The 47590-nt window shown below is 64.9% G+C and carries 38 protein-coding genes (1 of these 38 only partly in view); 13 read left to right on the plus strand and 25 right to left on the minus strand.

Annotated features, from left to right (window positions below; translation table 11 throughout):
* Positions 1 to 464: the 5' end (the start) of an acyl-CoA dehydrogenase family protein gene (locus JQ621_RS19540; protein ID WP_212236288.1), read on the minus strand. 685 nt of this gene lie to the left of the window's left edge; 464 of the gene's 1149 nt are visible here — the first part of the coding sequence; the start codon lies at positions 462 to 464; the stop codon falls past the left edge of the window.
* 4 nt (positions 465 to 468) lie between these two features.
* Complete coding sequence (locus JQ621_RS19545) at positions 469 to 1320, minus strand: enoyl-CoA hydratase (RefSeq protein WP_212236289.1); 852 nt, start codon at positions 1318 to 1320, stop codon at positions 469 to 471.
* Between the two features lie 173 nt (positions 1321 to 1493).
* On the opposite strand from JQ621_RS19545, the gene JQ621_RS19550 reads away from it, so the two are divergent.
* The 6 genes from JQ621_RS19550 (at position 1494) to JQ621_RS19575 (ending at position 6871) form a co-directional block, all read left to right on the plus strand.
* Entirely contained in the window at positions 1494 to 2102 is a 609-nt protein-coding gene (locus tag JQ621_RS19550; RefSeq protein WP_212236290.1) for a LemA family protein, read from the plus strand.
* Between the two features lie 204 nt (positions 2103 to 2306).
* Positions 2307 to 3194: a TPM domain-containing protein gene (locus tag JQ621_RS19555; RefSeq protein ID WP_212236291.1), complete on the plus strand. Its 888-nt coding sequence runs from the start codon at positions 2307 to 2309 to the stop codon at positions 3192 to 3194.
* 2 nt (positions 3195 to 3196) lie between these two features.
* Positions 3197 to 3694 carry a TPM domain-containing protein gene (locus tag JQ621_RS19560; protein WP_212236292.1) on the plus strand — a complete coding sequence of 166 codons (498 nt, stop codon included), beginning with the start codon at positions 3197 to 3199 and terminating at the stop codon, positions 3692 to 3694.
* Between the two features lie 305 nt (positions 3695 to 3999).
* Positions 4000 to 5022 carry a hypothetical protein gene (locus JQ621_RS19565; protein ID WP_212236334.1) on the plus strand — a complete coding sequence of 341 codons (1023 nt, stop codon included), beginning with the start codon at positions 4000 to 4002 and terminating at the stop codon, positions 5020 to 5022.
* A 93-nt stretch (positions 5023 to 5115) separates the two neighbouring features.
* Positions 5116 to 6654, plus strand: coding sequence for a hypothetical protein (locus tag JQ621_RS19570; protein ID WP_212236293.1), 1539 nt, complete (start codon positions 5116 to 5118; stop codon positions 6652 to 6654).
* 52 nt (positions 6655 to 6706) lie between these two features.
* Entirely contained in the window at positions 6707 to 6871 is a 165-nt protein-coding gene (locus JQ621_RS19575; protein WP_212236294.1) for a hypothetical protein, read from the plus strand.
* A 125-nt stretch (positions 6872 to 6996) separates the two neighbouring features.
* On the opposite strand, the gene JQ621_RS19580 is transcribed toward JQ621_RS19575, so the two are convergent.
* The 3 genes from JQ621_RS19580 to putA all read right to left on the minus strand — a co-directional run bounded on the left by JQ621_RS19580 (position 6997) and on the right by putA (position 12356).
* The gene (locus JQ621_RS19580) at positions 6997 to 7644 is read right to left on the minus strand and encodes a glutathione S-transferase family protein (protein WP_212236295.1); all 648 of its coding nucleotides are present in this window, start codon (positions 7642 to 7644) and stop codon (positions 6997 to 6999) included.
* 201 nt (positions 7645 to 7845) lie between these two features.
* Positions 7846 to 9051, minus strand: a complete 1206-nt coding sequence (locus JQ621_RS19585; protein WP_212236296.1) for a CaiB/BaiF CoA transferase family protein — start codon at positions 9049 to 9051, stop codon at positions 7846 to 7848.
* A 293-nt stretch (positions 9052 to 9344) separates the two neighbouring features.
* Entirely contained in the window at positions 9345 to 12356 is a 3012-nt protein-coding gene (gene putA, locus JQ621_RS19590; RefSeq protein ID WP_212236297.1) for a bifunctional proline dehydrogenase/L-glutamate gamma-semialdehyde dehydrogenase PutA, read from the minus strand.
* A gap of 114 nt (positions 12357 to 12470) precedes the next feature.
* Between putA and JQ621_RS19595 the strand changes: the two genes are divergently transcribed.
* Positions 12471 to 12932, plus strand: coding sequence for an Lrp/AsnC ligand binding domain-containing protein (locus JQ621_RS19595; RefSeq protein WP_212236298.1), 462 nt, complete (start codon positions 12471 to 12473; stop codon positions 12930 to 12932).
* Between the two features lie 167 nt (positions 12933 to 13099).
* On the opposite strand, the gene JQ621_RS19600 is transcribed toward JQ621_RS19595, so the two are convergent.
* The 4 genes from JQ621_RS19600 to JQ621_RS19615 all read right to left on the minus strand — a co-directional run bounded on the left by JQ621_RS19600 (position 13100) and on the right by JQ621_RS19615 (position 17080).
* Positions 13100 to 13300: a cold-shock protein gene (locus JQ621_RS19600; protein WP_008134691.1), complete on the minus strand. Its 201-nt coding sequence runs from the start codon at positions 13298 to 13300 to the stop codon at positions 13100 to 13102.
* 196 nt (positions 13301 to 13496) lie between these two features.
* Positions 13497 to 13805: a SorB family sulfite dehydrogenase c-type cytochrome subunit gene (gene sorB / locus JQ621_RS19605; RefSeq protein ID WP_212236299.1), complete on the minus strand. Its 309-nt coding sequence runs from the start codon at positions 13803 to 13805 to the stop codon at positions 13497 to 13499.
* 11 nt (positions 13806 to 13816) lie between these two features.
* Positions 13817 to 15016, minus strand: coding sequence for a SorA family sulfite dehydrogenase catalytic subunit (sorA, locus tag JQ621_RS19610; protein WP_212236300.1), 1200 nt, complete (start codon positions 15014 to 15016; stop codon positions 13817 to 13819).
* Between the two features lie 327 nt (positions 15017 to 15343).
* Positions 15344 to 17080: an adenylate/guanylate cyclase domain-containing protein gene (locus JQ621_RS19615; RefSeq protein ID WP_212236301.1), complete on the minus strand. Its 1737-nt coding sequence runs from the start codon at positions 17078 to 17080 to the stop codon at positions 15344 to 15346.
* Between the two features lie 362 nt (positions 17081 to 17442).
* On the opposite strand from JQ621_RS19615, the gene JQ621_RS19620 reads away from it, so the two are divergent.
* On the plus strand, positions 17443 to 19008 hold the full coding sequence (locus JQ621_RS19620; RefSeq protein WP_212236335.1) for a glycosyltransferase family 39 protein: 1566 nt from the start codon (positions 17443 to 17445) through the stop codon (positions 19006 to 19008).
* 114 nt (positions 19009 to 19122) lie between these two features.
* On the opposite strand, the gene JQ621_RS19625 is transcribed toward JQ621_RS19620, so the two are convergent.
* Positions 19123 to 20151 (minus strand): YcjF family protein, encoded by a 1029-nt coding sequence (locus JQ621_RS19625; protein WP_212236302.1) that lies wholly within the window; start codon positions 20149 to 20151, stop codon positions 19123 to 19125.
* Positions 20148 to 21617 carry a YcjX family GTP-binding protein gene (locus JQ621_RS19630; RefSeq protein WP_212236303.1) on the minus strand — a complete coding sequence of 490 codons (1470 nt, stop codon included), beginning with the start codon at positions 21615 to 21617 and terminating at the stop codon, positions 20148 to 20150. The genes JQ621_RS19625 and JQ621_RS19630 overlap by 4 nt, the downstream gene beginning before the upstream one ends.
* Before the next feature lie 174 nt (positions 21618 to 21791).
* Here JQ621_RS19630 and trhA point away from each other — a divergent pair, with 174 nt between their 5' ends.
* Complete coding sequence (trhA, locus tag JQ621_RS19635; protein WP_212236304.1) at positions 21792 to 22487, plus strand: PAQR family membrane homeostasis protein TrhA; 696 nt, start codon at positions 21792 to 21794, stop codon at positions 22485 to 22487.
* A 73-nt stretch (positions 22488 to 22560) separates the two neighbouring features.
* A complete protein-coding gene (locus tag JQ621_RS19640) occupies positions 22561 to 23355 on the plus strand; it encodes an SDR family oxidoreductase (protein WP_212236305.1) in 795 nt (264 codons plus the stop codon).
* A gap of 160 nt (positions 23356 to 23515) precedes the next feature.
* Here the strand turns inward: JQ621_RS19640 and mdlC are convergent, their stop codons facing one another.
* From mdlC to JQ621_RS19670, 6 genes are all read right to left on the minus strand, one after another.
* Complete coding sequence (gene mdlC / locus JQ621_RS19645) at positions 23516 to 25138, minus strand: benzoylformate decarboxylase (RefSeq protein ID WP_212236306.1); 1623 nt, start codon at positions 25136 to 25138, stop codon at positions 23516 to 23518.
* 146 nt (positions 25139 to 25284) lie between these two features.
* Complete coding sequence (locus JQ621_RS19650; RefSeq protein WP_212236307.1) at positions 25285 to 26136, minus strand: HTD2 family dehydratase; 852 nt, start codon at positions 26134 to 26136, stop codon at positions 25285 to 25287.
* A gap of 15 nt (positions 26137 to 26151) precedes the next feature.
* Positions 26152 to 27249, minus strand: coding sequence for a CaiB/BaiF CoA transferase family protein (locus JQ621_RS19655; RefSeq protein WP_212236308.1), 1098 nt, complete (start codon positions 27247 to 27249; stop codon positions 26152 to 26154).
* 9 nt (positions 27250 to 27258) lie between these two features.
* Positions 27259 to 28428, minus strand: coding sequence for an acyl-CoA dehydrogenase family protein (locus tag JQ621_RS19660; RefSeq protein WP_212236309.1), 1170 nt, complete (start codon positions 28426 to 28428; stop codon positions 27259 to 27261).
* Between the two features lie 208 nt (positions 28429 to 28636).
* Entirely contained in the window at positions 28637 to 29911 is a 1275-nt protein-coding gene (locus tag JQ621_RS19665) for a cytochrome P450 (RefSeq protein WP_212236310.1), read from the minus strand.
* 181 nt (positions 29912 to 30092) lie between these two features.
* On the minus strand, positions 30093 to 31358 hold the full coding sequence (locus JQ621_RS19670) for a cytochrome P450 (protein WP_212236311.1): 1266 nt from the start codon (positions 31356 to 31358) through the stop codon (positions 30093 to 30095).
* Positions 31359 to 31660: 302 nt separating this feature from the next.
* Between JQ621_RS19670 and JQ621_RS19675 the strand changes: the two genes are divergently transcribed.
* On the plus strand, positions 31661 to 32818 hold the full coding sequence (locus JQ621_RS19675; protein WP_212236312.1) for a YjgN family protein: 1158 nt from the start codon (positions 31661 to 31663) through the stop codon (positions 32816 to 32818).
* A gap of 3 nt (positions 32819 to 32821) precedes the next feature.
* On the plus strand, positions 32822 to 33952 hold the full coding sequence (locus tag JQ621_RS19680) for a M48 family metallopeptidase (protein WP_409334235.1): 1131 nt from the start codon (positions 32822 to 32824) through the stop codon (positions 33950 to 33952).
* 18 nt (positions 33953 to 33970) lie between these two features.
* Here the strand turns inward: JQ621_RS19680 and JQ621_RS19685 are convergent, their stop codons facing one another.
* The 7 genes from JQ621_RS19685 to JQ621_RS19715 form a co-directional block, all read right to left on the minus strand.
* On the minus strand, positions 33971 to 35002 hold the full coding sequence (locus JQ621_RS19685; protein ID WP_212236313.1) for a G1 family glutamic endopeptidase: 1032 nt from the start codon (positions 35000 to 35002) through the stop codon (positions 33971 to 33973).
* Complete coding sequence (locus JQ621_RS19690; protein WP_212236314.1) at positions 34999 to 35913, minus strand: phosphatase PAP2 family protein; 915 nt, start codon at positions 35911 to 35913, stop codon at positions 34999 to 35001. The genes JQ621_RS19685 and JQ621_RS19690 overlap by 4 nt, the downstream gene beginning before the upstream one ends.
* Positions 35914 to 35955: 42 nt before the next feature.
* A complete protein-coding gene (locus JQ621_RS19695; protein ID WP_212236315.1) occupies positions 35956 to 37725 on the minus strand; it encodes an adenylate/guanylate cyclase domain-containing protein in 1770 nt (589 codons plus the stop codon).
* Positions 37726 to 37944: 219 nt separating this feature from the next.
* Positions 37945 to 38574, minus strand: a complete 630-nt coding sequence (gene upp, locus JQ621_RS19700; RefSeq protein WP_212236316.1) for a uracil phosphoribosyltransferase — start codon at positions 38572 to 38574, stop codon at positions 37945 to 37947.
* Between the two features lie 50 nt (positions 38575 to 38624).
* The gene (locus tag JQ621_RS19705) at positions 38625 to 39863 is read right to left on the minus strand and encodes a URC4/urg3 family protein (RefSeq protein WP_212236317.1); all 1239 of its coding nucleotides are present in this window, start codon (positions 39861 to 39863) and stop codon (positions 38625 to 38627) included.
* Positions 39864 to 39870: 7 nt separating this feature from the next.
* Positions 39871 to 41127 (minus strand): GTP cyclohydrolase II, encoded by a 1257-nt coding sequence (locus JQ621_RS19710; RefSeq protein ID WP_212236318.1) that lies wholly within the window; start codon positions 41125 to 41127, stop codon positions 39871 to 39873.
* A 494-nt stretch (positions 41128 to 41621) separates the two neighbouring features.
* Positions 41622 to 44933 (minus strand): NHL repeat-containing protein, encoded by a 3312-nt coding sequence (locus JQ621_RS19715; RefSeq protein ID WP_212236319.1) that lies wholly within the window; start codon positions 44931 to 44933, stop codon positions 41622 to 41624.
* A 295-nt stretch (positions 44934 to 45228) separates the two neighbouring features.
* Between JQ621_RS19715 and JQ621_RS19720 the strand changes: the two genes are divergently transcribed.
* Positions 45229 to 46356, plus strand: a complete 1128-nt coding sequence (locus JQ621_RS19720; protein ID WP_212236320.1) for a threonine synthase — start codon at positions 45229 to 45231, stop codon at positions 46354 to 46356.
* A 148-nt stretch (positions 46357 to 46504) separates the two neighbouring features.
* On the opposite strand, the gene JQ621_RS19725 is transcribed toward JQ621_RS19720, so the two are convergent.
* Positions 46505 to 47335 (minus strand): DUF2927 domain-containing protein, encoded by an 831-nt coding sequence (locus tag JQ621_RS19725; protein ID WP_212236321.1) that lies wholly within the window; start codon positions 47333 to 47335, stop codon positions 46505 to 46507.
* Between the last annotated feature and the right edge of the window lie 255 nt (positions 47336 to 47590).

Here is a 47590-nt window from a genome sequence, read left to right on the forward strand (position 1 = left end):
ATCTTGCTCCCGGAAAGACGCCAGCCCTGCGCCGTCTTGGTCGCCGATGTCGCAACCTCGGCCAGATCGAACCGCGCCGCGCGCTCGGAATGCGCGAAGGCGAGCTTCATCGAGCCGTCCGCGATCTTGGGCAAGCTTGCCTGCTTCTGTGCCGTGCTGCCACATCGCTCGATCAGCGCAGCGCCGAGCACGACGGTCGCGACATACGGCTCGGACACCATCCCTCGGCCAAACGCTTCCATCAGGATACCGATCTCGATCGAGCCGCCGCCGAGCCCGTCAAACTCTTCTGCGATCGGCAGCGCCAGCCAGCCGAGCTCGGCGAACTGCTTCCACACCGCGGGGCTGAAGCCGAGCGGATCGTTGGCCGTCTTGCGACGGTGGTCGGCATCGTAGCTTTCGGCCACGAAGCGCTCCGCGCTCTCGCGCAGCAGTCGTTGCTCGTCGCTGAGATTGAGGTCCATGTCCTTACTCCGCGGCCGCCGGCTTGCGCACGGAGGGATGCAGTCCGGATGGATCGACCACCATGCCGAACTCCTGAAGATTGTGGGCGTGACAGAGCTGGTGCAGGGCAAAGGCCTGGTCGATTGCGGCGGGCTGACCCATCACATCGACCGAGCGGTTCACCGCTTCCTTGGTCAGCTTCAGCGCGAAGGATGGCTTTGCTGCGATCCGGCGCGCCAGCTCAAGCACGCGCGCTGACAGCTCCGCGCGCGGCACCACCTGGTTCACCATGCCGAGCTGGTGTGCCTCCTGCGCGCTCCAGCTATCGGCCGTGAACAGGAATTCCTTGGCTTTGCGCGGGCCGAGCTCCCAGGGATGCACGAACCATTCGACGCCGCAGACGCCCATCGTCACGACGGGGTCACAAAACTGCGCATCGTCGCTGGCGACAATGAGGTCGCAGGCCCAGGCCAGCATCAAGCCGCCGGCGATGCACTTGCCGTGCACTTCGGCAATCATGGGTTTGGCGAGATTGCGCCAGCGCCGCGTGATCTGGAGATATATTTCCTGCTCCCGCGCGAAGCGGCCGTGAGCATTGGCTTCCGCAAAGCCGCCCCAGTTTCCGACGGGCGGAAAATCGACGCCGGCGGCATTCTTGGCCCCCGGACGAAGATCATGGCCGGAGGAGAAGTGCGGGCCATTGCCGGCAAGGATGATGACCTTGACCGCATCGTCCTGCACAGCCGCATCGAAAGCGGCGTTGAGATCGTAGGTCATTTGCAGGTTCTGCGCATTGCGCGCGTCGGGCCGGTTCATGACGACCCTGGCAATCGCCGGCTCCGGCCGCTCCACGAGGATGGTCTCGAACGAGGACATGGCGCGCTCCCGTGCTGCGTTTTTCGTCTTGTTTGCTTCGAGTTGACTATGTCATCAGGCGAGAGGCAAGGGGCTTGCGTCAGTCGGCTGCTGTTCCGCGCCTGTCCCAGGACATCTGGCGCCCTATGCGCTCAATCTGGTAGTTTGCGCGCGATTCCACCTGGAGAAATTTGATGCGCAAGATCCTGACCGTGCTGGCGGCGTTGGCCTCGCTCAGCCTCACCAATTGCGGCTACAACGCCATCCAGAGCCAGGACGAGCAGATCAAGGCAAACTGGTCCGAGGTGGTGAACCAGTATCAGCGCCGCGCCGATCTCGTGCCCAATCTGGTCAACTCGGTGAAGGGCTTTGCGCAGCAGGAAAAGGACGTGCTGCTCGGCGTCACCAATGCCCGCGCCAAGGTCGGCAGCATCCAGGCAACGCCTGAGGTGCTGAACGACCCGGCCGCCTTGCAGAAATTCCAGGCGGCGCAAGGCGAGCTCTCCAGCGCGCTGTCGCGGTTGCTCGTCGTGACCGAGAACTATCCGCAGCTCAAATCCGATGCCCTGTTCAAGGATTTGATGTCGCAGCTGGAAGGCACCGAGAACCGCATCACGGTTGCGCGCAACCGCTACATCAAGTCGGTGCAGGAGTATAACGTCACCATCCGCTCGTTCCCGAGCAACCTCACCGCGATGATGTTCGGCTACAAGGAGAAGGCGAACTTCACGGTGGAGAACGAGAAGGAAATCTCGACCGCGCCGAAGGTCGATTTCAACCCCGCGCCCGCGCCCTCGAAGTAGTTGCACACCGTTTTGCGAATGCGCTTCGCCCCATCCACCACTGTCATTCCCCGCGAAAGCGGGGAATCCAGTACGCCGCGGCGTCACGGCATATCGCTGGCGTCTCTGGAATACTGGATAGCCCGGTCCCGGCTACGCCAAGGGCTTCGCCGGGCACCCCGGTATTGGGCCGGCGAAGCGTCAGCGAAGACGGCGAGCCGGGCGATGACACCGAGTGTGTGGCGAACAATCGTTGTAATCGCACTGCTGCTTGGCTGGGCGTTTTCGGCCTCAGCCGACGTCGCCGTGCCGCAGCTCACCGGCCGCGTGGTCGACCGGACCGGGACGCTGTCGAGCAGCGACATCGCCGCGCTGTCGCAGAAGCTCAGTGATTTCGAGGCCAGGAAGGGCAGCCAGATCGCGGTGCTGATCGTGCCGACGACGGACCCGGAGACGATCGAGCAGTTCTCGATCCGTGTCGCCGAGGCCTGGAAGATCGGCCGCAAGAAAATCGACGACGGCGCGATCCTGGTCGTCGCCAAGAACGACCGGCATTTGCGCATCGAGGTCGGCTACGGCCTCGAAGGCGCACTGACCGACGTCACCTCGCGGCGGATCATCGATGAGGTCATCACGCCGAAGTTCCGGGAAGGCGACTTCGCTGGCGGCATTTCCGCCGGCGCCGAGCGGATGATGCGCGTTGTCGATGGCGAGCCGTTGCCGGCTCCCTCGCGCAGCGTGAATTTTGCCAATCTGGATGACATCGGGCCGCTCGCCCCGGTCGTCCTGTTCGCCTCCTTCGTGGTCGGCGGATTTTTGCGTGCGTTGTTGGGGCGGCTGCTGGGTTCGGTCGCGACCGGCAGTGTGATTGGCCTGCTGGCGTTGCTGGTCCTCGGATCCGGCGTGTTGGCCGTGCTCGCCGGGATTATCGGCTTCGTCCTGTCCTTCATCGCCGATCTGTTTCCGGCATCGACAGGGTCGTCCCGCGGAGGCTCCTGGTCGAGCGGCTCCTCGTCGGGCGGCTGGAGCAGCGGTTCGTCGTCCAGCGACAGCGGCAGCTTCAGCGGGGGCGGCGGCAGCTTTGGTGGCGGCGGCGCCTCGGGGAGCTGGTAGAAATGGGTATCGGGCGTATCACCAGGCATCTCGTCCAGCACCACTGGCGTGCGAGGCAAGTGTTTCCGCAAGCCGTGCTCGACCGCATCGAGCAGGCGATCAAGAGAAGCGAGACCACGCATTCCGGCCAGGTCCGCTTCGTCGTCGAAGGCGCGCTCGATGGCCGGCCGCTGTTCCGCAACCAGCACGCCCGCGAGCGCGCGCTCGACGTGTTCTCGCATCTGCGAATCTGGGACACCGCGCACAACAACGGCGTGCTGATCTACCTGCTGCTGGCGGATCGCGACGTCGAAATCATCGCCGACCGCGGCATTGATGCGAAGGTCGGCGCCGCCGGGTGGGAGACGATCTGCCGCGCGATGGAAGCCGAGTTTGCTTCCGGCCAATTCGAACGCGGCGTGATCGACGGCATCGCGGCCGTGTCGCGAGAGCTGGCAAAGTATTTCCCGCCGGGTGGGCCGCATCCGAACGAGCTGCCGGACGCGCCGGTGGTGATGTAAGCTCCGCTCTTTCCGCTGTCATTGCGAGCGCAGCGAAGCAATCCAGGGTCTTTCCGCGGAGGCAGTCTGGATTGCTTCACTGCGCTCGCAAATGACGATGTGGAAGCAGCAAGCCCTTGCCGCAGGGCAGCATGGGCTGACGATTTGTTGCACGCCGCCACGCCGGTTCCACTTTCCCGACCCAATTCGGCCTCGGACGAGTTCCTAAAATTTCGGTAAGCGGGTCCCGAGGTAAGGAATTCGCAAGCAATGAAAGTTACCAAAAGGTCAACCCAGACTGGAGAATTTGAGCCGTGAGCGAACCCATGCCCGAGCTGGCCGGCCAGGAGACCAACGAGCGGACTGCCGCCGACGCTGCCGCAAATACCGCGCCGCAGGCTGTCGAGGCTGCCGCCGGCATCGATGCCCCCTCGATCGCCCCGGACCATGAGGCTCCGCCCAAGGCGGACGCTCCCACGGTCGAGCCTATCAGGATTGAGGCTCCGAAGATTGAAGCCAACTCCGACGTCAAGTCAGAGGTTAAGGCCGAAACCAGGGCTGAGCCGAAACCCGGCAAGCTCATCGTCATGGCGCCCTCGCAGCGGTCCTGGGACCGCGAAGAGTTTGCCCCGCATGTGAAGGCCGACGAGGTGCGTGACACCGGCAGCAAGCGCCGCCTGTCGGCGATGGCCGCGGTTGTCGCAATCGCGGCTTGCGTTGGTGCCGTCAGCGGCGCGCTCGCAACCGCCGGCATGATGCACTTTTCCGGCCCGGCGCCGGCGCAGGTCGCCGACACCAGCGCACTGGATGCCTCCGTCTCCCGGATCGATGCCGACATCGTCGCCCTCAAGGCCAATGTCGAGCACACCACCAAGAATGGCCTCAGCCAGATCAACCGGACCAACGACCGCCTCGACAAGCTCGAGAAGGCGCAGGCCGAGCCGATGGCCAAGCTCGCAAAGCTCTCCGAGGCCGTCGACAAGCTGCGCGCCACGCCGCCTGCTCCCGCCCCCGCGCAGGCCGCAGCCGTTGCGCCCGCGAAGGAAACCACCGGCACGATCGCAGCACCGGTCCCGACCCAGGTCGCGACGGCCGCCGCTGGGCCGGCTCCCGTGCCCGCCGCGCCCAAGTCTGCTGAGGTCAAGACCGAGGTGGGCCGCTTGCCGACGGTCGAAGGCTGGCGGCTCCGCGACGTCGCCAATGGCGGCGCGCTGATCGAAGGCCGGGGCGGCCTGTACGAGGTCTATGCCGGCGATCCCATCCCCGGCCTCGGCCGCGTCGATGCGATCCGTCGCCAGGATGGCCGCTGGGTGGTCGTTACCGCCAAGGGCCTGATCGTCGCGCGCTAGGCTTCCAATTCATGACGTCCGAAGAGGCGCTTCACCACCGCGTGAAGCGCCTTTTTGCTTGAATAGAACAAGGCGTGCGGTGTTAGTGGAGGCATGAGCCGCGCGCTGCGAATTTTCCTGGCTGCCACCATAATGTTCGGCAGCGTCATGTCGCTCTCGGCGGCAGAGACTACGCCGCTCGTACGCGGCACCGCGATCACCGACCCCGATCTCCTGCGCAAGCTTGACCAGAGCGATGCGCTGTCGATTCCGCGCTTGTTGCAGCCGGAGCGGAACGCGACTGTTCCGCTGACGAGCGATCAGCTGTTCGCATCGCTGCCGCAGCTCAAGGACATTCCGCCGGCGATCGATGCGGAGTTCGATCGCTACATCGCGCGGCACCAGCAGACTTCACCGAGCGAGACCATCGGCGTTGGCGAAGGGTTCGATGTCGAGCTGTTCGATCGGGCCAGCCTGAAGTCCGCCAACACGCGTTTCGTGCTGGCCGGCATCGTCAACCGCATGGACCGTGCCTATGTGTCCGAGGAATCCTGCGGCGAGGTCAGGCTGATCTATCGCCTGGCGCGGTTCGAGCAAAAACAGGATGGCGGCAGCACCGCGACGCGCCTGCCGATGACCTTCAACCTCGTGATGAAAGCGCGCGATGCACGCCAGATCGATGCGAGCGGCAAGCCCATCACCTGCGCCGAGGTGGCACGTCGCTGGCTTGGCAATGGCGACTGGCAGGGACTGATCGGCAGCCGCACTGCGCCTTACGATGCGATGATCGACCGTATCGAGACCAACATCCAGATCTCGATTTCACCCAAGTCGGCGCTGCACGATTTCCGCTCCGACTATCTTCTCAAGGTGTTCAAATACGACGCGGCCGACAAGGTTTTCGTGGAATCGACGCTGGAGAACCAGATCGACCGCGACCGTATCCTGGCCGATGACGCGCTCCGGCGCGACTTCAAGGCCTGGCTGCTTGCGCCTGCAAATTTGCGAAAGTTCGATCGCGGCACTGTGCTGATCCCCGAGCAATATCTCGCCAAGGCCGCCGTGGCACCGACCCCTGCGGGTCTCGATGCTTCGACGATGCAGCCGGAATTCGGAATGATGCAGGGTGAAGGCAAGGGCGCCCCCGTCTTCACCGATGACGATGTCGTCGGGGCGCTCAAACAGGCGGCCGCGCGCGGCATCACCATGGAGAACATCCGATCGGCCGCGGGCTTCCAGCGCCGCCTCAATGACGTCACCTGCTCGGGGTGTCACCAGACCCGCGGCATCGGTGGTTTTCATTTTCCGGGCGTGGACTGGCTGACGGACAAGGCGTCGAACTCCAATATCGTTCCGGCCTCGCCGCATTTCTTTGGTGACCAGCTCCGCCGCCGCGACATCCTGACCACGTTTGCTGCCGGCAAAAACCCTGATTTTTCACGCGGATTTGCCAGCCGACCGCAGACCCGCGGGGCCCGAGAGCTCGCCGGCACCGAATATCAGGACGGCTGGGGCGCGCATTGTTCTCTGCAAGCTGAGGGATCGGGAACGGCCGACAAGAGTTTTACGTCATGGACCTGTGCTAAAGGTCTCACCTGTCAGGCTGCGGCCGCTTCAAACCGCATTGGCATGTGCTTCATCAAGACGCGCTAGCGCATGATCCCCTGGAGATCATGCGTCAGCCAACAAGCGATTTGGATGACCCATGACGGATACCAGCGACGCCAACAAGGAGCGCAATCGCCAGATCGCGCAGAACGAAGAAGCCAAGCAGGCTGCCGGCAGCCTCCGCGTCAGCGCCTCCGCGATCGCGGCCGTCGTCATCATCGGCGGCATCCTGTTCACGCTCGGCTGGCTGGCGCTGAGGTAGCTGGGCTTTCCTTCGTCATGCCCGGGCTTGTCCCGGGCATCCACGTTCTCATATCCGCGCTCAAGGTCGTGGATGGCCGGGACAAGTCCGGCCATGACGGCACTGTGGGTTAAGTGTCCGCGCCCTCACTTCGCGTAAATCGTCATCCGCTGTCCCGGAAGCAGTTCATACGCCGGCTTCCAGCCCGGCAGCGCGGCCATGCGGCCGAGCCAGGCGTGGATGGCGGGATGGCTCGCCGCGAAATCAAAGCCGTGCTCGTCGCTCGGATAGTGCAGGTAAGCCATCATCGAGATGTCGGCGACGGTCGGCCTGGCGCCGATCGCAAACGTATTGTGCTGGAGGTGGCCGTCGAGAATGCCGAGGAAGTCCTCGAGCCGACGGCGGAAATGTTTCAGCACCTGCGGATCGTTCCTTTCGGTGAAGGCGCGCATGAAGCGATAGGTCGCCATGTAGCCGGTGAGCTTGTGGTTGTCCCAGAACAGCCAGCGCAGCAGCTCGAATTTTTCCGCTTCCGTCTCGGCGCCGAAGCGGCCGTATTGTTCTGCGAGCCTGAGCAGCAGCGGCGCGGTCTGCGTCATCTTAACGCCATCGATCTCGAGCACCGGAATTTCGCCCATCTCGTTGACGGCTTTGCGCCACTCCGCCGTGCGCGTGACGCCGCCGCCAAAGTCGGTCCAGACGGGCTCGAACGTCTCGCCGCAAAGCGTCAGCATCAGCGCCAGCTTGTAGCTGTTGCCGGATTCAGGGAAGTAGTGCAGGCGATAGAGGGGCATGGGACCTCATGCGGCAGCTAGTTGTGGAGACAAGTTATCACCTCAGCGTCGTCCCGGCGGAGGCCGGGATCCATAACCACCGAACGTGGTTTGGCGAAGACTCGGAGTGACCAGTTTCGTGCGACGACTCGCACTCTGGAATATGGGTCCCGGCCTTCGCCGGGACGACGGCGGAGTATGTGGCGGGCGCCGCAGCGTCCCTTACCCCACCGCCCCATTCGCGCGCAGCTGCTTGATCGCGGCTTCGTCGTATCCCGCGCCGCGCAAAACCTCGTCACTGTGCTCGCCGACGCCGGGCGGCTTGCGCGGCTGCACCTTCTTGGTGCCGTCGATCCAGATCGGAGAGTTGATGGTGAGCATGGTGTCGTTCTCGAACGGCACCAGCACCTCGTTGTCGAGCATCTGCTTGTCGTTCGGGATGTCGTCCAGAATGCCGACGATGCCGAACACCAGCCCGTTGCCGTCGAGGATCTTGCGCCATTCGGCGAGATCCCTGGTGGCGAAGGTCTCGTCGAAGATCTTGATCAGCTCGATCGAGCGGGCGTGGCGGTCGGGCTTGGTGGCGAAGCGCGGATCGTTGATCAGGTCCTCGCGGCCCAGGCACTTGGCGAGCGTCGGCCACTGCTTCTCCTCGCTCAGCAGCGACAGGATCAGCCAGCGGCCGTCCTTGCACTGGTAGTGGTTGGCGACCGCATTGAGCGCGCGCTCGCGCGGCCGCCGTTCGCCGAACTTGGCGCCGCAGAGCTTGGCCTGCGCCAGCACGCTCGCCGCCCAGACGCCGTTGGCCATCAAATTGGAGGCGACATGCGAGCCTTTTCCGGTCTTCTCGCGCTGGTAGAGCGCGGTGACGATCGCGCCGTACAGCGCCATGGCGCAGGGATGGTCGCCCATGCCGGCGACCGAGCGGGCGGGCGTTGTGTCGGTATCGGCGCGGACGAGATCCATCAGGCCGGAGCGCGCCCAATAGGCGTTGCTGTCGAAGCCGGGCTTGTTGGCTTCCTCGCCCTTCTCGCCATAGCCGGTGAACGAGGCGTAGATCAGCCGGTCGTTGAGATGGGCGAGGTGGTCATAGGTGATGCCAAGCTTGGTGCGCACGGGCGGCGGCATGTTGGTGATGAAGACGTCGGCTTCCTCCACCAGCCTGTAGAGCACGGCCTGCGCCTCGGGCTTGGAGAGGTCGAGCGCCAGGCTCTTCTTGTTGCGGGCCTCGAGCAGCCAGGCGAAATTGTGCTCGCCGGTGGGATAGCCGGGCAGGTTGGGCAGATTGCGGTAGGGATCGCCGGCGCCGGGCGGCTCGATCTTGATGACGTCGGCGCCGAAATCGGACAGCACGGTCGCAGCCGCGGGCGCCGCGATGAAGCTCGCGCAATCGAGAACCTTGAGCCCTGCAAAAATGCCCTTTTCCATCGCGGCGTTGCTCCCTCGCTCTTGTTGTTTCCCGCGCGCTGGAATTGGCGCGGGCCAGGTCATGGCAGCATTAGACCGATGTTTCACCTGGATGCAACGGCGCCAGGCGCAGGGCTCTAATCCGTCACCCTGAGGTGCTCGCCTCTTCGGCGAGCCTCGAAGGGCGACGGCCCGGCTGCATCGGGGCCGTTCATCCTTCGAGGCTCCCGGCGCGATGCTCCGCATCGCACCGCTCGCACCTCAGGATGACGGAAGTGCTGTCGCGATGCTGTGAGATTCAAATCCAGACAGCCTTATTCCTCTCCCGCCAGCAACGCGGCGTTGCCGCCGGCCGCGGCCGTGTTGATCGTCACGGTCTGCTCGGTGGCGAAGCGCGCGAGATAATGCGGGCCGCCGGCCTTGGGGCCGGTTCCGGACAGGCCGTTGCCGCCGAACGGCTGCACGCCGACGACCGCGCCGATCATGTTGCGGTTGACGTAGATGTTGCCGACCTGGACGCGGTCGATGATGGCCTCCACCGTATCGTCGATGCGGGAATGGATTCCGAGCGTCAGGCCATAGCCCGTGCGCTCGATGGATTGCAGCACGCGCTCGAGCGTTTCGGCCCGGTAGCGCACCACATGCAGGATCGGGCCGAACACCTCCTCGGTGAGCTGGCCGGCATCCCTCAGCTCGAAAATGTGCGGCGCGACAAAGCAGCCCTCCGGCGCGATGCCTGCGAAGTGCAACCGTGCCTCGCTCTTCATTCGCGCAACATGCGTGTCGAGGCGCTGCTTGGCCTCGGCGTCGATGACGGGCCCGACATGGGTCGCAACATCGCTGGGATCGCCGATCTTCAATTCGCGCGCCGCGCCAGCGATCATCTCGATCATGCGGTCGGCGACATCCTCCTGCACGAACAGCAGCCGCAGCGCCGAGCAGCGCTGGCCTGCGGAGCGGAACGCCGAGGTGACGACGTCGTCGGCGACCTGTTCGGGCAGCGCGGTCGCATCGGCGATCATGGCATTGATGCCGCCGGTCTCCGCGATCAGCGGCACGATCGGCCCATCCTTGGCGGCGAGCGTCCGGTTGATGTGACGCGCGACCTCGGTTGAACCGGTGAAGACGATTCCGGCGATATCGGCGTGTGCGGTCAGCGCGGCACCGATGCGGCCGTCGCCGGTGACGAGATGCAGCGCGCTCGTGGGGATGCCGGCCTCGTACAGCAGCGCGACAGCCTCGCGCGCGATGCGCGGCGTCTGCTCGGCGGGCTTTGCAACGACGCTGTTGCCGGCCATCAGCGCCGCGGTGACCTGGCCGAGGAAAATCGCCAGCGGAAAATTCCACGGCGAGATCGCGACGAACACGCCGCGGCCGCGCATGGCGAGCGCGTTGCTCTCGCCGGTCGGGCCCGGCATCGCGGCCGCATGGCCGAACAGTTTTCGTCCCTGGGCCGCGTAGTAGCGGCAGAAATCGGCGGCTTCGCGCAGCTCGGAGAGCGCGTCGTCCAGCGTCTTGCCGCCCTCGGTCTGCAGCAGCGCAAGGAAATGCGCGCCCCGGCTTTCCAAGAGATGCGCGGCCTGCTCCAGCGCCGCGGCGCGTGTCGCGGCCTGCGTCCGGCTCCATCCGGCAAAGCCCGCGCGCGCCGCGGCGATCGCTGCGCCCGCCTGCTCCGGCGTTGCGTCAGGGACCGGCTTGAGGTCGGGCGCCGCCGCCTTGACGTCGGCGAGCAACCGCTCGAGCGCCGCGCGCTCGCCAAACTCGATGCCGCGTGAATTGTGCCGCTCCGGCGCAAAGAGGTCACCCGGCAGCGGGATCCTGGCGTGATGCGCATGATCGGGACGAACGATGAGATCGACCGGACGCTTCAGCAGTGCCGGCACCGGCACACGATAGTCGGCCGCCTGCGCCACGAACGACGAATTGGCGCCGTTCTCCAGCAGGCGCCGAACGAGATAGGCGAGCAGATCGCGGTGGCTGCCGACCGGCGCGTAGGTGCGGTAGGCGATGTCAGGATGATCCTTGGCGAGCTGCTCGTAGAGCGCTTCGCCCATGCCATGCAGCCGCTGGAATTCGAAGCCGGAGCTGTCGCCGGCGAGCTCCAGCACGCTCGCGACGGTGAGCGCGTTGTGGGTCGCGAATTGCGGGAAGATGCGGGGCCGCAACGCAAGCAGCGTCGAGGCGCAGGCGACGTAGTTCAGATCGGTCATCGCCTTGCGCGTGAACACCGGGTAGCCGTCGAGCCCGCGCTCCTGCGCGCGCTTGATCTCGGTGTCCCAGTAAGCGCCCTTGACCAGCCGCACCATCAGCTTGCGGTCGTGCGCACGCGCCAGTTCGTGGATGTAATCGATCACCGCGCCGGCGCGCTTCTGATAGGCCTGGATCGCAAGCCCGAAGCCGTCCCAGCCGGCGAGCGAGGGATCGGCGAGTGTCGCCGCGATCACGTCGAGCGACAGCTCCAGCCGGTCGGCTTCCTCGGCATCGACGGTGAAATTGAGGTCATAGGCCCTGGCGCGCCGGGCGAGGTCCAGCAATTGCGGCACGAGCTCTGCCATCACGCGATCGCGGCTGATCGCCTCGAAGCGCGGATGCAGCGCCGAGAGCTTGACGGAGATGCCGGGCCGGTCGGGCAGGGGGTGGTTGCCGGCGGCCCTGCCGATCGTTTCGATCGCGCTCGCATAGGCGTCGAAGTATCGCTTGGCGTCGGCCGCGGTGCGCGCGCCTTCGCCGAGCATGTCGAAGGAGTAGCGCAGCTTCTGACCGGAGCGCGGCTTGCCGCGGTCCAGCGCCTGCTCGATGGTCTCGCCCAGCACGAAATGATTGCCCATCAGCCGCATCGCCTGGCGCGTGGCGGTGCGCACGGCCGGGGCACCCAAACGCTTTACCAGCCGGCCGATGGTGCCGTCGGGGGTCTCGCCAGGCTGGATCACCCGCGCGGACAGGCCGAGCGCCCAGGCCGAGGCGTTGACCAGGAACGCCGTGGATTTGGTCTCGTGATGGATGAAGTCGCCCTCGCCGAGCTTGTCCTCGATGAACTGGTCGGCTGTGCGTGCATCGGGCACCCGCAGCAGCGCCTCTGCCAGTACCATCAGCGCGAGGCCCTCCTTGGTCGAGAGCGCGAACTCGCGCAGCATGTCCTCGACCCCGCCAAGATTTCCTGCAAGCCGGTCGTCCCGCTTGCGGATCGCCTCGATCAGCCGCGTCGCAGTACGGTCGATCCGCGCCTCCTGCGGCGGGGCGAGGTGTGACGATGGGAAGAGCCGCGCAGCGGTGTCGGCATCGTCAGGCGCGTAGGGCGCGGAGAACGGCGGTGGGATGTTCGGCATGGCGTGTCCTGTTGCTGAAGTCCAGGATAAAACCCGCAAGACCGTAGTTCGATAGACAAGTTAGCCATTTTGCCTTAGAAAATGAAGTTCAGTCGCTGATTGGCCAAATAAAATATGGAACTTGATCGAATTGACCGGAGAATCCTCTCGATTTTGCAGGACGATGGGCGAATCGCGAATGTCGAGCTCGCCGAGCGCATCGGCCTCTCCCCGACCTCGATCGGCGAGCGGCTGAAGCGCCTGCAGCGCGAGGGCTTTGTCGAAGGCTATGGCGCGCGGCTCAATCCGCACCGGCTTGGGCTGGGTCTTCTGGTGTTCGTCGAGGTTCTGCTCGACAAGACCACGCCTGACATTTTCGAGCGCTTTGCGCGCGCGGTCAAACTCGCGCCCGAAGTGCTGGAGTGTCACATGGTTGCAGGCGGCTTCGACTATCTGGTGAAGGCGCGGCTTGCCGACATGTCCGCATATCGGCGTTTCCTCGGCGAGACTTTGCTGTCGATGCCGGGGGTGCGCGAGACGCGCACCTATGCGGTGATGGAGGAGATCAAGCGCGACGCACCGTTGCCGGTGGGCTGACCACATGCGGTCGCGATTGTCATTGCTGCGGCGTCGATTGGCGATCTTTCCAGGCAAATAGCCTTCCGTGTGCAGTCGAAACGCCTGTCGTCGAATGCACGGATCGTCTTCTGAAATTTTCTTGGCCTCACTCCCGGACAATCCGGGAGGCAGCGAAAGCTGGCGGCTTATACTTTGAGGTTCTCTGCGGAGGTCTTGCCCCGGTTTGCGATCTCTTCGTATTCAACCGTCTGCCCCTCGTTGAGCGAGGACAGGCCGGCTTTCTGCACTGCCGAGATATGCACGAACACATCCTTGCCGCCCGACGCAGGCTGGATAAATCCATAACCCTTGGTCGGGTTGAACCACTTGACCGTACCTTTAGCCATCACGACTTCTCCGCGGGTCTTCCTCCGAGATCGCGAACCGCCAGTCCCCGCCAACCGGCCGGTTCGGTCCTATAGGATACGCGGATTGTGGCGGGCTTGGTAGATCAAACCACATCCGCATTTCGCAGAAATTCGCTCAACTTCGCGGCGTTTTCGCCTGATTTGCCCGTTTCGCGGTCAATTGAGCTTGAGGCCGTCAGTAGGTCGCGGCCAGGTAATCCACGATCTTGCCGACGTCGGCATCGTCGATCGGCGCGCCATAGACCTTGATCATCTTGGTCACTTCGGCCTGCCAGAACGATTTCTTGTCCTTCATCGGCGGCTGCGTAGCGATGTAATCGGACGAGTGGCAGGCGGCGCAATTGCCTTGCACCACCTCGAGATTAGGCCCGGGTTTGAAGGCTGCGACCTCATCCGGCGTCTTGTAATCGACCGGCGCGGCAAGGGCCGAACCCACGATTGTGACAACGGCAAGCGTCGTGGCGAGAAGAACGGTGCGCTGCATGATCATGCTCCTCAGGCCACGCTGACGCGGACGGTTTCGACGACGTTGCGCAAATAACCCGCCGGGTTCCAGCGTGGCGTCTCCGGCTGCGTCTCGCCGGAATTGCTGGTGGCGCGCACCCTGAGCTCGACCTCGCCCGCGGCAAGCTTCACCGGCAGCTTCCATTCGCGGAATGAGTAGTTGCCGAGATCCTTGCCGAGCTTGGCTGAGGCCCAGGTCTTGCCGCCGTCGGTGGAGACCGACACGTCCTTGATGCCCCTGCCGCTGTCGAAGGCGATGCCGCGCAGCGTCGCACGCCCCGCCTTCAGCTTGGCGCCATCGGCCACGCTGGTGATGAAGGAGCGGATGGTGAAGCGGTTGATCGGGATCGTCGCCTTTGGCGTGGTGCCGGGCTCGACCGAGTTATCAGGCGTATCGGGAATCCGGTAGGCGCCCTTCATCCAGAAGCCGTCATAGACGCTGTCGATGACGGTGATCTCGTTGAGGTGCTTGACCCAGTAGGTGCCGTAATAGCCGGGCACGACCAGGCGCAGCGGGAAGCCGTTGAGGAACGGCAGGTCCTCGCCATTCATGCCATAGGCCAGCATCACCTCGCCGTCGGTGGCGTGAGCGAGGTCGAGCGCCTTGGCGAAGTCGGGCGTCTTGTCGATCACCGGGCCATCCATGCCGGCGAACACCACTTGCCTGGCGCCGGCCTGCACGCCGGCCATCTCGAGCACGGTCTTCAGCGGCACGCCGCGCCAGCGGGCATTGCCCATCGCGCCATTGGCGAGTTGGCCGCCGGCGACGCGCGGCTCGGAGAAGCCGCGGCTGTTGCCGGAGCATTGGTTGACGGCGACGATCTCGGTCGCCTTCATCTTGCGGATGTCCTTCAGCGACAGCTTCAGCGGCTTGTCGACCTTGCCCTTGATTTCGAGCGTGAACTTGTCAGGGTCGAGATCATAGGGCAGGCCGGCGAGGTGATAGCGCACGAAGAACGCGTTGTTCGGCGTGATCGGGCCGTCGTTGAACACCGCAAATGGCGTCTCGAGCTGCGGCGGCCGGCTGGTCAAGCCAATCATCGGCCGCTTCTGCGGATATTTCACCAGCGGCCGCTCGCCATTGGCGAACGGAAGCGTGACGGTGTCGAGAGCCAGTGCCTTGGTGGAATTCAGTGTAGCCGCAAGTGCGGCAAGGCCCGCTCCTTTGAGCAGGTCGCGTCGGTCGAACATCTCGTCTCCTCCCGGAGCTTTCCGTTGGCTCGCGCTCATCACCGCGATCCTGCGCCCATCTGTCGCAACGACTCATATGAAGTCAATTCGTGCTTTCGCAGCAAGCCCATGCCGCTGCGCTGCAGCAGGGGGTGTCACGCGAGATGAGAGTCGAGTGGTTGTCGCAGCGCCAGTCTGCTCCCTCGCCCCGCTTGCGGGGCGGGGTCGGGGTGAGGGGGAGTCTCCGCGGGGGAGGTGAGATTTAGATTCGTGGAGAGTCCCCCTCACCCGGAATCCGCGCTGCGCGCGCATTCCGACCTCTCCCCGCAAGCGGGGAGAGGTGAAGAATCAAGCCGCGACGCGCTCGCCGCTGGCGAGGAGGGCGGACAACTGCCTCGTGTCCGCAACCACGCGCACGACCATCGGCTCGTCGCGGCCGCGGATCGCGACCTCCTGCTTCGGCAGCGCGTCCTCGTGAAGCCCGGCGGTGCGCCGGACTTCCTCGGAGACGATCGCCTCGCAGGCAAGCGTCTTGGTCATGTCCTGGAGCCGGGCGGCGACGTTCACGGCGTCGCCGAGCGCGGTGAAGACGATATGGTCGCGATAGCCGATGTCGCCGATGATGACCTCGCCGCCATGGACGCCGATGCCGAAGCGGATCGGCTGGTGCAGATCGTGGCTCAGGAGCTCGTTGAGCTCGTCCACATGGGTCGCGATGCCAGCGACGGCCTGGAGCGCCTGCCGGCAGGCGGTGTGCGGATCGCTGCTGAGGCCGAACAAGGCCAGCATGCCGTCACCGACGAACTGGTTCGGCTGGCCGCCGTTCTCGATCACGGCCTGTGACACCGCACCCAGGAAGCGATTGACGATGAAGACGGTGTCGAAAGGCAGGCGTTTCTCGGCGAGCTGGGTCGAGCCGCGCATGTCGACGAACAGGCTGACGAGATAGCGCTCCTGGCCGATCCGCGCCGGCGACGACGCCTGCGCGTTGGCTGACAGCATCTGCGGCATGAACAGCTGGAAGAAGGAGAGGTCCGAGGTCGGCCGCAGCTGGCAGGCGAGGCGGATCGACGGATCGGCGCTGCCGACGCGGGCCAGCACGAAGGCCTCGCGTTGCGTCGGTTCGGGCAAGGCGCCATGATCGCCGATGATGCGGATTCGGCAGGTCGAGCAGCGGGCGCGGCCGCCGCAGACGCTGGCATGCGGCACGTTGTGGCGCAGGCTGGCTTCCAGCACCGAGAGACCCTTGGGTACGCGCACCGTCTTGCCGTTGCCGTAGGACAGCACGATCATGCCACCGCGCCGCTCGCGCCAACCGCGCACGCCGCGCGCAAGCAGCGTCAGTCCCAGCAAGCCGAAATAACCGATCGTCAGTCCGCCGGCGATGCGGTCGAGCGTGTCGGCCTGTTTGAACGTGCCGACCTCGCGCTGCGTGTAGTTTTGCTTGCGCCAATCTCCGTCCTCACTGTCGGCGGCGACACTGCGGCCACCCTGGTAGATGCCGAGCAGCGCCAGCGTCGGGATCAGCACGGCGGCCGCCAGCAGATACGGCGCCGCGCGGACGAAGAACGGTTTGAGCCTGAGCCAGAAATAGAGGCCGATGCAACCGTGCACCCAGGCGACGATCAGCAGGATCGTCATCGTCCAGAGCCGGCCGGGCGCGGCGACGAAAAACAGATAGAGCTCCTGCGGGTACAGCTTCTCATGCCCGTACAGCGTCTGGCCGAGCCGCACGCCGATCACATGCGCCATCACCAGCGCAGGGATGCTCAGGCCCAGCACCAGCTGCAGCGGCTCGATCGTCCGCCAGCGGAACTGGCGGCGCTGGTACAGCGCATAGACGCCGAGCCCCATGTGGGTCAGCGCGGCGGTGTAGAACACGATGGCGACGGGCAGGAACTGCCAGAACGCCATGTGGTAGGTGACCCCGACCTGCATGGCATCGACCGAGATGTTGCCGAGCGCATGGTTGAGGAAATGGCTGACCACGTAAGAGAACAGGATGACGCCGCAGGCCAGCCGCACCTGCCGCGCGCTGGTCGAGCGGACGAGTTCGGGCAATCGTGAAAGCGCGGTCGCGGCCATGATTCGGGTTGTACCAGTTCACTGAGGAGAACAGCCAGTAGAGAGTTAAATTCCGCGCGTGAACGGCCTCTCCGATCACATGCGCGGCAAGGTTATGTAACGGTAGGCATTCGCAGCATCGTAGGGTGGGCAAAGGCGCTCTTGCGCCGTGCCCACGCACCCCTAGGTGGTGGGCACGCTTCGCTTTGCCCACCCTACGAGTCCGTCCGGAACGGCAGACGTCGACCGCGCCAGCCCCCACATTGACTCCCCATCCCAAGTCAGGGAAAAGCTCGGCCGTGACGATCGCTCCCGACATCGCCGTGAAGCCCGATGGCACCTCGCGCCGGCCGCTCGTCGTGGCCGCGCTGGTGATCGCCGCGATGACGGTGCTGCGCACCGTCTACGCCTCCGCGATCGAGCTGCGGACCGACGAGGCCTATTACTGGACCTGGTCGAAGGAGGCGGCGCTGAGCTTCCTCGATCATCCGCCCGGCATTGCCTGGCTGATCCGCTTCGGCACCGCGATCTTCGGCGACACCGTGCTTGGCGTCCGCTTCGGTGGCATTGTCGCGATGCTGGTGACGCAGCTGTTGCTCGCCGACATCGTCCGCCGCCTCACCCATGATGTGCGCGCGATCGTGGTTGCGGTGCTGATGCCGGAGGCCGCGCTCTACTACGGCCTGTTGATGGCCAAGGTCGCGCCCGACGTCGCCATGATTCCGTTCGCGGTGGCGATGATGTGGGCCCTGGTGCGGCTGACGCAAAGCGGGGACGGCCGCTGGTGGCTCGCGGCCGGCATGTTCGCCGGCCTGTCGCTGCTCTCGAAATTCACAGCGATCATGTTCGCGCCGGCGGTCGCTGCGTTCCTGCTGATGCCGGATTGGCGCTGGCGCTGGTTGCGCAGCCCCTATCCTTATCTGGCGGTACTGATTGCGATCGCCGTGTTCTCGCCGGTGCTGATCTGGAATGCGCAGCACGATTGGGCCTCGTTCCGTTTCCAGGGCGTGCGCGCCACCGCCAATTACGGCATCTCGCTGCGGACCATCGGCGACTATCTCGGCCTGCAATTCGGCCTGGTCGGGTTCGTCATGCTGCCGGTGGTGCTCTCGGGGCTGGTGATGACGGCGTGGCGCGGCTATCGCAAGCGCGAGCCGGTTGCGATCCTGCTGTCGACGGCGGTGCTGGTGCCGTTCGCTTATTTCTTCATCAAGTCGCTGACGCTCAGGGTCGGCGACACCTGGCCGATGTTCATGTGGCCGGTGGGCTTTGCTGCCGCCGCGGTGAATCTGGCGATGCTGCCGAAAGAAGGCTGGTCGGCGCGCACGATCCGCTCGATCATCTTCTGGGTGAATACGGCACTGGTGTCGGGCATCGCCTTCGTCGTGATCGTGTTCCTCTATTACGTGGCCGCGCCCTGGAATTTCCTCGGTAAAATGGATCCGATCGGCGCCGAGGCCGGCTTTGAGCAGGTTGCCGCGCGCGCACAGGCCGCGCTCGATGAGACCGGTGCGACCTGGATCGCGACCACGGACTACCGCACCTACGCCATGATGCGCTGGATGTTCCGCGGCCGCGTGCCAGTGGTCGAAATCAGCGAGCGCGGCCGCTTCCAGGATTTCCGCGACCCCGGCATCGACCGGATCAAGGGGCAGGCGGGAATCTATATCGGTCGCCAGCCCGATGATCGCTCGCCTCTATGGAATTCGATCCCCGCGACCCGCCTGCCATTGGCTCAGGTTGAACGTCGCTGGCGCGGTGTCCTGATCGATATCTATACGATCGACAAACTCACCGGATGGACCCCGGAGCTCTCGCCGTCAAAGGACTCGCCGCTGTTCCAGTGGCGGGTGCTGGCGGGAGAGTTCAGCATGAGAGCGGCAGACTTCTTCTTACCCTCCCCTGGAGGGGGAGGGTCGATCGCGCGCAGCGTGAGCGGGGTGGGGTGATCTCTCCACGCGCGCAGTGTTGGACGCGGAGGGGCCGTCACCCCACCCCGTCTCACATTTCGCTGCGCTCAATGTGAGCCGACCCTCCCCCTCCAGGGGAGGGTAAGAAGAGCGCTACTCCTCGTCCTCTTTCCTTCGCAGCAGATCCGTCGCGAGGTCCGACAGCTTTGGCGGCGGCAGGGCTGCGAACGGCAGCGGCCTTGTGACGTCGATCGCGGCCAATCCCAGCCGCGCCGTCAGCAGTCCGTTGAGCATGCCTTCACCCAGCCGCTGCGACAGCTTTGCCGCAATTCCGTGCCCCAGCATCTGCTGCACCAGGCTGTCGCTCGCCGCGAGGCCGCCGGTGATGGCGAGGTGGGCGATGACGTGGCGGAGCAGGCGGATCATGCCGAGCGCGCCGGGCCGGCCGCCATACAGCCGGGCCAGCTGGCGGATCAGGCGCAGCGAGACCACGAACACGAACAGCACGTCGAACAGCGCGCGCGGCGACACCGCGGTGACGATCGACACCCGCTGGGCCGCTGACGACACCAGCCGCCGCGCCTCCGCATCCAGCGGCGACATCAACTCGCGCTCGGCGAGCCGGATCATGTCGGCGCCGTCGATGATCTCGCCGGTGTGGCTCTCGAGCGCGGCACGGGCGCGCGCGAGCTGCGGGTTCTGGTGCGCGATCGCGATCAGGTCCAGCACGACGGCGCGGCTCTCCTTGCGATCGTCGCTGGCGAGCACGTCGGCGGCGCGCCGATGCAGCTTCTCGATGGTCGCAAGCCGTGCGAGGCCAACCGCCTCGCGTCCGGTCATCACCGCGAGCGCCAGCGCGGTGACGAAGGCGAGCGCGAGCCCGACGAAGCCGAGGCTCTCGCTGCGTGCGAACAGATCCTCGATCAATTGGGTCACGCCAAGTCCCATGCCGAGCAGCGTCAGTCCGGCGAGGCCGGACCAGAACAGCGCGCCCCAGGGAAAGCCGCGCCGCGCGGGGAGCGCGGTCGCGACGGGCACGGGCAGCGCCTGAGGATCGTGCTCCGGCGTGATTTGGATGGTCGCGCGGCCAAGCCGGCTCGCTTCGTCGGCCTCGGTGACGACGACATCGGGATCATCCAGCCGGAAGGTCGCCGGCCGCCGTGGCTTCGATCGGTCGTTCATGCGAGCTTGTCTCCGATCAGGAACTGCAAGGCACGGTCAAGTCGGATGTGCGGCAGCGCGGGCTCTTCCGTGCCTTCGCGCTCCAGCCTGGGCGGTCGGAAGCGCAGGAAACGGAAATCGCTCTTCTCCGCGGCTTGCGTCGACAATCCGCGGAACGCGTCGCTGCCGTTGAACAGCGGCTCGGGATCGATGGGCAGATCGCCTGGAAAGGTCGCGACCTCGGTGTTGCCGTCGAAGAACTCGCCGTTGGCGCTTTCGCCCGCGGCCGGGGTGCCAAGGATCGATGGCAATTTGTCGCGGCCATGCGCAACCTGCGCCTCGCGCGTGGCGCGCACGGCTGCGAGCGCGACGACGTCGATCTGCGCGCCTGTATCTTCCGCGCGCGCCACGGCGCGGGTCACCGCGCGGCGCAGCACGGCCTCCAGCCGGTCATGGCTGGAATGATGCAGATGATCCGCCTTGGTTGCCGCGAACAGGATGCGGTCGATGCGTGGCCTGAACATGCTGGAGAGGAAGGTGCTGCGGCCGATGTTGAAGCAATCGAGAATGCCTGACAGCGCGGCCTCGAGATCGTGCAGCGCCTCGGGGCCCGAATTGAACGCGGCGAGCGCATCGGCCAGCACGATCTGGCGATCGAGCCGGGCAAAATGATCCCGGAAGAACGGCCTCACCACGACGTCCTTGTAGGCTTCGAACCGGCGCGCCATCATCGCCCACAGCGATCCTTCCGGGGCCTGTCTGCCGACGGGCACGTCGAGCGGGGCGAAGGTCAGCGCCGGCGTGTCGGCGAGGCTGCCCGGCATCAGGAAGCGGCCGGGCGGCAACAGGCTCATCGCAAACCGCTCGTCGCGGCAGGCGCGCAAGTAACTCGTGAAGAGTTTTGCGGCCGCGAGCGTTGCCTGCTCGTCCTCGCGCGCTTCGGGTTTCAGCGTCGCAAGATGCGCGTGCCACTCGGCGGCAAGATGCGCGCGCGGCGTCTCGCGCGACAGCGCCAGGCTTTCGGCGGACCATTGCGCGTAGCTTTTCTGAAGCAGCGGCAGATCGAGCAGCCACTCTCCGGGATAGTCGACGATGTCGAGCGTCAGGGTGCGGTCGGCGCCGTTCTGGCGCTGATAGTCGATGACGAGGCGCAGTTCGCTGATGTCGACGGTCGAACTCGGCCAGCGCCGCTCCTCGATCAGCGCGCGCAGATGGCTTTCATAGGAAAAGCGCGGCACGGCATCGTCCGGCTGCGGCGCCAGAGAGGCCCGCGCGATCCGTCCCGATGAATAAGCCTCGAACACCGGAAACCGGCCGCCGCGCGTCAATCCGTGGATCAGCGCGGTGATGAATACGGTCTTGCCGGCCCGCGACAGGCCGGTGACGCCAAGCCGCACCGTCGGGTTGAAGAAGTGCCCGCCATAGTCGATCAGCGCCCGGGCCGACAGGCGCGCCTCTTCGACCATGTCCTGGAAACTGAATGCCATATGAACGCTAGGGGATCTCGGGCGGGCTGAACGGGCGACTGTTCACAAAAGTGGCAACTGCATGAAGAAAATCAAGCTTCATACTTCCACCGCCTTCTTGGGCGAACCAGCCCTTGAACGTCGCGTTAACTGCGAAAGACCAATATTGGACCTCATCGTCGCTTTCGGACCGCCATGCCTGTCTTCACGTTGAAACAGCTCGCCTCCCATTCGGTCCACGCCGCGGCCGATGCGATCGGCTGGAACTACGACCGCGCCGAGCTGATCGCCGACGGCATCGTCCATGCGATCGGCGTGCTCGCCGGTATCATCGCCGCGACCGTGCTGGTGGTGCTGGCGGCCGTCTATGCCGATGCGACCGACATTTTCGGCGTATCGATCTATGTCGCCGGGTTGCTGTCGATGCTGGTGCTGTCCGCGACCTATAATCTCTGGCCGGTGTCGCCGGTGAAGTGGCTGCTGCGGCGGTTTGACCATTCGGCGATCTACCTGTTGATCGCCGCGACCTACACGCCGTTCATCCTGGAGGTAAAGGACAGCGTGTTTGCGCTGACGCTGCTGGTTTGCGTCTGGTGCGTCGCGATCGTCGGCATCGTGCTGAAGCTCGGCTATCCCGGCCGGTTCGATCGCGTTGCCGTCGGCATCTATCTTGCGATGGGCTGGAGCGGCGTGATGCTCTACGGACCCGTCGTCAGGGCGCTACCCTCGCTGGCACTGGGCTTCATCCTGGCGGGCGGTCTGCTCTACAGCTTTGGCGTGATCTTCCACGCCTGGCGGCGGTTGCGTTTCCAGAACGCGATCTGGCACGGTTTTGTCTTGGCCGGCGCGGCATGCCATTATACGGCGGTGCTCGACCTCGTGTTGAGCTAGCTAAGTTCCGCGAAGCGGCATAGGCGGCGCGGCATCAAGACAAGAGCGGCATCAAGACAAGAGGAGACGTCGCATGCAGGTGACCGGCAAGGTCGTGGTCGTCACGGGCGGCGCCAACGGCATCGGCAAGGCGCTGTGCGAGGCCTTTCACAAGGCGGGTGCTGCCAAGGTCGTGGTTGCGGACATGGACGCCGCGAACGCGCGGGCCGTCGCTGCGACGGTCGATGGCGCGGCGTTCAAATGCGACGTCGCGCAGGAAAAGGACATCAGCCACGTCATCGAGGAGACCGAGCGGCAGTTCGGCCCGATCGAGCTGTTCTGCTCCAACGCCGGCATCGGCGGCGGCTTCGATCCGATGTCGGTCAATGCCGGCGGCGCCTCCGACGAGCCCTGGCAGCGCAGCTGGGCCATTCACGTCATGGCGCATGTCTATGCGGCGCGGCATCTCGTGCCCCGCATGAAAGCGCGCGGCGGCGGCTATTTCCTCAACACCATCTCGGCCGCGGGCTTGCTGTCGCAGGTTGGCAGTCCCGCTTACTCGACGACGAAGCACGCCGCGGTGGGCTTTGCCGAAAACCTCGCGATCTCGCACAAGGCGCACAATATCAAGGTCTCGATCCTCTGCCCGCAGGGCGTCGACACCAACATGCTGCGCTCGATCCCGAAGGGCCCGCAATCCGGCGATGGCGATCTGACACCGGAGCAGGTGGCGAAGGATGTGCTTGTCGGTCTCGAGCAGGAAAGCTTCCTGATCCTGCCGCACCCCCAGGTGCTCGGCTACATGCGCAAGAAGACCGAGAACTACGACCGCTGGATCGGCGGCATGGCGAAGATCCAGGCCAGGATGCGGGAGGAGTTCGGGAAGTAGGCGGAAGCACAATCTCGATGTCGTCCTGGCGAAAGCCAGGACCCATTACCCCAAGGAGCAGTCGTGGTGCGAGATCGTCATTACCAACCTTCGCCAAATTGGCTGCCGTGGCAATGGGTCCTGGCTTTCGCCAGGACGACGATGTGGCTAGGCGCGTTCCCTAATGCTTCTGCCCGTAGAGCACCGGCACCGCGGAATCCACGACGACCTCGACGAGACTCGTGCCTTCATGCGCCATCCCGCGCTTCAGCGCCTCGCCGAGCTCCGCGGCCCTGCTCACTCGCACCGCGTGGCAGCCCATGCCTTCGGCGAGCCGGACGAAATCGATCCCCGGCAATTCCAGTCCCGGAACGTTGCGCACCTGCATTACCTGGCTGAACGAGCGCATCGCGCCGTAGCCGGAATTGTTGACGACGACGATGGTCAGCGGCAGCTTGCGTTGGGCTGCCGTCCACAGCGCCTGGATCGAATACATCGCCGAGCCGTCGCCGATCAGGCACACCGTGCGGCTGTTCGGCTTACCAAGGGCCATGCCGACCGCAGCGGGCAGCGCGTAGCCGAGGCCGCCGCTCGCCATGGTGTAGAAACTGTCCTGCCCGCGCATCGGCAGGAATTTCTGCATGGCCGGCCGGTGCGAAGGCACTTCCTCGACCAGTGACGCGCCATCGGGCATCGCCTTCGACAGCGAATGCAGCAGGAAGTCGACCGGCAGCGGATCGGCCGCCTGCGGCGCCGGCGGCAGCGTGCGGCCTTTTGGCGGCGCGCGCTTGCTCTCGGGGAGCATGTCGAGCAACGCGCTGAGCGCCGGCTTCATCGTCGCGATGATGCTGGTGCCGACGGGCGTGACCGCCGCTGCATCGGGATCGTCCGTGATCTGGAAGATCGTCGCGCCGCCGTCAAAGATCGCGGCATGGCCCTCGACATGGAACGTGAACACCGGCGCGCCGATGACGACGACGAGGTCGTGCTCGCGCAGTGCGTCAGAGAGTTGCGCCGGCGAGGCGTGCAGGAAGCCCGCGAATTGCGGATGACGTTCGGGGAACGAGCAGCGCGCCGAGAACGGGCTGACCCAGACGCTTGCCTTGGCCTTCTCGGCAACGCGCACCATCAACTCCACGGCACCCGCGCGATCGACTCCGGGGCCGACGACGAGGGCCGGATGTTTTGACGCGCCCAGCGCGGCCACCAGCGCCTTGATTGCCTCGGGTTCAGGCCCGATCTCGCGGCTGACCTTGCGCGCTTCGACCGGTGCGGTCGCATGCGCCCAGTCGTCGATCGGGATCGACACGAAGGTCGGCCCGCAGGGCGGCTGCATCGCGGTGTAATAGGCGCGCGCGATCGCGGCCGGCACGTCCTCGGCCCGCGCCGGCTCGACGCTGTATTTCACATAGGGCCGCGGAAACTCGGAGGCGCGCTCGGCATACAAAAACGCTTGAAGCGGCAGGATCGAGCGTGCCTGCTGGCCTGCGGTGATCACCAGCGGGGTCTGGTTGCGATGCGCGGTGTAGATATTGCCGAGCGCATTGCCCACCCCGGCCGCCGAATGCAGATTGACGAAGCCGGCGTTGCGCGTCGCCTGCGCATAGCCGTCGGCCATGCCGACGGCTGAGGCTTCCTGCAACGCCAGCACATAATCGATGTCGTCGGGCCAGTCGCTCAGGAACGGCAGCTCGGTCGAGCCGGGATTGCCGAACACCTTGTTGATACCGAAGGCGCGCAGCAGGTCGAGTGTCGCCTGCTTGACGGTGATGGCCTTGCTCGTGGCTTTGCCATTCTTCGACATGGTTTCCATCCCGTGTTGTTTATTGATGCTAGCAGCCTCACCCCGTCATTGCGAGGAGCCCTTGCGACGAAGCAATCCAGGCTGTCACCGCGGAAAGATTCTGGATTGCTTCGCTGCGCTCGCAATGACGAGGAGGCAGCAATGCATCACCACACTGCCGTCCCCTTCATCGTCGGCTGCCCTTCTGCGTTCGCGGTCCACAGCTCCATGCTCTCGCCGCCGTCATTGGCGTTGATGGAAAACTCGCTGCCCTCGAACAGCGGCTGCACACCGCGATAGGTGAACGTCTTCGGCGGCTTGCCGCTGCGCAAGCGTGCCGCCATCTCGATGATCAGTGCGGCCTGCAGCGGGCCGTGGAAGATCAGTCCGGGATAGCCCTCGACCTTGGTGACGTAGTCGCGATCGTAATGGATGCGGTGGCCGTTGAAGGTCAGCGCCGAATAGCGAAACAGCAGCACGGGATCGGAGACATGCGTCTCGCGGTGTTGCGCCATGGGCGGCGGAGGCGGGACTTTTGCGGGCGTCGGCGCGTTGCTCGTCATCTCGCGATAGACGATATCCTGCCGCTCGCGGATGGCAACGCCGCGCGGTGAGGAGATGCTGTGCTCGACCGAGACGAAGCACAGCGTGCCGGTCGAGCCCGATTTCATCTGCACGTCGGCGATGCGCGAGGTCCGGGTCGATTCATCGCCGACGCGCAGGGGCTGCAGAAATTCGATCTCGCCGCCGGCCCACATCCGGCGCGGCAGCGGCACCGGCGGCAGGAAGCCGCCGCGGGTGGGGTGGCCGTCGGGCCCGAGCATCGACATCGGGAACACCGGCTGCGCCAGGCACCAATGCACCGTGAAGGGTGCGGCGTCGCCCGCCTTGGGCTCGCCGACGTCCTGGAACAGCGTCGCGCGCAGGCCCTTGACGAGCTGCGCAGTGACGATGTCGGTCGCCGCCGTGCTGCGGCCGATCCATTGCCGCAAATGATCGATGTCGAGCTTCTCGGTCATGACGCCTCGCTCTTCTTACTTCTTGGGACTTTCGCCGATCGCCGGCACGGCGCCGTAGCTGCGGGTCTCGCCGACGATGATCGGCGCCGGCGCGGGATAGCTGACGCGGCCGTTCGGCGTGTCGACCTCGATGCGGCGCAGATGCGGATGGTTGCTGAGGTCGGCCATGGTGTTGACCTCGGCGAACGCGATGTCGGCATCCGACAACCGCTTCAGCAGCTCGTCGCGCGTCATCCTGCCGAAGATATCCGCCACCGTCTCGTCGGTGAAATCGCGGTTGCGCACGCGCTCGACCATGTTGGCGACGCGAGGGTCTTTGGGCAGGTCGGGCTTGTCAAGCACCTCGGCGCAGAGCGTTTTCCATTCGCGCTCGCTCTGGATCGAGATCAGGATGTCCTTGCCGTCCTTCGAGGTGAACACGCCGTAGGGCGCGATCGAGGGATGGCGCAGGCCCATGCGCTTCGGCGGATTGCCGGCCTCCGCATTGAGCAGCGGCACGGTGCACCAGTCCGCCATCACGTCGAACATGGAGATGCGGATGTCTGCGCCCTTGCCGGTGCGGCCGCGCGCGATCAGCGCCTCCAGGATCGCCGCATGCGCGGTGGCGCCGGTCGCGACGTCGACGATCGACATGCCGACGCGCGAGGCGCCATCGGGATTGCCGGTGATGGAAGCAAGCCCGCTCTCGGCCTGGATCAGGAGATCATAGGCCTTGCGGTGCGCGTAGGGGCCGTCGTCGCCATAGCCGGTGATGGTGCACGAGATCAGCTTCGGATAGTCCTTGAGCAGGCGCTCGCGGGAGAAGCCGAGCTTGTCCATCGAGCCCGGCTTGAGATTCTGCACCAGCACGTCCGCGCTCGCGATCAGCCTCTCCAGCTCGGCGCGGCCCTCCTTGGTGGCGAGATCGACCACCGCCGATCGCTTGCCGCGGTTGAGCCAGACAAAGTAGCTGCTCTGGCCCTTGGCCGCCGCATCATAGCCGCGGGCGAAATCGCCCTCGGGCCGTTCGATCTTGATCACCTCCGCGCCGGCATCCGCCAGCCGCGACGAGCAGAACGGCGCCGCGACGGCCTGCTCGACCGCAATCACCCTGATTCCGTCAAGTGCTCCCATGGCCCGGCCTCAGTACGAACGGGGCATGCCGAGCACGTGCTCGGCGACAAAGGACAGCACGAGATTGGTTGAGATCGGCGCCACCTGATAGAGCCGCGTCTCGCGGAATTTGCGCTCGACGTCGTATTCCTCCGCGAAGCCAAAGCCGCCATGGGTCTGGATGCAGGCATTCGCCGCCTCCCACGAGGCGTCCGCCGCCAGCATCTTGGCCATGTTGGCCTCCGCGCCGCAGTCGAGCCCGGCCTCGTATTTGCGCGTGGCTTCCTTCACCATCAGTTCGGCGGCGCGCATCGAAGCGTAGGCCTTTGCGATCGGGAATTGAATGCCCTGGTTCTGGCCGATGGGGCGGCCGAACACGCTGCGCTCCTTGGCGTAGTTTGTCGCCTTGGCAATGAACCATTTGGCGTCGCCGACGCATTCGGCCGCGATCAAGATGCGTTCGGCATTCATGCCGGACAGGATGTAGCGGAAGCCCTTGCCTTCCTCGCCGATCAGGTTCTCCGCCGGCACCTTCATGTCGGTAAAGAACACTTCCGTCGTGGCGTGGTTCATCATGGTGCGGATCGGACGGATCTCGAGGCCATTGTTCCTGGCCTCGCGCATGTCGACGATGAACACGGAGAGGCCATCGGTGCGCTTCGTCACCTGCTCCTTCGGCGTGGTGCGCGCCAGCAGCACCATCAGGTCGGAATGCTCGGCGCGGCTGGTCCAGATCTTCTGGCCGTTGACGATATAGCTGTCGTTGCCGTCCTTGCGCGCGAAGGTCTTCAGCGACGATGTGTCGGTGCCGCTGGTCGGCTCGGTGACGCCGAAGGCCTGCAGGCGCAATTCGCCGCTCGCAATCTTCGGCAGGTACTTTGCCTTCTGCTCCGCATTGCCGTGCCGCAACACGGTGCCCATCGTGTACATCTGGGCGTGGCAGCCGCCGCCATTGCAGCCGGCGCGCTGGATCTCCTCGAGGATCGCGGCTGCCGCCGAAAGTTTCAGGCCCGCGCCGCCATATTCCTCGGGGATCAGCACCGAGAGATAGCCGGCCTCGGTCAGCGCGTCGACGAAGGTCTTGGGGTAAGCCATCTCGCGATCGAGCTTGCGCCAGTATTCGCCGGGAAACTGCGCGCAGAGCTTTGCGACGGCGTCGCGGATGTCGGCGTGGTCTTCGCTGTGGTGGTCTTCACTCATGGCGTTTTCCAATTGGTGCGGCGGCGAAGATAACGCCTGGCCGTCGCTGTGCGCCGTGAAAACGACGCCGGTCCCTATGCGCATTTGCCATAGCCTATGGAATAGCCGTCCCGGCTTGGCAAGCGTGGATTTCCGGCAGTGCAGCACGTCCCGTTGTGCGGCAAATCGGGCGGCCTGGCCTCGTGCTCGCAATGACGGAGGATAGAGTTTACCCCGGGATCCGCACCGGCAGCGTCTCATATCCCTTGATGAAGCTGGAATAGATCCGCTTGGGCTCGCCGACCACCTCGATCCGGTCGAACCGCTTCAGCATCTCCTCCCAGACGATCTTGAGCTGCAATTCGGCGAGCCGCATGCCGACGCAGCGGTGGATGCCGAAGCCGAAGGAGAGATGGGTGCGCGGACGGGCGCGGTCGATGATGAACTCCTCGGGACGCTCGATCATCTCCTCGTCGCGATTGCCCGAGACATACCACATCACGACGCGATCGCCCTTCTTGATGTGCTTGCCGTTGATCTCGGTATCCTGGAGCGCGGTGCGGCGCATATGCGCCAGCGGCGTCTGCCAGCGGATCACCTCCGGCACCATGGTGTCGATCAAACCGGGATTGGCGCGCAGCTTGTCGTACTGCTCGGGGTTCTCGTTCAGCGCCAGCACCGAGCCGGTCATGGTGTTGCGCGTGGTGTCGTTGCCGCCGACGATGAGCAGGATGATGTTGCCCATCAGATTGTCGGGATCCATGTAGCGCGTCGCCGGATTGTGCGCCATCAGCGACAGCAGATCGTTGCGCGGTGCGGAGTTGACGCGCTCGTTCCACAGCTTCGACATGTAGGCGTAGCACTCGTCCATCTCGCGGCGGCGCTCTTCCGCCGAGGACACGATGCCGCTCTTGGGCAGCGCGGTCGAGACGTCCGACCAGCGCGTCAGCTTGCGCCGCTCCTCCCAGGGGAAGTCGAACAGGGTCGCCAGCATCTGCGTCGTCAGCTCGATCGAGACGCGCTCGACGAAGTTGAAGGTTTCGTTGCGCGGCAGATTGTCCAGCACGGTCTGTGAGCGCTGGCGGATCAGCTTTGCCAGCTCGTCCAGATGCGTCGGCGTGAACATCGGCGACACGGTCTTGCGCTGCGCCGAGTGCTTGGGTTGGTCCATCGCAATGAAGCTCGGCCAGTCGTAGCCCTCCGGCACGTCGCGGATCGCAATGCCGCCGAGCGTCGAGTCCGACGAGAAGATGCCGTGGTTGGTGTCGACGTGCATGATGTCGTTGTATTTCACCACCGACCAGTACGGCTCGATCGGGGCGTTGGTGCAATAGTGCACCGGTTCTTCCTTGCGTAGCCGCTCGAACCACGGCCACAGCGTGTCGTCCTGGAACAGCCTCGGCGCGCCCGGATGAAAGTTCTTCAGCGGCGTCGCATAGGCTTCCTCGCGCGCGCGCCGCATGCGCTCGGCCTTGTCGGCCTTGACCGGGGTCTGAATGTTCATGGGCAGTCGCTCCAGTTGGTCCTTCTTCGCCTCTCCCCGCTTGCGGGGAGAGGCCGGAATTCGGGCGAAGCTCGAATTCCGGGTGAGGGGGACTCTCCGCGAGTCCAATTCTCTCCGTCCGCGGAGACTCCCCCTCACCCCAACCCGCTCCCCGCAAGCGGGGCGAGGGGGTTTTCTTGCGTCACGCGGCAATCTTGACCGGCAGTGTTTCCAAACCTTTCACGAAGCTGGAATACACCCGCTTCGGCTCGCCCACCACGTCGATACGGTCGAACCGCTTCAGGATCTCCTCCCAGATAATCTTGAGCTGGAGTTCGGCAAGCCGCAATCCGACGCAGCGATGGATGCCGAAGCCGAAGGACAGATGGGTGCGTGGCCGGGCGCGGTCGATGATGAAGTCGTAGGGCCTCTCGATCGCCTCTTCGTCGCGGTTGCCCGAGACGTACCACATCACGACCTTGTCACCTTTCTTGATCTGCTTGCCGCGGAACTCAAAATCGGCGAGCGCGGTGCGGCGCATATGCGCCAGCGGCGTCTGCCAGCGGATCACTTCGGGCACGAAGCTGTCGAGCAGGGCGGGGTTCTCGCGCAGCTTGCGATATTGCTCCGGATGCTGGCTCAGCGCGAGAAGCGAGCCCGACATGGTGTTGCGCGTGGTGTCGTTGCCACCGACGATCAAAAGGATGAGATTGCCGAGGAAGTTCCGGGCATCCATGTCGCGCGTCGCCGCGCCATGCGCCATCATCGATAGCAAATCGCTCTTCGGCGGCTGCTCGATGCGCTCCTTCCACAGCCGCGCGAAATACTGCGCGCATTCCGTCAGCTCGACCTGCCGTTCGTCCTCGGTCGCGACCAGTCCGTCGGGGCCCGGGATGGTGGTCGCGATGTCGGACCAGCGCGTCAGCTTGCGGCGGTCTTCCCAGGGAAAGTCGAACAGCACCGCGAGCATCTGCGTCGTCAGCTCGATCGAGACCTGGTCGACCCAGTCGAACACCTCGCCCACGGGCAGATTGTCCAGGCACTCGGCCGAGCGCTTGCGGATGTTGAGCGCGAGATTGTCCAGATGCGTCGGCGTGAACATCGGCGCCACGGTCTTGCGCTGCGCGGCATGCCGCGGCGGGTCCATCGAGATGAAGCTCTCGCGGCGCAGATCGGGATCGATGTCGCGGATGGTGATGCCGCCGAGCGCGGAGGCCGAGGAGAACACCGAATGATTGGTCTCGATCTCCATGATGTCGTTGTAGCGCGTCACCGACCAGTACGGCCCGAACATCGAGTCCTTGCAATAGTGCACGGGATCTTCGCGGCGCAGCCGGTCGAAATAGGGCCAGAACGTATCGGTCCTGAACAATTCGGGGTCGCCCGGATCGAACTGCTCCAGCGGCAATGACGATGCCCGTTCGCGCAATGCGTCGCTTTTTGCCGTGCTTTCGATGGTCCCGTGCATGACCGCTCTCCCTGACCTGGACCGCGCGATTTTTCTGAATTCTGCGCTGCGGTATTTGATGTGCAATTACAGCCCGTTGTCAGCGTCGGAGCAAGTGAGAGTTTTACCACATCCAACCTTTAAGCGTGGCTGTGCCACGAACCTCACAATGTGATCCCGCGCACGTCCATGCCTGCGAATTCGTGAGAGAAATCGCTCGAAACAGCGGCAAATCGAACCGGTCCATATTGGGGATCGACTAATCTCTGATCTATAGTTTGAGCAGACCAGATCCGCATCTCGAGGTTGTTGTCGTGAATGACATGCAATGGACCCCCCAGGGTCCCTCCGAACCGGTCCCGCCGCCGCTGCCGCCGCTGCCGCCGACGCGGGTCGATTTCACCGGCGATCGCACCGGGTTCCGCAAAATGGTCACCAAGGGGGCCATGCTCGAACTCGCTACCTTCGGCTTCTACCGGTTCTGGCTCGTCACCGACATCCGTCGGCATCTTTGGTCGAACACGTCGATCGACGGCGACGCTGCCGAATATACCGGGCGGGCCAAGGAGCTGCTGATCGGCTTCCTGGTCGCGCTCGCGATCCTGGTGCCGATCTATGTTGCCTACTTCCTTGTTGGCATCGAGTTCGAGCGCTGGAAGGGCTTTGCCTCGACGCCGCTCTTCATCGCCTTTTACGCCTTCGGCCAGTTCGCGATCTTTCGCGCGCGACGGTACCGGTTGACGCGGACGGTCTGGCGCGGCGTGCGCTTCTGGATGGACGGCTCCGGCTGGCTTTATTCGCTCCGCGCGATGCTGTGGGGCGCGCTGGTGTTTCTGACGTTCGGCCTGGCGCTGCCATGGCGCGAGGCAGCGCTGGAACGCTACAAGATGCGGCATACGCATTTCGGCGATCTGCGGGGCGACTTCGAAGGCAACGGCTGGGAGTTCTTCAAGCGCGGCTGGTGGCTGTGGCTGCTCAGCCCGATCGCCATCGTGATCTTTCCGCTTGCGCCGTTCTTCTATGCCGAGTTCAAGGCGCGCGAATGGCGCTGGTGGCTCAATGGCCTTCGCATCGGCGGCGTGAGACTGTCTTCGGAGCTGCCGCATGACGCATTCTATGGCCTTTACTGGAAGATGATCGGCTGGTGGGTGTTGCTCTCGACGCTGTTCGGCTTCTATGTCACCGGCGCAACGTTGCTGCTCGCCAAGCTGACCGGCGTGCCGGCCGAGCAAGCGTTTGGACCCGGCCACGCTGCCAAGAGCATTCCGATGCTGGTGGCGATGGTGATCGGCTATCTCGCGCTGGTCCTTGCCATGAACATCATCATGCGCGTCTATCTCCAGCGCGATCTCTGGGCCAGGGTGCTGGAAACCGTCAAGGTGCATGATATCGGGGCGGCGGCCGACGTCCGCGCCAGCGGCGAGCTTGCCAGCGCGCTCGGCGAAGGCTTTGCTGATGGTCTCGATGTCGCAGGATTCTAGATCGTGAGTGATGTGACCGCCGGGCCCGATGCCGAGACGAAGCCTGGACATCAGGCGATCTTCTTCGACGGCCTGTCGAGCCGCCGGCGCCAGGTCATGCTGACGCTCGCAGATGCGCTCGAGATCGCCGAACTCGGCGAGGTCGAGGCGCCCTCGACCGTCACACGCTGGACCTATGACGAAATCCGCCGTGCCGACAGTCCGGCAGGCATCTTGCGCCTGACCTCGACCTCCGCGCCGCCGCTGGCGCGGCTCGAGATTCGCGATTCCGCGCTCGCGGCCGATATCGCGGCACGCTGTCCCCGTCTGGACGAACACCAGACCACGGGCCGCGGGGTCGCAAAAATCGTCGGCTGGTCGGTCGCGGCCGCCGTCTCCATCGTTTGCGTCGTGCTGTTCGGCGTACCGCTTGCGGCGGACCGTCTGGCGCCGCTGGTGCCGAAACCGATCGAGCGGCGGATCGGCGATGCGTCCGAGGTGCAGATGCGGACCCTGTTCGGCGGCGAATCCTGCAGCGAGCCGGCAGGTCAGGCGGCCTTTTCCAAGCTGGTCAACCGCCTGCGCGACGCCGCCGGGCTTGACGACGATTCAATGACGGCTGGCGTGCTGCCGAGTTCGGTGCCGAACGCGTTCGCGCTGCCCGGCGGCAAGGTCTTCATGCTCAACGCGCTGCTCGAAAAGGCCGAAAGCCCCGACGAGGTCGCCGGCATCCTCGCCCACGAACTCGGCCACCTCAAGCATCACGACAACATGCGCGGCCTGATCTACAACGGCGGCACCTCGTTCCTGATCGGCTTGTTGTTCGGCGACGTCACCGGCTCCTCGGCCGTGATCTTCGCCTCGCGCAGCCTGGTCGAAGCGTCCTACTCGCGCGAGGCCGAGACCGACGCCGACACGTTCGCAATCGAGATCATGCACAAGCTCGGCCGCTCGCCGAAGCCCGCGGCCGAGTTGATGTTCCGCATCACCGGCAAGGAGGGCGGATCCGGCTTGACGATCCTGGCGAGCCATCCGCTGACAGAGGATCGCCTCGAGCGCATGACCAAGGAGGATCGCCCCGCCAGTGGCCCGCCACTGCTGACGGACAAGGAGTGGCAGGCGCTGAAAGGCATCTGCGGCAGCGGGAAGATCTAGGAATCCGGGATCTTCCGTCTATTGAAACTCGGTGAGGAATTCCCTCGTATCAAGCTGCTTCGGGATAGAGATCTTAACCGTTCGCTCCGGATTTTGCCTCACGATGTACATGTCGATGAGCTTGGCCCCGGAAAGCGATCGTTCCACGATCGCACCGGTCTGCATATTGATCGCCGTTGCGCCGCAGTCCCGGAAATCCACCGTGCCATAGTCGGGAAGCGGCATGGGCGTGGGATCGGGCGGGATCGCCGGCCTCTCCATGACCCATTCTGCGGTCGCCCCGGAAACCTTGAAGGGAAGTCCGCCATTGGGTGCGGGTGCGCTTTGAAAGAATTGCAAGCCGCGGCCAGTCGTAACATTCGTGATCACGAACGACACGCCAGCCCGATCAGCCGCGACCTGCATGTAGCACGTGATCAGATCGCCGGCATGAATGGTCGGAGCAGGGAGCTTGATGGGCGTTGCCTGGCTTCCGAGGCCCCTGACCCACCACTGCCACCATGCGTAGAATGATCTCGTTGGAATGCCCATCTTCGGCTCGATATTCTGTGCCGTGCCGAACTGCGGGAGGGTCGACATGTAGTACCGACGCTGCCCGTCAAAACCGATCCAAGTGGAGCTGAGATCCTTTTCACCGGGCTTCGCGCCCGGTGGCAGGTTTGGCGTCGGCACCTGAAACGCCGTCCAGATCGACGAAAACACGGTGCCATCTCTGGGCGTGATGTAGGCGCCGGACCAGTTGCGGCTGGTTTGTCGCCGCGGCGATTCCCAGAAAAGCCCGCGAATCTGGGTTGCGATGGGGGGAAGTATTTCGAGATCGAATTCCTCGAACACCAGCGGCTTGGCGAACATCTTCTCCCAGAATGCGTATTCGGCGGGCTGACGATCGCGATCCGGCCGCACTGGAAATCCGAACTTCTTCAGCTCTTCCTGTGACGCCGCCAACGGGTCGAAGCTCTCGGGAGGCCGGTCGCTGGTGATCGTCGCCCGAATGACCTTCTTGAGTTCGCCGAGGTCAACCCTGGGGGGCTCCCCTTTCTCGTGACTCATTGCCATTCCTCCGCGGCGAGCGTCACGGCGCGATCGAACATGGGTACGGCACCCGTTGTCAGGATCTCGGTATTCAGCAAATCGGCCAGCCTGGCGCCGCCCGCGGAGTCCCCTGGATAGTGCAGGCCGGCAATCTCGCGGTTTCGCGCGATCTCGTCCGCCAGGTCAGTTAGGTCGGCGCTCCATACGATCTGGTCAGCTGCGGGCATCGGATTCGGCATCGTTGCCGTTTCGGCAAATATTCTGAGCATGCAGTTCTTCATCAGATGCGCCTGGGTCGCATGCCCGCTCGGCCAGGATGAGTGGCCGGGAACGGGGATGGGAGGCAGCAATGCCGGGCAGATCTGCGATGGTCGCGGCAGGTCGTATTTACCCTTGAAATACAGAGCGGCAAATGACCCGATCAGGCTGGCGATGTTCAAGACGCGCCAGGTCTGCGGATGCGATCCGGGGCGGATCGTCAGCACGGCCAGGAAATCGCTGAAGAATTCGCCGTCTTGTGACAGAATGAGCCCCATGGCATCCGGCCGTTCGTCCCGCGCGGCAAGCACCAGATTGTCGATCTGGCTGTTGTAGTCGGCGACAAGCGCATTTCTGATATCCGTGAAAAGACCGTCTGCATCGCAGGTCGCCGCCCAGTCGGGGACATTGGCGATTAACTGGTGCAGGACGCGCCACGCATACCAGTTCGCCGACCACTGCCTGTCACCGAAGCTTGCCGGCGGAGTTCGCCTGAGGTCGCCAAGCTCGTTCATTCCTCCCGGGGCGAGCCGCGTGACGAACGGCAGGTCGACCCGATCGGCAATGAACCAGCCCACACCTCCGAGATTGCCGGTGTTCCCGGTATTCCCCGTGTTGCCTGTGTTTCCCGTATTTCCGGTATTCCCGGTATTGCCCGTGTTGCCTGTCACGACGTCTCTCCCTCTCCGAAAGTTGCCGTCAGCGATTTCACGTCAGTCGGGGAGCCCCGCCGATCGTAGGCGCCCGAGCCATGTTTCCAATGCGGCGCCGCGAAATGGGCAACGCTTCGCATAGGACGATACGCGGAAGTCCGGTTGGATTTGCTGGTACCGGCGTGCTGCCTGGGCAGCTTCTTCGCGGCGGCCGAGCGCAGCGAGCGTGGCGATGAGAAGCCGCTGGTTGAAACGAATGAGCTCATTGCGGTTCACTGCGCTGCTCACCCACTCCAGCGCTTGCTCATAGTCGCCGTTCACGTAATGAGCCTGACCGAGCAATCCCTCGTGCCAGAACGAGCGGGCATCGAGCGGTGAAAGTCTCACGCCCTGCTCGCCCTGGCGTACGGCCGTCGGGCCGTCACCCAGAAAGCCCGAAGTCGCGCTTGCCATGGTCCACGCCATGGCTGAACTCGGTCCCGCGGCAATGGCACGCTCCAGCGCGACTTTTGCCTTGTGAAAATCACCGAGCAAAAATGACTGGACGTGACCGTGCACCGCCAGGGCAAATGCGTCGTCGCCGCCGCGCGCGATGGCCTCCGCCGCATATTTGGCGCCCGCGATGGCGTCGCCATCCGGATCCGGTGATCCGATCTCTCCGATCCGGAACACGTACCAGAGAGCGACGTAGGAATAGGCGAGGGCGTAACTCGGATCGTGCGATATCGCCTGCTCGAGCAAGCCTCGCGCCTTCGAAAACGAATCGTAGTCCATTCTGTACAACAGGTCGAACGCCTGCAGCACGAGTTCGTAAGCGGTCAGGTTCTGCGGATGCTTGCGCATCGCTCGCATCAATTCTCGTTCGCGCACCTGTGGTGCGATCTGTTTTACGACACTGATGGCAATCTGATCCTGGAGCGTAAACAACTCGCGGAAGTCGCCTTCGTGCAAATCCGAGCGAATGACTTCTCCGGATTCGGTGTCGCTGAGCTCGGTTCTGATACGGATGGTTGTCGCCGTTCTCTGCACGCCTCCATAAAGGACGTAACGGACACCGAGTTGACGGCCGATTTCACGCACATCGATATTGCGGCCGCCAAAGCCAAGGCTAGCCCCCCTCGATACGACGAAGAGTTCCTTGAGTCCGGCAAGGCCGCGGATAATATCGTCGACAACACCGTCAGCGAAATAGGCCTCGTCGGGGTTGGAGAGATTCATTCTGAACGGGAGCACCGCAATCGAGGGGCGCGGCTCCTGGCCTGCGAGAGCTTCCCCGACGAGCTTCGCAGGCTGCGTGGGCGGGTGGAGCGCATACACGCGGACCGGTCGACCCATGTTGCGAAGATGAAGATCGCCGAGATCTATGACGTTGACGTCGAAATCCTGGCCGAGCTGCTCCGCGATCGCGCCAGAAACGACGATGCCGCCCGCCTGCGCATAGGTTTGAAGTCGCGCTGCGATGTTGACGCCCTCGCCATAGACATCATCCTTCTCCACGATGATGTCTGCAGCATTCAGTCCCATGCGAAAGCTGATGCGCTGGTCGGCGGGCATCGCCGCCGTATTCGCGGCCACCGATTCCTGCAGCGAAAGCGCACAGCGCGTTGCATCACGCGCGGTCTCGAACGTCGCCAGGAAACCATCGCCGGTATTCTTGACGATCTTCCCACGAAGCGCCGCGACACCGGGATCAAGGACCTCCGAACGCAGCTGCATGAGCCGAGTGTGCGTATCGACTTCATGGGCCTCCATCAAACGGGTATACCCGACCACATCGGCAGCGAGGACTGCCGCCAAGCGTCGGTTTAAGCCCGGCGTGGATGGGGTCATATGGCTGATACTTCTATGTAATTCTATAAATATGTCCGCAAGATCGACAGCAGGAATGACAAGCCTCGAAGGATACCTTCATCGAGGTCGCAAAGAAAGTGCATTACAATCCGGGCGCATTATGGCGATGAATCGTCGCTCGGGTTTATCAAGCCGTTCACACTTCCCGGTTGTTCGTCGACGGAGGCGGAGCCTCGGTGTGGCGGATTGCCGCGCTGGTCAGCGGGTCCCGTAAGCGCGGTCGCCGGCATCGCCCAGCCCCGGCAAGATGAAGCCGTTCTCGTCGAGACCCTCATCCACCGCGGCAGTCCAGATACGCACGTCCGGATGCAGGCCGCGCAGCCGCTCGAGTCCTTCCGGCGCGGCGATCAGACAGGCAAGGCGAATATCCTTCGCGCCGCGCTCCTTCAGCCGGTCGACTGCGGCCACGGCCGTGTTGGCGGTGGCGACGACAGGCGTGACCACGATCGCGAGGCGCTCGCTGAGATCGGACGGCGATTTGAAGAAATATTCGACCGCGGCGAAACTCTGGGGCTCGCGATAGAGGCCGATATGGGCGACGCGCGCGGTCGGCACCAGGTCCATCATGCCGTCGACGAAGGTCGTGCCGGCGCGCAGCATCGGCACGAACACCAGCTTCTTGCCGGCGATCTTGGCCGAATGCATCGTTGCCAGCGGCGTCTCGATCACGGTGTCGGCGAGCGGCAGATCGCGCGTCACCTCGTAGCAGAGCAGCATGCCGATCTCCTTGATCAGCTCGCGGAACGACTTGGTCGAGATCGATTTGTCCCGCACCAGGGTCAGCTTGTGCTGCACCAGCGGATGATCGACGATCGTGACGCCTTCCATGATCGGATGCTCCTGAAATTCATCAAGTCAGTACGGCGGGGCAATGGTGGCTAGAAAACGGTGCCGTCGCTGATCACCTTGAGCGGCGGGGAGCCGTCGGGACGGCGCTCAAACGCGATGGCCCGGCCGGCGGCCCAGGTGCCGCCCTCCAGAATGCTGGCGAGCGGCAGCGATTGCGGCGTGCGGCCGAGCTTGGCGCGCACGAGATCCGCAACACGGTCCAGCAGCGCGACGGTGAGTGCGCGCCACTCCACCACGAGCAGCGAATCGACCGCATGCGCACGGTCGGCATCCGCGGCATCGCGCAGCCGCAGCACCGCGTGATCGACGAACAGGCCGCCATTGCGGTATTCGGCAAGCCCCGTGAGACCGTCGATGTCGGTGACGTCGAAGCCTGCGCGCTGCAGCGGCTCGATCAGGGAGTAGCTCAGCCATTGCGACAGCTTGTGCAGCGGCACGAGACCGGCGGTCGCATCGTCGGCCTTGATCGCCGGATGACGCCAGCAATCGCCGAGCGGGACGCCGGCAAGTTCAAGCCGCGACGGCCAGATCGGTCCGAGCTGGTTCAGCACCGCGGACAGAATGGCAGGGGCGGGGATGGCACCGTCAGTTGCCTGCGCGGCAATGTGATCAAACAGGCCGCCCGGCCGTGGCGTGTCCTGCATGCCGAAGATGTCGGGGCGCGAGGCGACCTGCTTGCCCAGCCGATGCAGCAGATCGGTGCGTCCCTCGAGGCCGAGCAGTGGGTTTGCATCGCTGGCCTGGAAGGCCGACGCCAGTGCCGACAGCGGCAGCTTTGCCAGCACGTCCGCATCGACCCTGAACGGCGCGCGCGCATCGCCGGAAAAGAGCCCGCGCCCAAACATGTCGAGGCTTGCAAGCGCAAGCCCCTCGGACCGGCCGATGCCTTGTCCTGTCACGGCGTCGCGATAGCGCCATGTCGCACCGGCGCCGGCGTCGAGCAGCACGCTGACGATGGCAAGGTCGAACTCCGCGCGCGCCCGTGCCGCGCGATCGGGCCACGACGTTGCGTCGGCCAGTTGCGCCCAGCGGTCGACGCCGCCGAATACAAAGTGCCGCCACCGCGCGTGGAAGGGAATGTCGAGCGTCGGATACGCCTTGCGCGTCACCGCCAGCACCGCCTCGGCAACCCCATCCATGCGATCGAGATCGACGGTGAAATGCGTGAGCCCGCCCTTGAGGCCAATGTCGAGCATCTGTCCGGCGCGCGCGCGAACCGCCTTTGCGGTGAGCAGCGCGCGGGCCTCTTGTTCCAAAACGTCCGCCATCACCAGATCAGTATTTTTCCAGCGAACGTCCGACCACGCCGTTGACATCCTTCTCCGGCGCGATGTCGGTCGTGTAGTAGCCGGCGGCCTTCTTCGCGGCGATCTCGACATGGGCGTCGGCCGGAATCAGCTCCAGTGGGATCGGCACGCGCTCGACGATGTCGATGCCCTGCGAGGTCAGCGCATCATACTTCATGTCGCTCATCGACAGGAAACGATCGATGCGTTTCAGGCCGAGCCAGTGGATGGTGTCGGGCATCAATTGCTGGAAGCGCGCATCCTGGACGCCGGCGACGCATTCGGTACGCTCGAAATAGGCGGCGGCCGCATCGCCGTCCTCCTGGCGCTTGCGCGCGTTGTAGACCAGGAATTTGGTGACCTCGCCAAGCGCGCGGCCTTCCTTGCGGTTGTAGACGACGAGCCCGAGCCCGCCGTCCTGCGCGCCGCGTGCCGATTCCTCGATGCCGTGGATGAGATAGGGCCGGCAGGTGCAGATGTCGGAGCCGAACACGTCGGAGCCGTTGCACTCGTCATGCACGCGGCAGGTGATCCTGGTGCGATGGTCAGGCAGTTTCGTCACATCGCCGAACATGTAAACGGTCGTCCCGCCGATCGGCGGCAGGAACACCTTCATGTCAGGTCGGGTCACGAGCTCGGGGAACATGCCGGCGGTCTGCTCGAACAGCGTGCGGCGCAGTTCGGTCTCGTTGGTCTTGAAGCGCTCGGCAAGGCCGGGCAGGTACCAGACCGGATCGATCGCGATCTTCACCACCGAGACGCTGCCATTGGCGTGCACGACCTCGCCGTCGGCGCGCAGCCGCTTGGCGGCCAGCGCCTCGCGGATCTCGGGCAGGTCGAGCCGGGCCCGCGTCACCGCGATGCTCGGGCGGATATCGACGCCTTCGGCGATGTCCTTGCCGAAATTCTCGGCGACCAGATGGCCCCAGGGATCGAGCGCGACGATTTTTGCGGGATCGCGCCATTGCTCGAACGGTCCGATCGTCGCCGCCGGGAACGTGTTGGTGAGATCGGGCCTCCGAATCGGATCGAGCGCGCCGGCCGAGACCGCAAGCGCGCGGTACATCGCGTAGGAGCCGCCATGGCTGCCGATCACATTGCGGTCCCCGGCGCGCGAGACCGTGCCGATGATCGGTCCGCGGGCGCGCGCATCGGGGGCGCCCCAGTGAATCGGAAACGCGGCCTTGCGGCCCGGCTCGGGGTGCGAGGTGAGGCGGATATGGTCAGTCCGGTTCGCGCGGCTCATAGCCAAACTCCCAAAAAGCCAACGGCCCGCCGCTCGGACGGGCCTGGCTTATCAGCGTTGCCGGAGCAGAGCCCGGCGACGCAATCCATCATATTGTAGCGGCCAGCCACGACAGACAAGTTAATCGTGCGGACGCAAGGACAGGGTGGTTCATGTGCCACTGATATGGGCATTGAGAGGCCCGGCCGGAATGGCCGGGCGGCGCCGGTGGGTCGATCTGCCTGACATTTTCTCTATTTAAGATATTGACATAATTACGATTTTTTCCAGCAAGCGACCGAGGCCGCGAGCCTGCGCCTTGCGCATGCCAATCGCGACAGGACCTCGCCCGTCGGCAGCGACGTCACCTTTGAGATGCCTCGCGCGCGGTCCCGTGTTGACGTGCGCGGCTCTCCTGATCGAAGCAGCGGACGATCCGCGTATCGGTGATGAATCGAAAAGGGGGCCGATGGCCCCCTTTTTCCTGATTGTGTGTTTGCGTCGGTGATACGCCGTCAGCGGATGTTTTGCCCGCTCGGCCCCGTCGGCTTGCTCGGCTCCATCGGCTTGCGCGTTGGAAGCTGTGGCGGCACTACGATCCGCGGCGGCACCACGCCGATGTGCGGGGGCGGCACAACGATTCGCGGTGGCGTCACACCGATCCGCGGCGGCGGTGCCTGCGGTACGACGACGCCATGCGGCGGCGGTACCACGACCGGTGGCACCTTCACGCTCGGCGGCGTGATGTGGATCGGCTGCTCGACACCGACACAAGCGCGGCGGTTGGCGTCGGGATGTTGGCCCGGCGGGCAGCACACGCCGTCGAGCGTCGCTTGGCTCGCGAGACAGCAGCCGCCGCCTTGCAGGTGGACATAGCCGGGGAAGCAGCCCGATGCAGGCTCGCTTCCGGCGACACACTTCTGACCGTCGAAGCTTTGGCCGGTCGGGCAGAAGCACGCCGCCGCGGCCGGAGCACCACCAACGGCGCCTGGCGGCGGACAGCACTGTCCATTCGACTTCTGCAACGTGTTGGACGGACAGAGCTGCTGTTGCGTGCAGGCTCCGGTCAGCGGGCTGGTGACGGTGCCGGCGGGGCAGCCCTGGCAACTGCCGTCGGACTGCGGCTTGGTACCGACCGGACAGCAGATGCCTGTGACGCTGAGCTGCTGTTGCGCACAGGGTGTGTAGCCGTATTGGCCACAGGTCCCATCGGCTTGCGGCTTCTGGCCGGCCGGACAGCAGACGTCCTTGGACGTCAGCTGGCCGGGTGGACAGACATGCTGGAAGCCGCCGCAGCTGCCGTCAGGTTGTGGGAACTGGCCTTGCGGGCAGCACTGGCCGGTCGAGGTCAGTTGCTGCGGCGGGCATTGCTGCAACTTGCTCGGACCGCAGCTGCCGTCAGGCTGCGGCGTCTGGCCTTGCGGACAGCATTGGCCGGTCGAGGTGAGCTGCTGCGGCGGACAGGTCTGCTGCAGCTGGCCGCACTGGCCGTTGGGCAGCGGGATCTGGCCTTGCGGGCAGCACTGACCGGTCGAGGTCATCTGCTGCGGCGGACAGCTCGTCTGCTGCGACGGTCCACAGATGCCGAACGCATTGGGCACCATGCCGGCCGGGCAGCACTGCGTCGTCGGAAACGCGAGCGAGCTGCTCGGGCATATTTCGTGGCACTGGCCATCGAGGCCGATCTGCTCCAGGCCGCCGTTTGGCCCGGGCTGCATGCATTGCTTCTCCTGTGGCGTCGGATCGCAGGTGTAGTCGGTCCACATGTCGCCGCCGTTGTGTTTGGCGGGTACCAGCGTGAAACCAGCCGGGCACTGCGCGCCGGGAGGCTTGGGACAGGTTCCGCCGGTCGTCAAATCGACAGGCGTGCCGTCCGCGCAGGTCTGACTGCTCAGATTGGGATTGGGGTTGTTGGGATCAGGCGGTAGCACGCCGTAGAAGCAGAATTCGCTCGACAGCGGATCGCTGGCGCCGTTCGCGCATAGCGAGGCGCACTGGCCGCCCGGTCCCGGCACTTGCATAAACGGGCAGCATTGCAGGCCTGGCTGCTGGGTCGTGCCGGTCGGACAGCTGCAAGGCTGGCCGGGAAGACAGGTGCAGCCGTGCGGTCCGGGCCACGGACAGAACGGTCCGGCCGGCGGCACCAGCAGTCCGATGCCGAGACCGGGGAACCAGGGCCGTAATGTCGGCGGCAAGCGTAGCGTCAGCTGCTCGCAGCTGCGCGGAATCGCGAGATCGCCGATCTGGCCGCGCGCGGCCGGGTCGTCGAAGCGATCGTCCTTGTCGATGAAATAGCTCGTCCATGGCGGCACATTGGCGGGCGCAACGAGTTCGACATCGTTGCCTTGAATGCCGTTGACGTTTGCCGGGCCGCCGAGTGCGAGCCGGAGCGTGGTCGCGACATCGTTGGCGACGCGCAGGCGCTCGCCGGTCGACCACAGGAACCCGCCGCAGCTCGTGCGATCGATGGCGCCATCGGCGGTGTAGCGATAGCCGATCGCGATGCCGCCATTGCCGTTGGTCATCTGCGCCGGAAAACCGGTCGCATAGTGATCGGGCAGGGCCTGCCAGAGCGGGCCCGCCGGATTGCCGGTCGAGACCGCTGCGTAGCGCAGCACGCGCGAAATGCCCTCTTGGGCCAGCGCCACCATGGCGTAGTCGCCGCTCGGCGCGGCGCGCTCGGCGAGTAGCATGTGGCCGCGCGCATCGAATACGATCTTGGAAATTTCGGTCGGCGCGAGGGACGGCGGTACCGTCACCTCGAGCCGCGGATCCTTGCCGAAACTGCCGCCGGCAATCGAGACCGACCAGACCTGCAAACCTTCAGCGACGGCATAATAGAGCCGGCTGTCATGCACGGCGAGGCCGAACACCAGACGCGATGCCGGCGCGTAGTGCCAGGTCGCCGGATTTTCGGTCGAGAAGGCCGGCGCGGTGATGTCGAGCCGCGCGGCCGGATTGTAGGGCACGGCAGGCGCGCCAGCCGCAGGACGGCCCTGCACGCCGTGATCGAAGCGGCCGCGCTCGCTGCCATCGAGGCCGAACTGGTGGATCATGCCGGTGGCCCGGTCGGCGACGAACAGCGACCGCGAAGCGGCGTCGAAGGCGAGACCGCCGAGCGCCGGGCCGGGATTGGCGGCGCCGTTGAGCGTGACATTGGCCAGTAACTGCACCGTCCCATTCGTGCCGTCGATGCGCCAGATCGAGCCGGGTCCTCCCGGCGCCGGACCGAACAGGCCGGGCATGAAGAACGCGTTGGGCGCACCTTGCTTGACGCGATCAGCCAAGCCGTCGCCGTCCATGTCCGGCACCACGATCGGCAAGCCATAGGCCGAGGTCGCCGCGACATAGATGTTTGGCGGGTTGGCGTTGTCGAGTGTGACACCGAATACCTGGCCGACTTGTGCCGCTGCCGCTGCGAACGGTTTGGGGGCGGTCACGACCTGGGCCTGCGGCGGTCCGCCCATGTTTTGCAGGTCGATCACGCGCACCGACGCGCCGTTGGGATCGATATAGGTCTTGTCGAGCGGGTTCACGCCCGGGGCTATCACCACCGGCGGCACCACGCCGGAGAAGCCGGTGAGAGCGGCATTGCCGTCGGCGAGCACCTGCGCCACGGCCGGCGAGGTGCCGACCAGCGCCGCCAGGACAGCGGCAATGAGGATTGTGACGAGCGCCCGCCAACTCCTGGCGCAGCTGTCGGCCCAGCGCGTCGCAACTATATTCGCAAGGCTGTTTGGCTGCCATCGCGAGGCGGGACAAGGCGGTCGCGCGTGCTCCCGAGTGGAAGGCCTCTGTGCCGCGTCACGTCCGACGGGTATCCGCATGATCGCCTCCACTGCGAAACGACCAGTATAGGGCGCGCGCGCCGCAGCGCCGGCCTTGATCCATCGCAAGGACCTCATACGATTTTGCCGTCGGCGTGCGGGACGAACGGTAGTGTGTGCCGCTCGCAAGGGCATCCGATCCCAGGTCACAACGATCGGACGCTCGGAAAATCGTCTTTCTGGATGTCGAGGAGCCTGTCATCGCAAGGCGTTGCGCGCGCGCCGCCAAATCGTCCCCCAATTGTTGTATAATATCGGACGTATCGTATAGATCGGCTTTCGCCAGGAGTGCGTCTTGTCGGCCGCCGCTTACATCGACCCCCGCAACGGCAAACTCTATCCGCTTGACGAGCCACGCTGGTGCTCGGACGAGCGCACGCCGCTGCTGGTGACGCCGGGGGCGGGGATCTCGCGCGCGGACATCGATAGCGGCACGCGCTCGCTGTGGCGCTATCGGGCGGCGCTGCCGGTCGAGATCAAGGATCCGATTTCGCTCGGCGAAGGCTGCACGCCGCTGGTGCAGCAGGGCTGGGGCGATCTGCGGCCGTTCTTCAAGCTCGAATGGTTCAATCCGACCGGCAGCTTCAAGGATCGCGGTTCGGCCGTCATGCTGTCCTTCCTGCGGCAGATCGGCGTCAACGCCATTCTGGAGGATTCCTCCGGCAATGGCGGCTCGTCGATGGCCGGGCTTGGTGCGGCCGGCGGCATGCGGGTGAAGATCCTGGCGCCGGCCTCGACCTCGCCGGCCAAGATCGCACAGGTTCGTGCCTACGGTGCCGAGGTGCAGCTGGTCGAGGGGCCGCGCGAGGAATCGGAGGCGGAAGCGATCAGGCAGTCGAGCCAGACCTTCTATGCCAGCCACAACTGGCAGCCGTTCTTTCTCGAAGGCACCAAATCGCTCGCCTATGAAATCTGGGAAGATCTCGGCTTTCGCGCGCCGGACAATGTCATCGTCCCCGTCGGCGCGGGCAGCAGCCTGCTCGGCTGTGCCTTCGGCTTCCGCGAGCTCAAGAAGGCGGGCCAGATCGCAAGACTGCCGCGCCTGTTCGCGGCCCAGCCGCTCAACTGCTCGCCGATCGATGCGAGTTTTCAGGCCGGCGTCGATACGCCCGTCGCGCGCGAGGTGAACAAGACCATCGCCGAAGGCACCGCGATCAAGCATCCGCTGCGGCTGCGCGAGATCATCGGCGCTCTTCGCGAAAGCGGCGGCGGCACCATTGCGCTCACCGAGGACGAGATCGTCGCCGCTCTGCGCCGTCTTGCGCGCCAGGGCCTGTTCGCCGAGCCCACCTGCGCCAGCGCGGCTGCCGCGCTGGAGAAACTCGCGGCCGCCGGCGCGATCAAGGCCAGCGAGACCACGGTCGCGGTCCTCACCGGCACCGGCCTGAAGGCTGCGACCACGGTGGCCGATTTGGTGCAGTAATCGTAGGGTGGGTTAGCCATGCGGATGCGCGAAGCGCAGTCCGCATGGCGTAACCCACCGCTTCTGTCTCCGCGGAGAGGAAAGAGGTGGGTTACGCTGGCGCTAACCCGCCCTACGAATTCGCAACAGGGTGAGAGGGCAAGATCGCCTAATCCTTCAACTCGTTCACCCGCTTCACCCACGCCCGCACATCCGTGAGCACCTCGGGCAGCACCGCCCTCACCTCGGCGACGGTCATGCCGGGCCTGATGCGGGGGTCGTAGAGCAGGTTGAGGATGTACTGGTCGTAGACGTCGAAATAGCCCATCGACACATTGTCGTTGAACATGGTCCACGGCACGCTCGACGTGTCGTTGATCGGTCCGAGCGATTGCAAGACCTCCTCATAGGCGCAGTCGAGGAAGGTGAAGTCGCCGGTGTCGACGGTGAGGATGACGTCGGAATGCTCGATCTCGAATTGCTCGTTCTTGCGGAAGCCGGACAGGCATTGCGGATCGAGCGAGGTCCGAATCTCGCGCGCCTTCTCGGCGCCGTAGAAGCTCGCGATGGTGCGGTAGAGATCGCGGTCGCGCACCAGCTTCACCCGCACATTCGCGGCCTCGCTGGTCTCGGTCATGGCGATGTCGAGATGCTGCACGCGCTTGCCGATGTCGGCCACGACCTTCGCCAGCTGCGCCTTGCGGTCGGCGCGGTCGGTTTCGGCGAACACGCGCACCGGTCCGTCGTACTTGCGGATGCGATCGACCCGGCCGGCGAGGTGATACTCGGCGCCGAACGCGGTCTTGAAAAAACCGTCGACGATCTCGGCGTCGGTGAAGCTCTTCTTCTCGGCGCGCTGGCGCGCGGCGATCGCGGGCAATTCGCCGGCGCTCGCCATGGTGACGACGTCAAGGTGGGCGGCGTCAGGCGCACATGTCAGCGCTGCGAGCGTCAGCAGAGCGAAGCTTAGGGCAGGCGCGGGCAGGACCAATGCGCTCATCGTCGCGCAACGCTGCCGTATTCGCCGGCAACGCACAAGTCCGCAAATGCACGCGGCCGGCAGGTTCCGGCCGCTTGCAAGCGCAGTGCACAAGTGCCGTAGGGTGGGCAAAGCGAAGCGTGCCCACGCATTTTTTGCGACGGAGAGAGATGGTGGGCACGGCGCAAATGCGCCTTTGCCCACCCTTGTATTAGCGCGATCGCTTATGATGGTGCCGTTCCGTGAGGAATGGCCCAGCCCGGGTGGCCGCCCGAG

This window comes from Bradyrhizobium manausense (assembly GCF_018129685.1).
GTDB classification, from domain to species: domain Bacteria; phylum Pseudomonadota; class Alphaproteobacteria; order Rhizobiales; family Xanthobacteraceae; genus Bradyrhizobium; species Bradyrhizobium manausense_D.

Bases quoted from the DNA above. Each gene is read 5' to 3' on its own strand.
- JQ621_RS19545 (WP_212236289.1), bottom strand. From the start codon at position 1,320: ATGTCCTCGTTCGAGACCATCCTCGTGGAGCGGCCGGAGCCGGCGATT.
- JQ621_RS19550 (WP_212236290.1), top strand. From the start codon at position 1,494: ATGCGCAAGATCCTGACCGTGCTGGCGGCGTTGGCCTCGCTCAGCCTC.
- JQ621_RS19555 (WP_212236291.1), top strand. From the start codon at position 2,307: ATGACACCGAGTGTGTGGCGAACAATCGTTGTAATCGCACTGCTGCTT.
- JQ621_RS19560 (WP_212236292.1), top strand. From the start codon at position 3,197: ATGGGTATCGGGCGTATCACCAGGCATCTCGTCCAGCACCACTGGCGT.
- JQ621_RS19565 (WP_212236334.1), top strand. From the start codon at position 4,000: ATGCCCGAGCTGGCCGGCCAGGAGACCAACGAGCGGACTGCCGCCGAC.
- JQ621_RS19570 (WP_212236293.1), top strand. From the start codon at position 5,116: ATGAGCCGCGCGCTGCGAATTTTCCTGGCTGCCACCATAATGTTCGGC.
- JQ621_RS19575 (WP_212236294.1), top strand. From the start codon at position 6,707: ATGACGGATACCAGCGACGCCAACAAGGAGCGCAATCGCCAGATCGCG.
- JQ621_RS19580 (WP_212236295.1), bottom strand. From the start codon at position 7,644: ATGCCCCTCTATCGCCTGCACTACTTCCCTGAATCCGGCAACAGCTAC.
- JQ621_RS19585 (WP_212236296.1), bottom strand. From the start codon at position 9,051: ATGGAAAAGGGCATTTTTGCAGGGCTCAAGGTTCTCGATTGCGCGAGC.
- putA (WP_212236297.1), bottom strand. From the start codon at position 12,356: ATGCCGAACATCCCACCGCCGTTCTCCGCGCCCTACGCGCCTGACGAT.
- JQ621_RS19595 (WP_212236298.1), top strand. From the start codon at position 12,471: ATGGAACTTGATCGAATTGACCGGAGAATCCTCTCGATTTTGCAGGAC.
- JQ621_RS19600 (WP_008134691.1), bottom strand. From the start codon at position 13,300: ATGGCTAAAGGTACGGTCAAGTGGTTCAACCCGACCAAGGGTTATGGA.
- sorB (WP_212236299.1), bottom strand. From the start codon at position 13,805: ATGCAGCGCACCGTTCTTCTCGCCACGACGCTTGCCGTTGTCACAATC.
- sorA (WP_212236300.1), bottom strand. From the start codon at position 15,016: ATGTTCGACCGACGCGACCTGCTCAAAGGAGCGGGCCTTGCCGCACTT.
- JQ621_RS19615 (WP_212236301.1), bottom strand. From the start codon at position 17,080: ATGGCCGCGACCGCGCTTTCACGATTGCCCGAACTCGTCCGCTCGACC.
- JQ621_RS19620 (WP_212236335.1), top strand. From the start codon at position 17,443: ATGACGGTGCTGCGCACCGTCTACGCCTCCGCGATCGAGCTGCGGACC.
- JQ621_RS19625 (WP_212236302.1), bottom strand. From the start codon at position 20,151: ATGAACGACCGATCGAAGCCACGGCGGCCGGCGACCTTCCGGCTGGAT.
- JQ621_RS19630 (WP_212236303.1), bottom strand. From the start codon at position 21,617: ATGGCATTCAGTTTCCAGGACATGGTCGAAGAGGCGCGCCTGTCGGCC.
- trhA (WP_212236304.1), top strand. From the start codon at position 21,792: ATGCCTGTCTTCACGTTGAAACAGCTCGCCTCCCATTCGGTCCACGCC.
- JQ621_RS19640 (WP_212236305.1), top strand. From the start codon at position 22,561: ATGCAGGTGACCGGCAAGGTCGTGGTCGTCACGGGCGGCGCCAACGGC.
- mdlC (WP_212236306.1), bottom strand. From the start codon at position 25,138: ATGTCGAAGAATGGCAAAGCCACGAGCAAGGCCATCACCGTCAAGCAG.
- JQ621_RS19650 (WP_212236307.1), bottom strand. From the start codon at position 26,136: ATGACCGAGAAGCTCGACATCGATCATTTGCGGCAATGGATCGGCCGC.
- JQ621_RS19655 (WP_212236308.1), bottom strand. From the start codon at position 27,249: ATGGGAGCACTTGACGGAATCAGGGTGATTGCGGTCGAGCAGGCCGTC.
- JQ621_RS19660 (WP_212236309.1), bottom strand. From the start codon at position 28,428: ATGAGTGAAGACCACCACAGCGAAGACCACGCCGACATCCGCGACGCC.
- JQ621_RS19665 (WP_212236310.1), bottom strand. From the start codon at position 29,911: ATGAACATTCAGACCCCGGTCAAGGCCGACAAGGCCGAGCGCATGCGG.
- JQ621_RS19670 (WP_212236311.1), bottom strand. From the start codon at position 31,358: ATGCACGGGACCATCGAAAGCACGGCAAAAAGCGACGCATTGCGCGAA.
- JQ621_RS19675 (WP_212236312.1), top strand. From the start codon at position 31,661: ATGCAATGGACCCCCCAGGGTCCCTCCGAACCGGTCCCGCCGCCGCTG.
- JQ621_RS19685 (WP_212236313.1), bottom strand. From the start codon at position 35,002: ATGAGTCACGAGAAAGGGGAGCCCCCCAGGGTTGACCTCGGCGAACTC.
- JQ621_RS19695 (WP_212236315.1), bottom strand. From the start codon at position 37,725: ATGACCCCATCCACGCCGGGCTTAAACCGACGCTTGGCGGCAGTCCTC.
- upp (WP_212236316.1), bottom strand. From the start codon at position 38,574: ATGGAAGGCGTCACGATCGTCGATCATCCGCTGGTGCAGCACAAGCTG.
- JQ621_RS19705 (WP_212236317.1), bottom strand. From the start codon at position 39,863: ATGGCGGACGTTTTGGAACAAGAGGCCCGCGCGCTGCTCACCGCAAAG.
- JQ621_RS19710 (WP_212236318.1), bottom strand. From the start codon at position 41,127: ATGAGCCGCGCGAACCGGACTGACCATATCCGCCTCACCTCGCACCCC.
- JQ621_RS19715 (WP_212236319.1), bottom strand. From the start codon at position 44,933: ATGCGGATACCCGTCGGACGTGACGCGGCACAGAGGCCTTCCACTCGG.
- JQ621_RS19725 (WP_212236321.1), bottom strand. From the start codon at position 47,335: ATGAGCGCATTGGTCCTGCCCGCGCCTGCCCTAAGCTTCGCTCTGCTG.